48 protein-coding genes (1 of these 48 only partly in view) are annotated in these 51,062 nt (G+C 39.5%); 21 read left to right on the top strand and 27 right to left on the bottom strand.

Annotated elements, in window-relative coordinates; translation table 11 throughout:
- Positions 1–210 precede the first annotated feature (210 nt).
- Complete coding sequence (locus JWR23_RS03415; protein ID WP_299512991.1) at positions 211–1,509, top strand: MFS transporter; 1,299 nt, start codon at positions 211–213, stop codon at positions 1,507–1,509.
- A gap of 324 nt (positions 1,510–1,833) precedes the next feature.
- On the opposite strand, the gene JWR23_RS03410 is transcribed toward JWR23_RS03415, so the two are convergent.
- The 9 genes from JWR23_RS03410 to JWR23_RS03370 form a co-directional block, all read right to left on the bottom strand.
- Entirely contained in the window at positions 1,834–2,535 is a 702-nt protein-coding gene (locus tag JWR23_RS03410) for a DUF1345 domain-containing protein (RefSeq protein ID WP_299512988.1), read from the bottom strand.
- 32 nt (positions 2,536–2,567) lie between these two features.
- A complete protein-coding gene (locus JWR23_RS03405) occupies positions 2,568–2,768 on the bottom strand; it encodes a YwbE family protein (protein ID WP_299512986.1) in 201 nt (66 codons plus the stop codon).
- A 111-nt stretch (positions 2,769–2,879) separates the two neighbouring features.
- Entirely contained in the window at positions 2,880–4,214 is a 1,335-nt protein-coding gene (gene argH / locus JWR23_RS03400; RefSeq protein ID WP_299512983.1) for an argininosuccinate lyase, read from the bottom strand.
- A gap of 61 nt (positions 4,215–4,275) precedes the next feature.
- Positions 4,276–4,626 (bottom strand): four helix bundle protein, encoded by a 351-nt coding sequence (locus tag JWR23_RS03395; protein WP_299512979.1) that lies wholly within the window; start codon positions 4,624–4,626, stop codon positions 4,276–4,278.
- A 57-nt stretch (positions 4,627–4,683) separates the two neighbouring features.
- Positions 4,684–5,748, bottom strand: coding sequence for a M20 family metallo-hydrolase (locus JWR23_RS03390; protein ID WP_299512977.1), 1,065 nt, complete (start codon positions 5,746–5,748; stop codon positions 4,684–4,686).
- 65 nt (positions 5,749–5,813) lie between these two features.
- Positions 5,814–6,731 (bottom strand): DUF72 domain-containing protein, encoded by a 918-nt coding sequence (locus JWR23_RS03385; protein ID WP_299512975.1) that lies wholly within the window; start codon positions 6,729–6,731, stop codon positions 5,814–5,816.
- Between the two features lie 239 nt (positions 6,732–6,970).
- Entirely contained in the window at positions 6,971–7,735 is a 765-nt protein-coding gene (locus JWR23_RS03380; RefSeq protein ID WP_299512973.1) for an SDR family oxidoreductase, read from the bottom strand.
- Positions 7,736–7,803: 68 nt separating this feature from the next.
- A complete protein-coding gene (locus JWR23_RS03375) occupies positions 7,804–8,223 on the bottom strand; it encodes an AraC family transcriptional regulator (protein WP_299512971.1) in 420 nt (139 codons plus the stop codon).
- Positions 8,224–8,238: 15 nt separating this feature from the next.
- Positions 8,239–9,861: an amidase gene (locus JWR23_RS03370; protein ID WP_299512968.1), complete on the bottom strand. Its 1,623-nt coding sequence runs from the start codon at positions 9,859–9,861 to the stop codon at positions 8,239–8,241.
- A 550-nt stretch (positions 9,862–10,411) separates the two neighbouring features.
- Here JWR23_RS03370 and JWR23_RS03365 point away from each other — a divergent pair.
- Positions 10,412–10,783: a hypothetical protein gene (locus tag JWR23_RS03365; RefSeq protein WP_299512966.1), complete on the top strand. Its 372-nt coding sequence runs from the start codon at positions 10,412–10,414 to the stop codon at positions 10,781–10,783.
- Here JWR23_RS03365 and JWR23_RS03360 read toward each other — a convergent pair.
- The 5 genes from JWR23_RS03360 to JWR23_RS03340 form a co-directional block, all read right to left on the bottom strand.
- Positions 10,780–11,541, bottom strand: coding sequence for an MBL fold metallo-hydrolase (locus tag JWR23_RS03360; protein ID WP_299512964.1), 762 nt, complete (start codon positions 11,539–11,541; stop codon positions 10,780–10,782). The two genes, JWR23_RS03365 and JWR23_RS03360, sit on opposite strands and share 4 nt — an antisense overlap.
- Positions 11,538–11,810 carry a hypothetical protein gene (locus tag JWR23_RS03355; protein ID WP_299512961.1) on the bottom strand — a complete coding sequence of 91 codons (273 nt, stop codon included), beginning with the start codon at positions 11,808–11,810 and terminating at the stop codon, positions 11,538–11,540. The genes JWR23_RS03360 and JWR23_RS03355 overlap by 4 nt, the downstream gene beginning before the upstream one ends.
- Positions 11,811–11,886: 76 nt before the next feature.
- Complete coding sequence (locus JWR23_RS03350; RefSeq protein WP_299512959.1) at positions 11,887–12,708, bottom strand: hypothetical protein; 822 nt, start codon at positions 12,706–12,708, stop codon at positions 11,887–11,889.
- 335 nt (positions 12,709–13,043) lie between these two features.
- Complete coding sequence (locus tag JWR23_RS03345; RefSeq protein WP_299512957.1) at positions 13,044–13,721, bottom strand: outer membrane lipoprotein carrier protein LolA; 678 nt, start codon at positions 13,719–13,721, stop codon at positions 13,044–13,046.
- Between the two features lie 396 nt (positions 13,722–14,117).
- Positions 14,118–16,649, bottom strand: a complete 2,532-nt coding sequence (locus JWR23_RS03340) for a DNA translocase FtsK (RefSeq protein ID WP_299512955.1) — start codon at positions 16,647–16,649, stop codon at positions 14,118–14,120.
- 92 nt (positions 16,650–16,741) lie between these two features.
- Between JWR23_RS03340 and JWR23_RS03335 the strand changes: the two genes are divergently transcribed.
- The 3 genes from JWR23_RS03335 to JWR23_RS03325 all read left to right on the top strand — a co-directional run bounded on the left by JWR23_RS03335 (position 16,742) and on the right by JWR23_RS03325 (position 19,377).
- Complete coding sequence (locus tag JWR23_RS03335; RefSeq protein WP_299512953.1) at positions 16,742–17,389, top strand: ankyrin repeat domain-containing protein; 648 nt, start codon at positions 16,742–16,744, stop codon at positions 17,387–17,389.
- Between the two features lie 225 nt (positions 17,390–17,614).
- The gene (locus JWR23_RS03330) at positions 17,615–18,340 is read left to right on the top strand and encodes a hypothetical protein (protein ID WP_299512952.1); all 726 of its coding nucleotides are present in this window, start codon (positions 17,615–17,617) and stop codon (positions 18,338–18,340) included.
- Between the two features lie 83 nt (positions 18,341–18,423).
- The gene (locus JWR23_RS03325; protein ID WP_299512950.1) at positions 18,424–19,377 is read left to right on the top strand and encodes a hypothetical protein; all 954 of its coding nucleotides are present in this window, start codon (positions 18,424–18,426) and stop codon (positions 19,375–19,377) included.
- 78 nt (positions 19,378–19,455) lie between these two features.
- Here JWR23_RS03325 and JWR23_RS03320 read toward each other — a convergent pair whose 3' ends face one another.
- Positions 19,456–19,998, bottom strand: coding sequence for a hypothetical protein (locus JWR23_RS03320; RefSeq protein ID WP_299512948.1), 543 nt, complete (start codon positions 19,996–19,998; stop codon positions 19,456–19,458).
- 184 nt (positions 19,999–20,182) lie between these two features.
- Between JWR23_RS03320 and JWR23_RS03315 the strand changes: the two genes are divergently transcribed.
- Positions 20,183–22,054, top strand: a complete 1,872-nt coding sequence (locus JWR23_RS03315) for a CocE/NonD family hydrolase (RefSeq protein ID WP_299512946.1) — start codon at positions 20,183–20,185, stop codon at positions 22,052–22,054.
- Positions 22,055–22,404: 350 nt separating this feature from the next.
- Here JWR23_RS03315 and JWR23_RS03310 read toward each other — a convergent pair whose 3' ends face one another.
- Positions 22,405–23,031, bottom strand: coding sequence for a 4'-phosphopantetheinyl transferase superfamily protein (locus tag JWR23_RS03310; protein ID WP_299512944.1), 627 nt, complete (start codon positions 23,029–23,031; stop codon positions 22,405–22,407).
- Positions 23,032–23,173: 142 nt separating this feature from the next.
- On the opposite strand from JWR23_RS03310, the gene JWR23_RS03305 reads away from it, so the two are divergent.
- Entirely contained in the window at positions 23,174–27,115 is a 3,942-nt protein-coding gene (locus tag JWR23_RS03305; RefSeq protein ID WP_299512941.1) for a Pls/PosA family non-ribosomal peptide synthetase, read from the top strand.
- Between the two features lie 567 nt (positions 27,116–27,682).
- On the opposite strand, the gene JWR23_RS03300 is transcribed toward JWR23_RS03305, so the two are convergent.
- Positions 27,683–28,528 carry a transglutaminase family protein gene (locus JWR23_RS03300; RefSeq protein ID WP_299512939.1) on the bottom strand — a complete coding sequence of 282 codons (846 nt, stop codon included), beginning with the start codon at positions 28,526–28,528 and terminating at the stop codon, positions 27,683–27,685.
- Positions 28,529–28,537: 9 nt separating this feature from the next.
- Entirely contained in the window at positions 28,538–29,257 is a 720-nt protein-coding gene (locus JWR23_RS03295) for a peptidase (protein WP_299512937.1), read from the bottom strand.
- A 408-nt stretch (positions 29,258–29,665) separates the two neighbouring features.
- Here JWR23_RS03295 and JWR23_RS03290 point away from each other — a divergent pair, with 408 nt between their 5' ends.
- Positions 29,666–30,907, top strand: coding sequence for a sensor histidine kinase KdpD (locus tag JWR23_RS03290; protein WP_299512934.1), 1,242 nt, complete (start codon positions 29,666–29,668; stop codon positions 30,905–30,907).
- 45 nt (positions 30,908–30,952) lie between these two features.
- Positions 30,953–31,225, top strand: coding sequence for a UBP-type zinc finger domain-containing protein (locus JWR23_RS03285; RefSeq protein ID WP_299512932.1), 273 nt, complete (start codon positions 30,953–30,955; stop codon positions 31,223–31,225).
- Between the two features lie 203 nt (positions 31,226–31,428).
- Here JWR23_RS03285 and JWR23_RS03280 read toward each other — a convergent pair whose 3' ends face one another.
- Positions 31,429–32,481: a DUF6515 family protein gene (locus JWR23_RS03280; RefSeq protein WP_299512930.1), complete on the bottom strand. Its 1,053-nt coding sequence runs from the start codon at positions 32,479–32,481 to the stop codon at positions 31,429–31,431.
- Positions 32,482–32,870: 389 nt separating this feature from the next.
- Here JWR23_RS03280 and JWR23_RS03275 point away from each other — a divergent pair, with 389 nt between their 5' ends.
- Both JWR23_RS03275 and JWR23_RS03270 read left to right on the top strand, forming a co-directional pair.
- Entirely contained in the window at positions 32,871–33,419 is a 549-nt protein-coding gene (locus JWR23_RS03275) for a DUF2911 domain-containing protein (RefSeq protein WP_299512927.1), read from the top strand.
- A gap of 88 nt (positions 33,420–33,507) precedes the next feature.
- Complete coding sequence (locus JWR23_RS03270) at positions 33,508–34,581, top strand: DUF3810 domain-containing protein (protein ID WP_299512925.1); 1,074 nt, start codon at positions 33,508–33,510, stop codon at positions 34,579–34,581.
- A gap of 3 nt (positions 34,582–34,584) precedes the next feature.
- Here the strand turns inward: JWR23_RS03270 and JWR23_RS03265 are convergent, their stop codons facing one another.
- From JWR23_RS03265 to JWR23_RS03235, 7 genes are all read right to left on the bottom strand, one after another.
- A complete protein-coding gene (locus tag JWR23_RS03265) occupies positions 34,585–34,839 on the bottom strand; it encodes a hypothetical protein (protein ID WP_299512923.1) in 255 nt (84 codons plus the stop codon).
- Between the two features lie 165 nt (positions 34,840–35,004).
- Complete coding sequence (gene trxA, locus JWR23_RS03260) at positions 35,005–35,301, bottom strand: thioredoxin (protein ID WP_299500319.1); 297 nt, start codon at positions 35,299–35,301, stop codon at positions 35,005–35,007.
- An 11-nt stretch (positions 35,302–35,312) separates the two neighbouring features.
- Positions 35,313–35,825, bottom strand: a complete 513-nt coding sequence (locus tag JWR23_RS03255) for a hypothetical protein (RefSeq protein ID WP_299512922.1) — start codon at positions 35,823–35,825, stop codon at positions 35,313–35,315.
- Between the two features lie 532 nt (positions 35,826–36,357).
- Positions 36,358–37,527 carry a Gfo/Idh/MocA family oxidoreductase gene (locus tag JWR23_RS03250; RefSeq protein ID WP_299512919.1) on the bottom strand — a complete coding sequence of 390 codons (1,170 nt, stop codon included), beginning with the start codon at positions 37,525–37,527 and terminating at the stop codon, positions 36,358–36,360.
- Between the two features lie 2 nt (positions 37,528–37,529).
- Positions 37,530–38,426: an MBL fold metallo-hydrolase gene (locus tag JWR23_RS03245; RefSeq protein ID WP_299512916.1), complete on the bottom strand. Its 897-nt coding sequence runs from the start codon at positions 38,424–38,426 to the stop codon at positions 37,530–37,532.
- A gap of 159 nt (positions 38,427–38,585) precedes the next feature.
- Positions 38,586–41,612, bottom strand: coding sequence for a DUF2723 domain-containing protein (locus JWR23_RS03240; protein ID WP_299512914.1), 3,027 nt, complete (start codon positions 41,610–41,612; stop codon positions 38,586–38,588).
- Between the two features lie 208 nt (positions 41,613–41,820).
- Positions 41,821–43,158 (bottom strand): dihydroorotase, encoded by a 1,338-nt coding sequence (locus JWR23_RS03235; protein ID WP_299512911.1) that lies wholly within the window; start codon positions 43,156–43,158, stop codon positions 41,821–41,823.
- A gap of 186 nt (positions 43,159–43,344) precedes the next feature.
- On the opposite strand from JWR23_RS03235, the gene JWR23_RS03230 reads away from it, so the two are divergent.
- The 4 genes from JWR23_RS03230 to JWR23_RS03215 all read left to right on the top strand — a co-directional run bounded on the left by JWR23_RS03230 (position 43,345) and on the right by JWR23_RS03215 (position 45,776).
- Positions 43,345–44,688 carry a DEAD/DEAH box helicase gene (locus JWR23_RS03230; protein ID WP_299512908.1) on the top strand — a complete coding sequence of 448 codons (1,344 nt, stop codon included), beginning with the start codon at positions 43,345–43,347 and terminating at the stop codon, positions 44,686–44,688.
- A 70-nt stretch (positions 44,689–44,758) separates the two neighbouring features.
- Complete coding sequence (locus JWR23_RS03225; protein ID WP_299512906.1) at positions 44,759–45,025, top strand: hypothetical protein; 267 nt, start codon at positions 44,759–44,761, stop codon at positions 45,023–45,025.
- A 6-nt stretch (positions 45,026–45,031) separates the two neighbouring features.
- Positions 45,032–45,361, top strand: a complete 330-nt coding sequence (gene gldC, locus JWR23_RS03220) for a gliding motility protein GldC (RefSeq protein ID WP_299512904.1) — start codon at positions 45,032–45,034, stop codon at positions 45,359–45,361.
- 7 nt (positions 45,362–45,368) lie between these two features.
- On the top strand, positions 45,369–45,776 hold the full coding sequence (locus JWR23_RS03215; protein WP_299512902.1) for a hypothetical protein: 408 nt from the start codon (positions 45,369–45,371) through the stop codon (positions 45,774–45,776).
- A 57-nt stretch (positions 45,777–45,833) separates the two neighbouring features.
- On the opposite strand, the gene JWR23_RS03210 is transcribed toward JWR23_RS03215, so the two are convergent.
- The gene (locus JWR23_RS03210; protein ID WP_299512899.1) at positions 45,834–46,319 is read right to left on the bottom strand and encodes a methylated-DNA--[protein]-cysteine S-methyltransferase; all 486 of its coding nucleotides are present in this window, start codon (positions 46,317–46,319) and stop codon (positions 45,834–45,836) included.
- Positions 46,320–46,597: 278 nt separating this feature from the next.
- Between JWR23_RS03210 and JWR23_RS03205 the strand changes: the two genes are divergently transcribed.
- The 6 genes from JWR23_RS03205 to JWR23_RS03180 all read left to right on the top strand — a co-directional run.
- Positions 46,598–47,281 carry a heme exporter protein CcmB gene (locus JWR23_RS03205; protein WP_299512897.1) on the top strand — a complete coding sequence of 228 codons (684 nt, stop codon included), beginning with the start codon at positions 46,598–46,600 and terminating at the stop codon, positions 47,279–47,281.
- Positions 47,269–48,471, top strand: coding sequence for a carboxypeptidase-like regulatory domain-containing protein (locus tag JWR23_RS03200; RefSeq protein ID WP_299512895.1), 1,203 nt, complete (start codon positions 47,269–47,271; stop codon positions 48,469–48,471). The genes JWR23_RS03205 and JWR23_RS03200 overlap by 13 nt, the downstream gene beginning before the upstream one ends.
- A gap of 329 nt (positions 48,472–48,800) precedes the next feature.
- Positions 48,801–50,003 carry a carboxypeptidase-like regulatory domain-containing protein gene (locus JWR23_RS03195; protein ID WP_299512893.1) on the top strand — a complete coding sequence of 401 codons (1,203 nt, stop codon included), beginning with the start codon at positions 48,801–48,803 and terminating at the stop codon, positions 50,001–50,003.
- 67 nt (positions 50,004–50,070) lie between these two features.
- A complete protein-coding gene (locus tag JWR23_RS03190; RefSeq protein ID WP_299513022.1) occupies positions 50,071–50,736 on the top strand; it encodes a cytochrome c biogenesis protein in 666 nt (221 codons plus the stop codon).
- Positions 50,736–50,945: a CcmD family protein gene (locus JWR23_RS03185; RefSeq protein ID WP_299512890.1), complete on the top strand. Its 210-nt coding sequence runs from the start codon at positions 50,736–50,738 to the stop codon at positions 50,943–50,945. The genes JWR23_RS03190 and JWR23_RS03185 overlap by 1 nt, the downstream gene beginning before the upstream one ends.
- An 18-nt stretch (positions 50,946–50,963) precedes the next feature.
- Positions 50,964–51,062, top strand: partial view of a Glu/Leu/Phe/Val dehydrogenase gene (locus JWR23_RS03180; RefSeq protein ID WP_299512888.1) — the beginning only. 1,338 nt of this gene lie beyond the right edge of the window; only the first 99 of its 1,437 coding nucleotides appear in the window; it begins with the start codon at positions 50,964–50,966; its stop codon lies beyond the right edge, outside the window.

The raw sequence follows: 51,062 nt of genomic DNA, 5'->3' as shown, positions 1-51,062 counted from the left end.
ATAGTTTTTTCATTGCCGTTGGCTTCAGCCAACGGGCTAAGATTATAATTATAGACGGGCTTTAGCCAAAACCGGTACTTATATTTGGGAGCTATGTCTGCCTGCAATTTTAAAAGCGATTGCCCTGAGATTTCTCCTCTCACCTCGTTCGAAATGACAAATTGTGTTGTATTGTTGTAATCTTCTATATTTAACTTATAAATCACCATCATGCAATCCGAAGCCATCCTCACCCCAACCACAGCCCATCGCATTAAGTCTATCATAGGCGGCTCATTAGGTAATTTAGTGGAGTGGTACGACTGGTACGTATACACCGCATTCTCATTGTATTTTTCGGCAGCGTTTTTTCCTAAGAGCAGTGAGTTGGTGCAGTTATTAAATACCTCGGGCATATTTGCTATTGGTTTTTTAATGCGACCCATAGGGGGCTGGGTAATGGGCACTTATGCGGATAGGAACGGTCGTAAAACCGCGTTAACCTTATCGGTAATGTTAATGAGTGTTGGCTCGTTGCTTATTGCTGTAACGCCGGGCTATAAACAAATTGGCATTGCCGCGCCCATTATATTACTATTGGCAAGAATAATACAGGGCCTGAGCGTTGGCGGCGAATACGGCACCAGCGCCACTTATTTAAGCGAAATGGCTACCAAAAAGCACCGTGGTTTTTATTCAAGCTTTCAATATGTAACACTAATTGCGGGGCAATTAATAGCATTAGGCGTGCTTGTATTGCTGCAGCGTGCGTTTTTAACCGAAGAACAATTACATGCCTGGGGTTGGCGCATTCCGTTTGCTATAGGGGCTGTATTGGCGGTAACGGTTATGTATTTGCGCCGCAGCTTGCAGGAATCGGTAACTATTGAAAAAGATGAAAAGGCCCGCTCATCCCGCGGAACATTAAAGGCATTGGCCGAACATCCCAAAGCTGTGCTTACGGTATTTGGTTTGACCCTGGGCGGTACGGTAGCCTTCTATACATTTACCACCTACATGCAAAAGTTTTTGGTGATAACCTCAGGTTTTTCAAAAGCCGGCGCAACATTAATCTCAACGCTTACGCTGATAGTATTTATGCTATTGCAGCCGGTATTTGGTTTATTGTCTGATAAAATTGGGCGCAAACCTTTATTGATCGGATTTGGTATATGCGGATCGTTAGCAACTGTGCCTATTTTAACGATGTTGGGGCATACCAAAGATGTATGGGTAGCTTTCGCCCTTATTATGTGTGCACTGATCATCGTAAGTGGCTATACATCCATAAACGCGGTTGTAAAGGCAGAGCTTTTTCCCGCTAATGTACGCGCCTTGGGCGTTGGGTTTCCGTATGGGGTAGCCGTATCCATATTCGGTGGCACTGCCGAACCGTTGGCATTGTCATTTAAAAGCGCCGGTCATCAGGAATGGTTCTATTGGTATGTAACGGGTTGTATTTTGGTGTCGCTCATTATATATGCTACAATGAAGGATACAAGAAAATATTCGAAGATAGAAGGAGAGTAGGGCGGCGATGGCCATCGAAAAAATGCGCCGTAGGTGCAAAACGTCGGTAGGAAAACGTGATATAAATCATTTGGCGTGCCGTCAGATACGCAGCAATCGGCGAAGTTCGGTACCTGACGGCACGGTATTTCCTTGTATTTATTTTGCTACCGACCTTGAACCCCGATGGGGTTCCCTTAACTTAATGACATTGCGCCTTTGTCGGAAAGAGGGTGGTTTTTATTTTTGAACTATCCCAACCCTCTTTACGCGCAGCGAAGAGGGTTGCCCAGTGAAGCATAGGTGGGTGAGTCAACGGCGCGCGTTCTAACAGAGCGCGGTAACCTATATCATACTCGACACAATATTAATACTCAACGCCACTATAGTAGTGTTAAAAGCGAAGGATATTAAGCCGTGCATCCAGGCCAGCCTGCGCATGTGTCGGTCTGATATCTCTACATCTGATACCTGGAAGGTCATTCCAATAACGAAAGAGAAATAGATAAAGTCCAAATAATCAGGTTCTGTTTCATCAGGAAACTGCAGGCCGCCAAGTGGCTTTGTTTGACCATCATCCATATCAGTGTCATAATACATATGCGCGTAACGCATGGTAAACAGGGTGTGTACCAGCCACCATGATACGATAACCGACGCCATTGCCAATAAAATATGACCGGTGACATCGGCCTCGGCCTGCCCTTTTGTTGATTTTAACAAAAATAATATCGCGCCCAAACTAATTATTGAAGCGGCTACAACAAACAAGAATATTAAGGTCCGGCTGGAATCCTGCAGTTTAGCTATCTTTCTTATTTCGCGCGGATGAGCGTTTAAAATAATTATCCAATCCATTATAATTACGGCTAAAGCAAATGCAACCCATGTAATTAAAGCTACTGCAGGTACACTATATTTTGTACGGCTATAAAAAAACACTATAGCAGCAAAAACAAAAGAGAAATATACCCGGTAGTGTGCATCAAGCTTGAAAAATGCATAGTTGGGAAGCGTTAGTTTTTTTGGAAAGATTTTTTTAGCCATTGGTTAAGTACTGATTATTGAAAGGCAATATACTACAACTCGTCAACAATTTCTGCTACGCGACCAACCTGCCCGTCTTCTAAACGTACTTTTATCCCACGTGAGTGAAATGTAGAACTGGTAAGCAGGTCTTTAACTATACCACGCGTTAGTTTGCCGGAGCGTTGGTCTTTTTTCAGGATGATATCAACTTCCAATCCCGGATATATGTCTTTTCGATTTTGTCCGCTCATAGTTTTATAGTGTTAACGAGCTGTAATGCTGAGCCCGTCGAAGCATAGTGGGCAAGTCTTTACGCACATCCTTCGACTGAGCTCAGGATGACACCCCTTTTTGATCTGTAATTATTTCACCAATTTCGCAATGGCCCAGGCTACTGTATCAAAATTAAAGCTATCTACAATTTTATTCATGGCATCGGTAATTTGCTCATTGTATAAATTGCCTATGCTGCCTTCGTGGGTATGGTTAAGTTGCTGGTCGGGGTTAAATTCACCTTTTTCAATAGCTAATCCAACTTGTTTATAAGCATCGCGAAAAGGTGTGCCGCTTAATACCAAACGGTTAACTTCTTCCACACTAAACAGGTACGCGTATTTGGGGTCGTTTAATATTTCGGTATTTATAGTGATGTTTTGCAGCATAAAGGTTGCCATGTGCAAGCAACTTTTCAAATCTGTAAACGCCGGAAATAATAGTTCCTTTAACAACTGCAATTCACGGTGATAGCCGGACGGCAGGTTGGTGGTCATCATGGCTACATCATTTGGCAGGGCTTGCAAACGATTACATTTACCGCGCATAATTTCCCAAACGTCGGGGTTCTTTTTATGCGGCATAATGCTGCTGCCGGTGGTTAAAGTATCAGGATAGCTCACAAATGCAAAATTCTGACTTAAATACAAAGCCTGGTCCATAGCCATTTTAGCCAGCGTTGCGGCTACAGATGATAAAGCCTGCGCAATTATCCTTTCTGTTTTACCACGACCCATTTGCGCGTAAACTACATTGTAATTCAGACTGTCAAAACCTAACAGCTCGGTAGTCATAGTACGGTTTAGGGGGAACGATGAACCATACCCCGCTGCCGAACCTAATGGGTTTTTATTGGTGATCTTATAAGCAGCTAATACCAGTTCCATATCATCTGCCAAACTCTCGGCATAAGCGCCAAACCATAGCCCAAAAGAGGACGGCATGGCTACCTGTAAATGCGTATAGCCGGGTAATAATGTATTTTTATGTTTTTCGCTCAACTCTATTAGCTGATCAAATAAAGTTTTGGTTTCTTCTACAATCTGTTGTAATTCATGTCTGAAAAATAGTTTCAGGTCAACCAAAACCTGGTCGTTACGTGAGCGGCCGCTATGTATTTTTTTGCCGGCATCGCCAATGCGCTGGGTAAGCAGCATTTCAACCTGCGAGTGTACATCTTCCACACCCGGCTCTATGGTAAAATTGCCTTTTTCAATATCGACATAAATATTTTTTAGCTCGCGTTGCACAAGTCCCAGATCATCGGCGCTCATTAAACCAATGCTTTGCAGCATTTGTGTATGCGCCAACGAACCCAGCACATCAAACGCGGCCATTTGGGCATCAAACTCCGTATCGCGGCCAACGGTAAAGTTTTCTACCAGCTCATTAACATTAGTGGTTTTTTGCCAAAGCTTACTCATTTTAATTTACGATTTACGATTTACGATTTACGATTATTGTTTGAATAAGCGCATGTATAAATCAATTGCCACGCAATGTATTTATTGCAGCGACAATTATAGAAAGAAGTTCATTACCTTCCTTATAAATGGGTGTGATTTTTTCTTTTAGTTCAGGATTTAATTCAACCAATAGTTCGCTAAAATAAAGTGTTTCATCAAGCTCTTCTTCTACAATTTTTAATTTGTTTATAAAATCGGCTTTTGATTTTGCTCTGCAAGCAGCGCGATAATTGGCACCGGTTGAACTCGCACTACGATTAAGTTGGTCAATGTAATTTCGATTAACGATATTAACAGGAATACTTAAAACTAACCTTGCATTAGCAATAGCATAATTTTTCGTTCTTAAAAGTAACTCCTCTTTTTTCATGTAATATAAATATTGTCTGAAGATACAAATCGTAATTCGTAAATCTAAAATCGTAAATTAGACTATTCTCTCCAGCATCGCCACATACAACTCAATACCTTCCTTGATCTCATCAACATAAACAAATTCATCGGCCATGTGCGACCGTGCAGAATCGCCCGGACCTACTTTGATGGATTGTATATCCAATAATGACTGATCTGATGTAGTAGGGGAGCCATAGGTAGTTCTGCCTAAGGCAATGCCTGCCTGTACTATAGGGTGTTTGAGATCTATTGATGATGGCTTTAAACGGATAGATCTGGGTGTTACCTCACAACCTACATTTTGGCGAATGATCTCCAGCACTTCTTCATTACGGTATGCGTCGGTCACTCTTACATCAACCACAAAATTGCAGCTTGCAGGTACCACATTATGCTGCGAACCGGCGTTAATAACCGTAACCGACATTTTTATTGGTCCAAATAAATCGCTCTCTTTTGGAAAAATAAAGGTGCGGAACCACTCAATATCCTTCATCGCTTTATAGATGGCATTGTCGCCTTCCTCGCGGGCGGCATGGCCGGCTTTGCCATGGGCAACACAATCCAGCACCATTAAACCCCGCTCGGCAACGGCTAATTGCATTTGGGTTGGTTCGCCCACTATGCCAAAATCTAATTTGCCTAATTCGGGAATAATTAGTTCTAAACCGTTAACGCCGGATATTTCTTCTTCGGCAGTGGTGGCTAAACAGAAATTATATTTAAGATCAGTTCTGTCATAAAAATACAGAAACACAGCTATTAGCGATACCAGGCAACCGCCTGCATCATTACTGCCTAAGCCGTAAAGCTTGCCATCTTCTGTAACCGCGTCGTATGGGTCGCGGGTATAGCCCGAGTTTGGCTTTACCGTATCATGGTGCGAGTTGAGCAGAATGGTGGGCTTATCAGCATCAAAATGCTTGTTCCATGCCCATAGGTTATTTATTTTACGATGGGGCGTAATGCCATTTGTTTTTAAAAAGTTTTCAATCAGATCTGCTGTTCTATCTTCTTCTTTGCTAAAAGATGGTATAGAAATTAATTGCTGTAACAGTTGTACTGCCTGTTGGTATAATGTATTTGTATCGGTCATTTTGTAAGGCAAAAATAATGTTTTTTGCGCACGTTGGACTGTATCACCTTTATAACGTTTAATGCCTAATCAAACAATCCCTTATCCCTGTCAATAAATTGGGGGCGATGCAGGTTAAGTCCCAATTTTAGGTTCAGTTGCTCTGATACATAGTCGGCTAATTCAGGCGAGTAGCGCTCATCGTGCTGGTGCATAAAGAACCATACGGTTTGCAGGCCCATATCGCGCCATAGTTTAATGCGGTCCACCCATTCATCAACACGGGTATAATCCGTTTTATCCAAACTGTTGCCAACAAAGCGAATAAACGCGTGTGGCGTGGGTAAGGTCATGTGCACACAATCGCGCCTGCCGGATGCATCGGTAATAACGGCACCGATATTTAATTCGTGAAACAGGTTAAATACGATTTGGCGTACTTCATCATTTGCAAACCATTCTTTATGGCGTAGTTCCACAAATACAGGTATATCTTTTGGTAATTGCTCCAGGTAAGCTTTTAGTTCCGGCAAACTCTTCGGTGTAAAATTATCGCTCAACTGTAAAAATAGCGGACCTAATTTATCGCCGAAGGCTAAAATACCTTCATAAAATGTAGTGGTTATTTCTTCAGCGTTTTTTAGGCGACGGATATGGCTTATGCTCTGCGAAAACTTTGGGCAAAATTTAAAATCGGGACTGTTAGCTGCTTTGTCCTTCCACTTGCTGATGGTAGAGGCAGGGTAGAGGTTGTAAAACGTGGCATTCAACTCAATACAGTCAAAATGCTTTACGTATTCGTCTAAAAAATTCGCGTCTTTAGTTTTAGGCGGATATATTTTACCCACCCATTCTTTACGGCCCCATTTAGCGCAGCCAATATGTACCTGTAACGGCTGATCGTTTTTTGCTGCTGTAAGTGTGGTTATAGTTAAGTCAGGATCAGGCGGAAGCTTAAAATCAACTTCTGCTAATTCCTGGGGTGCTACCCGGCCAAATTCCATAGCGTTTTATTTGCGGCAAGTTAAATATTTTGTATGAACCGTTGATTAATTTGATTAAGAGATTTCGCTGATAAATGCAGGGTGTTCCATTTTAGTGAGAGGAACAGGTGAAACGCCCCGGAACACTGGCGGAATTTTGTCGCCTTCGCAGACAGATTTGACAACTTTTAAAAAGTTGTCAAATCTAAATCGGCAATCTTTCTGCACGGAGACGCAAAATATTGCATCTCTACAAGTTATTACAAAAACATACCGCCTGATGCTTCTATCCGTTGCGCGTTTATCCAGCGTGCCTCATCAGTACATAAAAATGCTATAATGCCGCCAATATCATCAGGCACGCCTACACGGCCCAGCGAGGTTATGCTGTTCATGTAATCGTGTAATTGCGGATGAGTTTCAAACGCACGCTTGGTAAAATCTGTTTCGATGATGCCGGGAGCAACCATATTAGCGGCGATACCCCTTGCACCTAGCTCCTTAGCCAGATATTTGGTGAATACTTCTATAGCGCCTTTCATGGATGCATAAGCCGCATAACCCGGTGTTGCAAAACGTGTAAGGCCGGTTGATATATTGATAATGCGCCCACCATCAGCAATTAACGGCAAGCTTTTTTGGGTTAAAAAGTAAACACCTTTAAAGTGTATGTTAAACAGATTGTCGAAATCTTCCTCAGTAGTTTCTGCAAATGGTGAGGCCGCATCAATACCCGCGTTATTTACCAGGAAATTAAATTGATCTTTTCCGAATTTTTCTTTCAGTGTAGCTGATAATTGCTTTACAAATCCATCAAATGATTTGCTTATGCTGGTATCCAGTTGCAGGGCGGCTGCTTTTTGCCCGCTTTGCTCAATTTCTGCCACTACTGCATCCGCTTCCTCTTTTTTACTGCGATAGGTGATAATTACATCTATACCTTTTGCTGCCAGCTTAAAAGCAGCATTTTTGCCTAGCCCGCGGCTGCCGCCGGTTATTAATGCTATTTTATTTTTTGTTTCCATTTTTTCTTTGTGATTGATAATACAAAGTTGCGATCAATAACCCAATAAAAAATGGTTAACAGTTCAGTTTAAATGGTGATAGTTTCAGTATTTTTAAGAGAGTAGGTTTCCATCAATAAATGTTCGCGGTATTGCTTGGGCGTAATGCCCTCAAACCGTTTAAAGAATTTTGTAAAGTTGGATGGATCAAACGTCAGTTTAAAAGCTATTTGGGCTATAGACAAGCGGTTATCCTTCAACATATATTTAGCAATGGCCATTATCTTTTCTTCAAAGAAAAAGCAAGGGGACCTACCTGTAGTTAATTTAATGGTATTGCTTAAATGGGTAGGGTGGATGTGTAATAGTTCGGCAAAGTCTCTTATTTCAAACATATCGGGCAAATCGTTTTTTAGCAGATCGTCAAGGTGCTTGTCAATATGCGTTAAAAAATCAGCCGTAATTTCATGCTGACGTGCCAGTATCTTTTTGGGAATTGCTTGTGCCATTTTGTTATAACAAATCTAAGATAAAAGATCCACCTTAAACTTAGGCGCAACCCTTTTTTTCGATGCCTGCTCATAAGCGTAGGCCAGTTTGATCAACGCAGGTTCGCTGTAAGCAGTGCCAAAAAATGATAAACCCATTGGCAAGTCCTTCCAGGCACCCATAGGCACTGTAATATGCGGATAACCCGCCATAGCGGCAGGAGAGGAGAAGGAGAAGCCATTATCATAATCGCCGTTAACCAAATCAATACAAACCGCGAAGCCGTTGGTTGGGCCGATTATAGCATCCAGCTTATTTTTTTGCAGCAGGTTATCTATTATGGTGCGGGTGCCAGCATTTGATAGTTGCAGCGCGTCGGTATATTCTTTGGTATGCAGATCGCCCATTCCCTGCGATTTTTCCAGTATTTCCTGCTTAAAAAAAGGCATCGCTTTAGCTACGTTCTTTTTGTTAAAATTTATTACATCCTGCAAGGTTTTTGTTTTAGAGTTGGCGCTATTACTTAAATACTTGTTCACACCATCCTTAAACTCATAATGCAACACGGTAGATTCTGCTTTACCGGCATCTTTCAATTCTTTTAAAAGCTCAATCTCCACAATCTCTGCACCTTTGCTTTTCAAGGTTTCGGTAGCGGTTTTTAGCAAAGCTTCCATTTCTTCATTGCCTTTAAACGCATCTTTTTCAATACCCAGGCGTTTGCCCTGCAGCCCACTCGCATCCAAAAATTTGGTGTAGTCTTTTTCGGCTTTGCCTTTGCTGTTTAAGGTGTACAGGTCTTGGGTATCAATTCCCGCTAAAGCGGATAATAAAATGGTGGCATCCTTAACCGTGCGCGCCATTGGTCCGGCGGTATCTTGCGTTATGGATATAGGGATTATTCCCGCTCTGCTTAATAAACCCACTGTAGGCTTTATACCCACAATACCATTTACTGATGATGGCGATACTACAGACCCATCTGTTTCGGTACCAATAGCAACCACGCATAAATTAGCCGCGACCGCCGTACCCGAGCCCGCGCTTGATCCGCTTGGATTACGGTCAAGTATATATGGATGTTTGGTTTGCCCTCCGCGACTGCTCCAGCCACTTGTTGAGCGGGTTGACCGAAAGTTTGCCCATTCGCTTAAATTTGTTTTACCTAATATCACCGCTCCGGCTGCCCGTAACTGGTGAACTATAAAAGCGTCCTGGGGTGCAAAGTTATCAGCTAAAGCCAATGCGCCTGCTGTGGTATGCATATTGTCGCCTGTATTAATGTTATCTTTTATTAAAACAGGTATGCCATGTAATGGCCCACGAACTTTATGTTGCTTACGTTCTTTATCCATGGCAAAAGCCATATTCATGGCGTCTTTATTTACTTCAATTACTGCGTTTAATTTTGGACCGTCTTTATCAATGGCGGCTATCCGATCGAGGTAGAGTTGCGTTATGGAGCTTGATGTGTACTCGCCACTGTGCATTTTTTGCTGAAGCACGTCAATAGTTATCTCGTTTAAAACAAAATGGTCATCGGCAGTGCCTTCATTTTTATTTTTTGATGATTGTAAAAGGTTGCAGGAACCAGTTGCCACAGCAGATAAGGTTATACCAGCTAATGAGCTGGTTTTAAGGAAGTTTCTTCTAAGCATATCATGACGATTTAAAGTAATTACAAATAACAAAAATTAAAGCTATTTCAAGCATAATTTATCCATTTTAGTGGCGTTTGTTACAAATAATATTATAGCTAAAAATCATGTTAAAAAACTATATAGCCTCCATTCTTTTACTATTTGTAATATTTACCGCAAAGGCACAAGATCAATTAAGGCAACAAATTGCTCAAATAGCTAAACCGGCATAGCTGTATTTGTTTGTAATACAACAGCTGGTCTGTCAACCCGTGAAGAAGTTATAGCGAAAGTTGCAAAGACCGTTTATGATAATGCGGTTAAGAAATAGGCCACTTATAATAAAGATGATTGTAAAAACATTGCTATAACGGCTAAGCGTCAAATAATATATAGAACTTTTTTCTGTTTTTTACGTCTAATAAATATCCTTACTAATTCAGTAAATGAAAATGGGGATATAAGGCAAGCATCACCTGCTATGACATCTGCATATATTAAATTCTTATTTCTATTATTATTGCTGCCAATAATATTGCAATCATGCACCAGTCATAAAAAAATATATATGAGTGATTGTGATAATGACATCGCTTTTAAACATGTTACTTATGCCCACCTTATAGATAGCCTGAAGTTTTACGACCAAAAATATATTGAAATAACCGGCAAATATCAAGAAGGGAAAGAGCAATCTGCCTTGTTTAACGATAGCTTATATTTGCCTAAGCCTAATACGGGTTTGTGGGTTAATTTTAGTCAGGATTGCCCGCTTTATTTATCGGGAACAAGAATTGGTTTTTTCGAATATAATAACGGCGGCTTTACCCGTATAAACAATAAAGTTGTTAAAATTAGAGGTAAACTTGATATACATAATAAGGGGCGCCTAAAACAATATAAGGGTTGTATTGATAGGGTAAGCTTTATTGAACTTTAAATAGCCAATTGTAAACCATCATAGGCCAGCTCAATACCGTCTGGTAATTCGGCAGCTATATCCTGGTGTTTTCCTAAACGGTGACTAATATGTGTAAAGTAAGTTTTTTCGGTACCCATTTCCCTGGCGAAAGCTATGGCTTCATCCAACGTAAAATGCGATATGTGAGTTTGTTTTTGCAAGGCGTTGATCACTAATATTTTTGAGCCTTTTATTTTCTGCTTTTCGGCCTCTGATATTGTCTTGGCATCGGTTATATAAGTAAAATCATTAATGCGGAACCCCAGTACAGGCAGCTTATAATGCATTACCTCTATAGGTATAAAATGTATACTTCCAATATCAAAAGCCTCGGCGCCAATAGTATGTATTTTTACCTGTGGTGTGCCCGGATATTTATACTCATCAAAAACATAAGGAAACTCGCGTATTAACGCTGCCTGTACACGTGTATCGGCATAAATGTTCATTGGTTCCTGCTGTTTAAAATTAAAGGCGCGTATATCATCCATGCCTGCAATATGATCTTTATGTTCATGGGTATAAACAATAGCATCCAGGTGCTGCACATTTGCTCTTAACATCTGATACCTGAAATCGGGCCCTGAATCAATTACAACAGTTTTATCTTCACTCTCAATTAATATTGATGAACGCAGCCTTTTATCAGATATATCCACAGAGGTACATACCTCGCAACCGCAAGCAATTACAGGTACACCCTGTGATGTTCCGGAACCTAAAAAAGTAATGGTCACAGCTGTAGTTTGGTTTGTTTAAGTTGTTGTAAAAAGGTAATTTGTTTATCGTCCAGCAAATTGTTATCAATTTCCAGATCGCGTATTAATTCGGCCAACGACAAAATTTTGCTTTCTAAATTCGAGAACCGGTTTACTACTATCATTTTGCTGTTTAGCAAAAGGCATGCCCCGGTTTTAAAGTTACCTTTTTCATAACGCACCTTGTAGCCCGCTGTTTTTAACAGCACTTCTAATTTTTCGAGTGTGTGGGTGGTTAGCGTTAGCATTAATCAAAGTTAAGCATATATAAGCTAAAAGCTTAAAGCAGAAAGATAAAAGCTTTTGGCTTTCTGCTTTACGCTTTTAGCTTTTCCCCTTAAATCTCTTGCCTTTAATCTGTGCACTTTTGGCCTTTAGTTTTGCATTTTCATCCTTAGTGTATTTGCCGGATAGTAATTGCCATAATATATAAATACTGCCAACCGGTATGCCAAATACCCATGTAGTACCCAGGTAGCCCATTTTTATAAAATGAATGCCCAGCATGTACTGTATACTGGCGAACCTGAAAATTAAGCCTTGTGCCGGCGAATAACCAATGGCAAAAATATTAAGCAATATAATAGCCAGGTATTTTACCCATTTATAGGTCATATCACTACGGTATACACGTACAAGCATGTATATATTAAATGCAGCAATACAAATTGAAAAAATGCCAAAGAGCCACAATTTGGTCGTATCAGGAATTGGCTCATTAATATCTAATGGTTTTATGCTCACTATTTTGCCCGATTTATTATCAATAAGCGCCTCAACAACCCCAATATGGGTTGCATTTGATAGTTGCACCAAAACAGTTGTTGTATTAGGTATAGGCTGAAAGGATAATGAGCTTTGCTTTTGGGTACGCAAAAATGAATAGTCAAGTTTTGCTCCATATTTCCTTTCAATTTTATCGTGAAAATAATCCAGGCCCTGCTTTATGGTATCCATATAAGTTTTGGTTTGCGGCTTGGTGCTTAATTGCATGGTGTTTATACATTTAGCATAGTCTTTTTGCATAAGGCCGCTCATAAACTCTTTAACGGTATTGCCGTATTCATAACCTTTAGTAAAATAATTGCAGCTGCTTAATAGCCCTATGATTACAACAGAAAATAGAATTAGTAATTTTTTTTTCATTCGGGGTTATAAATTGAAATTGGTCGACGAATTTATAGGTATGCATCCGCATATCCAAATTAAAGGCAGTCTTACCTCCAGGGCAATCGCTTTTAAAAATTGACTGTACCAAACCGGTCATTTACACATAATGGCGATTTTTTGGCTAAAGCCGATACTAATTCTTTTACGGGTCCGTCACATAAATGTGACGGCAATGATAGCAAAATAATTTTTTCATTGCCGCTGGCTTCAGCCAACGGGCTAAGATTATAATTATAGATGGGCTTTAGCCAAAACCGGTACTTATATTTTGGAGCTATGCCGCCTGCCTGCAATGCCCTGAATCTTTTCTGTTATCGCAAATCAACTACTTCAACGCCCGGATGTGCTTTAGTATCAAAAGTAAAGGTATTATCGGGTACTTGCGGGCTTGCAATAAAACCGCGTAAGGTGTAGGTGTATTTATTGCCGTTTTTATCAAATATAAGGGCGCTGTAAATTTGTTTACTAACCTTATCTATCTGTAATCTTATTTTGAAGAATTGTTTTTTATCATCTTCTTCGGGAGTTAAGTCAATTGTTTGGTAAATTTTACCGCTTATTCTTTGCTCACCCGTATAAATGTATTTGTACCCATGCTCATACATGGTAAATAACTGTGCAGGGCTAAAGCTTTCGCTGCTATGGTCGGCATCGCTTACCTGTACCTCTTTATCTTTTTTAAGATAGGTCCATTGTGTTTTGCCGTCACTGATGATCTCTTGTTCAATATCTGCTTTTGAACCTGTAGTACTAAAAAGTGTTACTTTAAACTTATTGGTTTTTGATTGTGTTATCAGTGTGCCGTTTTTGGTTTGTTTTACGCTGGCTTGTGGGGCATCTATAGTAAAAGTAAAATCGCTCTTTATAACAGCATATTGCTTATATTTCTGGCTTACCTGGTTCAATATAATTTTAGCCTGCGTGTCTTTTTGAGCGAACGCTTTGGTGGCAGATATAAAAATAAGAGTGTATATAATTAGTTTTTTCATAGCAGGTCAGACTTGTTTTCGTAACCAACGTTTAGGTGGTGTTTTAGTTTATATATTATTAAAGTGGCTGTCATGCGGAATAGGTTGCAAATAACCGGATTGAAAATGACACTAAATTATATTGTCAGTGATTTTGTTTTATCTTGTTTCAAATACTTTGTTTCACCACTCCTAAATTAGCAATTTGTAATTATTTGATTATCAACAAAAAAACTTAAAATTATACTTATAAATACTGACGAATAAGTTGTTACATTTTGTTTCACCACTTTTTAGCAATTACCTCATAAACAATTAATTAACCAAAAATCTTGTTTCACTTGTTTCACACTCGCATGAAACAAAACATTTTTGTCATTGGCAGCCTGTCGAAACATCGCGGGTAGGCCCTTGATATTAAGCCTTATTTAATGTTTCCAAATATTGCATCAACGAATATTCGTCGGGGTACAACACCTCGCGGGCTTTGCTGCCTTCAAACGGGCCAACAATACCCGCCGACTCTAACTGATCAATAATACGGCCGGCACGGTTATAACCCAGTTTTAGCTTACGCTGTATTAATGAGGTTGAGCCTTGCTGGTGCATTACTATTAAACGCGCGGCTTCTTCAAACATAGGGTCGCGGTCGTCCGGGTCAAATTCTTTAGAGCTGCTGCTTTCGCCTTCGCCTACATATTCAGGCAGGAGCATGGCAGTAGGATAACCGCGCTGGTTACCAATAAAGTCTGATATTCTTTCAACCTCGGGCGTGTCTACAAAAGCGCATTGCAGGCGTATCAGGTCGCTGCCGGTCGAGAATAGCATGTCACCACGGCCAATTAACTGGTCTGCGCCACCGGCATCTAATATAGTGCGCGAATCTATTTTTGACAATACCCTAAATGCCAGTCTTGACGGGAAGTTAGCTTTAATAGTACCAGTAATAATATTAACCGATGGCCTTTGTGTTGCAATAACCAGGTGGATGCCTACCGCGCGGGCAAGCTGTGCTATACGTGCTATGGGTTGCTCCACCTCTTTGCCTGCGGTCATCATCAAATCGGCAAACTCATCAATCACCAATACAATAAATGGCAGGTAACGGTGTTTTTCCGGGTCGCTTATTTTGCGGTTAATGAATTTTGCATTATATTCTTTTAGGTTCCGTACACCTGCATCTTTTAACAGGTCATAACGCTGATCCATTTCAATACATAAAGAGTTAAGCGTGTTAACCACTTTTTTGGTATCGGTAATAATAGCGTCAGCCTCATCAGGCAGTTTGGCCAGGAAGTGGCGCTCTATTTTGCGGAACAACGTTAGCTCTACCTTTTTAGGATCGACCAAAACAAACTTCAACTCGGCAGGGTGTTTTTTATACAGCAGCGAAACCAATATGGCATTAATACCTACTGATTTACCCTGGCCTGTAGCACCTGCAACCAGTAAGTGAGGCATTTTGGCCAGATCGGCAATAAAAACTTCGTTTGATATGGTTTTACCTAAGGCGATAGGCAGGTCCATAGTTGTATTTTGGAACTTTTCTGTAGCCAATATAGAGCGCATAGAAACCATCTCAGGATTTTGGTTAGGCACCTCAATCCCGATAGTACCCTTACCCGGCATAGGAGCAATAATACGGATACCTAACGCAGCCAAACTAAGCGCTATATCATCCTCTAAATTTTTGATCTTGGATATGCGTACACCCGGGGCAGGGATAATTTCATACAATGTTACAGTGGGCCCAATGGTAGCTTTTATCTTATCTATCTCGATATTATAATGGTTAAGCGTTTCAACAATTTTGTTTTTGTTGGCCTCCAGCTCTTCGGAGTTGACCGCTATTTTAGCCGACCCATAATTCTCCAGCAGATCAAGCGTTGGATATTTGTAGGATGCGAGGTCGAGCTTATGATCGTAGGTGCCAAACTGGTCAACCAGTGATTTTGCTTTATCGTCGTCTGATTTTTCGACATTTAAAATCGGGTTTGGGCGTTCGGTTTCCAGTGTTAGCGGAATATCCCTATCCATATCCGGATCTGCACTTTCATCATCGGGAGTTAATACTACAGTTTCATGAAATATGGGTTCTTGTGTTAAAGGTTGATGTGTAAAAGCCTCGGGTTTCATGGTATTGTTCCCTTTTGGCCATTCAACCGGATGCGATATCTCTTCATCAACAAGGTCTATTGGTTCGGGCATAAATTCATCTGCCCGGCCTTCCATGGCTACTTTAGCCTTACGCTGCGGTAGTTTAAAATCAATATTATAAGCGATGATTAATATGGTAAGTGCAGCGAATATAAGCAAGCCACCCGTACCCGACTGGCCTATCTGCGCATCTAATAAACGGTTGCTCCAAAAGCCAAATTCACCTTCTAAAAAATGCGGATAATCAATTATAAAAGCATGTACAAAGCCTACGGCTACCGAAATAAATACCAGACCAAAAAATGCATACCCCAGGGTTTTAGCTACCGAATATAGCTTTACTTTAAACAGCAGGCGGTAGCCTATTACGAAGAAAACAAATACAAAAATAAAAGAAGCCACGCCAAACCACTCGAAGATGAACTGGTTGGCAAGCAAGGCGCCAAATTTGCCCAGCCAGTTTTCTACCACCGGGTTTTTAACACCATTTGCCAATAGTTCCTGCTGTGTTTTAAACAGGTTGCCCCAGCCGCCATTAGCTGCCGATACATAGCTTTGATCTTGCTGCCAGGTAAACAGGTAGGAGGTAAAGGCTATCATAAAAAATACGGACAGCACCAGGAAAAACAGGCCGAGTATTTTTATAAAGCGACCATCCTGCAGGTTGAAAACCGGCATTCTATCAATTTTTGGCTTAACAGAGCGTTCCCTTGAACCTTTTTCTGAAGATTGACGAGGCAGATTTTCCTCTTTAAAACTATTTGATTTAAACTGATTTCCTTTTACCGGCATCCCTAATTAACAGAAGTATGTGCAAATATAAAGTTAATAGATTAAACAACTTATTTGTCGGAATTTTTAATTTTTTAGTAATATTGAAGATAATGAGTATAGAACAACTGGAGCAATATATTATAGATGCTGATTTGCCCGGCCTTAATGCTTTGCTTACACAAAACCCGGCGTTGGCTACCACTGTAACGAGCCATAACGTTTCGCCATTAATGCTATCCTGCTATTATAAAAAGCCAGAGGTTAGCACGATGCTTTTAAAATATGTGGATGAGATAAGTCTTTTTGAAGCAGCTGCAGTGGGTAAATTTGATGTTGTTGCTCATGTAATTTTTACCCATCCCGATGCCGTGAATTTATATGCAGATGACGGCTTTACCGCCCTCGGCCTGGCGTGTTATTTTGGCCAGTTTGAAGTTGCACGCTACCTGGTACTAAAAGGGGCAGATGTAAATATGCCATCAAATAATGGTTTTAATGTATATCCTATACACTCTGCCGCCGCAAGCAGTTATAACAATATTGCACGTATGCTTATTGATAATGGAGCATTAGTAAATGTAAAACAGCAAGCAGGCTCTACACCGTTGCATACTGCGGCACAAACCGGAAATCTTGAATTACTTATCCTGTTACTTGAAAACGGAGCTGAAGTAAACACACGTATGGAAGGTGGTAAACTACCTGCTGACCTTGCCCGCGAAAAAGGCTTTGATGAGATAGCCGAGATATTGATTTGATAGTAAGATCTATCTAAGACTATCCTTTCCGTGCAATACCTTTCTGTATAATTATTAAAACAATTAAACGGCAATTGTATTAAATATTATTCACAATAAACATGATTTTTAGCTATAAAACGCGCTTGGCTGCTGTTGGTATAGTTTTTGAAATGTTTGCTGCCGGTTGTAAATAATAACCAAATCAAAGGATATTCCTTTATCAATGTTAAACAAATAAAGATTATGAAAAATGTAATTAAATCGATGTTGTTAGCCTCTGCATTATTTGTAGCCAAGGCCGGTGTTGCACAAGTAAATATTGCTGCTAATACAGCAACTAAAGTAGCCGCACAAACTACCGCGCAAAGAGCAGTTAATCAAACTGCAAATGTTACCAGCCACGTTATGGCACAAACCCAAAATGCTGCACAAAATAACGCCCGTAACACTGCTATAAATACCAGTGTTAATGCAAGCGGGGCGGCAATGGCAAACAGGGCCGCAACTAACGGAGCTGCTGATGCGCAAACCTCAGCAACATTGGCCGGTAAAAATTTAACAGGGAACGGCTCAACTGCTGCTTCATCAGATATGAGCGGTGCAATTAGCGCAAATAAAACTAATGGTTCCGTATCCGAAAGCGGGGCAACTGCTTCTTCAACAGGCATAAATAGTGCTGTTAATACGAACCAGGTAAAAGGTTCTGTATCCGGAAACGGATCAACTGCTTCTTCATCAACTGTAAGCGGTGCTGCAAAAGCAAGTAAGATCAATGCATCTTCAACCGGAAGCGAATCTGTTGGCGGTTCATCAAACATAAACGGAACTGCTAAAGCCAATAAGATACAAGCTTCTTCAAATGCAAGCGGATCTGTTAGCGGATCATCGAAATTAAGCGCGAAAAAAGGTTCAGTTAACAGCAGCACAACCACATCAGGCAGCGCGGGTGTGAGTGCTAAAAAACAGTAAATAGTAATTATTTATACAGATCTCTATACTCAAAAAGGCCTGCATGGGCCTTTTTGAGTGTAGAGATTTTACCAGGCATCCTCATGAAAAAACTTCAATTGCTTATATGGTTACTATGTATAAGCATTTATACCTATGCACAAACTGATACTGCCCGAAAAAATAGCAAAGCTATTTTTGTTAACGCGGGCGCGCAATATATATCTAACTTAACCTATGCGGGCCGAAAAGATGTATCAAGCGTCCCTGTTTTATTACCTTCGGTTACCCTGATCTCTAAAGTGGGTTTTTTTTTAAACAGTTCGGGATATTTCGATATATCCGGCAATAATTCGCAAACCGAAGGCCTGAGTGTTACACCTGGCTATGTTTTTACGTTTGATAAAAGTAAACACGCCGGAGGGGCGGTTTCGGCTACCAAATATTTTATAACCAATAGCAGTCCGATAATCCTGTCATCATTTAATGCCAGTTTTGACGGGCAGTTATACGTTAACCCAAATGATGTGGTTAAATTAACGCTTGCAGCGAGCTATCGTTTAGATAAAAATAATGCGCATGATATTATTAACGATGCCGAACTAACTAAAGAGATACAGCTGATTAAAATTACTGATAACCATAAAAACGGATTTAAAGCAGCGCCAACCTTAACTATATATAGCGGTACACAAACTTTTAACCAAATTTATTATACAAACTCGCAAGTTCCACAAGAAGTTGACCGGGCTACAACTACGCCCGGATCATCTCAGGGCAGTGTATTGGGTTTTTTGTTTCCACCGGGTACACCCTCGCAAACCATTAGCAAAACCATTGTTAACCAAACAGTAACTGAGGAAAAACAGCGTGAGGTTAGAAAATACCAGTTGTTAGCCGTATCTGCAGCTATGCCTTTAACATATACCATTAAGAAAATTCAGTTTGTTGGAACCCCGTATTTTGTAAAGCCAATTAACCAGGTTAACTATCTGGATAATAGCTCCATGAATGGCATTTATTTTTGGTTCACAGTTGGCGCCAATGTTACATTTTAATTGTTTAAAATGCCGGGGGACTTAGGAACACTTACCCGGTTTTACCCGGGCAAGTGTAGGGGCTAATGGAATTAGGGGTTAATAAGATGAGACGAATGCCGAATAGTTGGTAGTTGACAGGTTGGCTATTTTAGCCGCGGCATTGGTTAAAAGTTCTATATTACGTTCGCCATATTTTTTGTTAAGCTTTTTAACATATAGCCATTGCTGGTATTTTACAGGGATCTTTGTGACTTTTTGTTGCGCAAAAAAGCCTGGATCGGTTGCTATCATTGCCTTTAGGTCCGTATAAAAATTTTCATCAGTTGGCGCAGGCGACCGCATGGTTGGATAAGCCTCACCCCATTTAGTGTAAAAATCAACAAATAATTTTTCTTTTTCGGGGTTGGTATGATATACCCACGGGCTCGAAGTATTGTACAAATAATCTATATAAACCCTGAAACTTTGATACTCGGGGTTTTGCAGTAATGATTGCTTTATACAATCAGTATTGTTATCAATAAGGCTTGCTATAACTTGCGGCTCTTTGGTTGTTATAATTTCATTGATTGGACATTGGGCTTTACTTGCTGTATTTATACCGCACGCCAGTAAGCATACAATTAATACTTTTCTCATAATTCAAACTCCTTATAATTGGTTAACATAAAGCTATAAAATAATTATAACAAAAATGTTACAATTGGGTAATTTTTTTTACCCAATTAACTGAAGCATTTATAATGTCTTTTAACTGGTATTTGCTGCCTTTGGGTAACGTTTCTTAATTAAATTTCTGTATTTTCATGCATTAAATTATACCATGAAAAAACTGATCCTTTTTATTCTTCTGTTTACTTCTGTAAGTGCTTTTGCACAAATAGCCACTGTTGGTGATGCAGCTTATATAAAAGCAAATTATACCAAATACGAATACCAGATACCTATGCGCGATGGTAAAAAGCTTTTTACATCCGTATATGTACCTAAAGATCAGTCGAATAAATATCCATTTATGATGGATCGTACCCCATACAGCGTAGCGCCATACGGACCGGATACGTATAAATCTTCGATGGGGCCATCTTCTCAATTTGTACATAACGGTTATATTTTTGTTTACCAGGATGTGCGCGGCCGTTGGATGAGCGAAGGTGTTTATGAAGAAATGACCCCCGAGCTGGAAGTGCATAAAACCAATACAGCCGTGGATGAGGGCACCGATACTTACGATACTATAGATTGGCTATTAAAAAACGTACCTAACAATAATGGCAAAGTAGGCGTATGGGGAATATCATATCCCGGATTTTATACTACCACCGCATTGTTGAGCCGCCATCCTGCGTTAGTGGCAGCATCACCACAAGCGCCTATTGCCGATTTATGGCGCGATGACGGATGGCACAACGGCGCTTTCTTTTTGGTAGCTAATTTTGGTTTCTATCCCGGTTTTACCAACAGGCAGGATGATAAGCCAACCCAACGCAGGGGCGGGCGCTTTAACCCCGGTACAGATGATGGTTATGATTTTTTTATGAAGATGGGATCTATGAAAAACACTAACGATAAGTATTATAAAGATACCATACGCTTGTGGAACGAAATGATGGATCACCCAAATTATGACCAACATTGGAAGGACCGTAACGTGTTGCCTCATCTGCATGATATAAAAACCGCCGTTTTAGTTACCGGCGGCTGGTATGATGCCGAGGACCTGTATGGTGCTATAAATACCTATAAAACACTGGTTAAGAATAATCCAAAAACGCCTGTTTACTTTACAATGGGCCCGTGGGTACATGGTGGCTGGGCACGCGGCCCCGGCGATCATTTAGGCGATGTAGATTTTGGCGGCCCTCAGGGCCCGCATTACCGTGACGATATTGAGTATAAATTTTTTAGCCATTATTTAAAGGGTACCGCTATGGCTATACCCAATATATCAGCCTTTGAAACAGGCGTTAATAAATGGAAAGGTTATGATGTTTGGCCACCGGGAAATACAGAGGACAAGCAACTGTACTTATTGCCGGGTGGTAAATTGTCATTCAAAGCCCCGGCCACCGGAAAAGATAGTTATGATGAGTATGTATCTGATCCTGCTAACCCGGTTCCGTTTGTGGCCGACAGGAAGCAAACCATGGATATGCAACGTGAGTATATGACCGCCGACCAACGCTTTTTGGCAGACCGTAAAGATGTGCTAAGCTATCAAAGTGATGTACTGGATACAGATATAACCATAGCCGGTAACATCTGGGCCGATCTGAATGTATCAACCACCGGCACTGATGCCGACTTTGTTGTGAAGGTATTGGATGTTTATCCGGACACGGCATCAAACAATAAATTTACCGGTGCAGGTATAAAAATGGGCGGTTATGAGCAAATGGTACGCAGTGAGCCTATCCGCGGTAAATACCGTAACAGCTTTGAAAAGCCTGAACCATTTATACCCGGTAAGGTAACCCCGGTTAATTTTGAGCTGCAGGATATACTGCATACTTTTAAAAAGGGGCATAAAATTATGGTGCAGGTACAAAGTACCTGGTTCCCGCTTATTGACCGTAACCCGCAAACTTTTGTAGATATTATGAAAGCCAAAGAAACCGATTTTCAAAAGGCAACACATAAGATATATACATCAAAAGAGCATCCGAGCTTCTTAAAGGTCAGGGTGATTGAGTAATATTTTATGGCGACGAATATGTAATATATATGCTCCATAGGAGCTACCTATTTGTAGAAAAATTAATAACCAATAAATTGCTCCGTAGGTGCAACCCTGAATTGATAGGCCGAACCTGCTAAAGATGGGTAGCCTCTAACGAGGCAAAAGAACTTGGATATACTTTCTACTACTACAAATAGGTAGCTCCTACGGAGCATTTTTACTAATCAGACAATTCCTGGCACTACTCGCAAAAATAGGAGTGCAGTTTGTTTTACCGGTATCTGCTTTATGAAATGGAATATGATTTACCAATACTTGCAGGTTTGCCTTCAGGAATAAATATTTGCGGGTCGGTTATCATAAGGCTATAAAGTTAAATATTGTATCGCTATTTCCTGCTTAACCGTATGCGCCATACAGCTTTGATAGGCCGGATCAATATCAATAGGTGATAAATAATAGGTTTCGCCTTTATAAGTAAAAATATCCCCCGAAACATCCATAGCTAATAACGGGGTATAAACGCCGGTTCCTATGGCTTTTAGCAAGGCTTCCTTGCGTGTCCAATACTTAAAAAATTCAGTGTTAGGGTCTTTATTACTGCGGATGTTTTGCTGTTCAATGGTTGTAAAATAATCATCATAATCAAAATTAACCGGTGCGGTCAGTTCTATATCAATACCAACTTTCCCCTGGGTGGTTGCACAGCAAATTACCCTGTTGCCGGCATGCGATATGTTAAAATCAAATCCGGCATTAAAATAAGGGCGATGGTATGGATTATAAAGCAAATCATTCAGCGTTAAATCAAGATTAAAATGCTTTAATAATTCTAAAACTAACAGGTTGCCGCCTACCGAGAGCTGCACGTCTGAATGATTGCGTTTTTTTAATATTTTTTGTTTTAATGCGGATGGTATAGGCGCTATTTTTTGTTCCAGTTCACTACTGCTCCAGGGTTTATCAATTGTAGTATGGTAACAAATAATCATTTGTAATAATATTATCTCAATTACTTTATGCGTTAAACTATATGTTTTTATTTAATCTAAACATACAAAACATGCTTACTATTGAGTTAGTTAGCCTGAACTATAAACCAATTAATATACCTCTAAAGTAACTATATTTATTATGAATTCACTGAGTGTTATACTCGGAGCCGATCGCCCGGACCTGATACGGGAGGAAACATTGGCTACTTTATTTTATACTTCGGCCGGGCTGCATGCGAATAAAACTGCTCTTGTTTTTAATGACCGATCTTTAACCTATGCCGAGCTTGACCGATGGAGTGACGCGGTAGCCGATTATTTAAACAAAAAAGGGATTGCACGTAATAGCAAAGTAGGGGTATGGTGGCAGCGCGGCCTGGAGCTGCACGTGGCTATTTTAGGTATTGTAAAATCGGGCGCAACCTATGTGCCTATTGATAGGGAAATTCCCGCAGAACGTGTAGAGGTAATATTAGAAGAGGTTGGCGCAGATGGTGTTTTTAGCTTGCAAAAATTAAATTCGCCTTGTGCGCGGTTAAGCGTAAAACCAATGCCTGCGCCGCACGATAAAGTTAAAAGACCTAAAGGGCCCAAGCCTGATGATTGTGCTTATGTATTATATACTTCGGGCAGTACAGGCAAACCTAAAGGAATTCCTATAAGCCAGAAGCAAATATGCCATTTGGTGCGTTCAGAACAAACTGTTTTTGATATCAGGGAAACCGATAGGGTGTACCAGGGTTTCTCTGTATCATTTGATATGTGGTGCGAAGAAACCTGGATAAGTTATTTTGCCGGAGCTACCCTTTGGGTGGCCGATAACACCACCTCAAAGGCAATAGATGAGTTGGGCGATATCCTGAAAAAAGAAAATATAACCATTCTGCACGCGGTACCCAGTTTACTGGCAGTTATGGAAGACAGCATACCATCTTTACGATTAGTAAATGCGGGTGGCGAAGCTTGTACACCACAGGTATTGACCAAATGGGCAAAACCGGGTATGCAGTTTTACAATAGTTACGGGCCTACCGAAACTACAGTAACCGCTACCATTGCGCCCTTAAATATTGGTGATAAGATAGTTATAGGGCAACCATTACCTAATTATAATTTGGCAGTGGTTGATGAAACCTTAAATATTTTACCTTATGGCGAAGAAGGTGAACTGGTTATTACCGGCCCGGGTGTTGCATCCGGCTATGTTAAATTGCCGCAGCTTACCCAGCAAAAATTTGTATCCAAGCCAAAATCACTTAACCTGTTGCCGGGTAATATGGTATATAGAACCGGCGATGCTGCTATTATAAACCCCGATGGCAGTGTAGACCTGCTTGGCCGCTTTGACGATCAGATAAAATTACGTGGATACCGGATAGAGTTAGGTGAAATAGAAGTTAAGCTAAATGCTATAGCCGGTGTCGCATCTGCTGTTGTCGCGGTAAAAAAGGATGGTAACGCGCAGGAGCAATTGGTAGCATATGTTGTTATGGAAGGCCTGAATTGTATTGAAGAGAATCTGTTCCGTATAGAATTAGCTAAAACACTGCCATCCTATATGGTGCCGGGCACCATTGTAACTATTAATGAAATGCCCCGCATGCCAAGCGGTAAAATAAACCGCAAGGCATTACCTATACCCGAATCATTTGCCACCATAAGCAATAATTCGCAAAATACTATCGACCTAAATGCCCCGGCTGCAGATAGAATATTGGCTGTTTTACGTGGGATATTCCCTAACAAGGAAATTAATCCATCTATGGATTTCTTTGATGACCTGGGCGGGCATTCATTATTGGCAGCCGGTTTTGTATCGCAGCTGCGCCGTGATGCTAATTTGCCCGGCGCATCCTTAAAGGATATATATATTAACCGGCCGCTAAGTAATTTAACAGGCGTTTGGGAAAGCCAGCCTAAGGTTAAGGCTAAATCAAAACGCCATTATAAAAGGGTATCATTGCCCACTTATTTACTTTGCTGGCTGGCACAAACAATATCGTTATTGTTAATTTATGGCTTATTTGCCTTCCAGATATTTATACCCTACCTGGGCTATTATTATTATGTTGATCAGGAAACCGGTAATGTAGCTTATTCTATCATTACATCGCTGGTGCTGTTTTCATTTATCCCGCCCATATTTACTATTATATCTATTGGTGCTAAATGGCTGGTAATAGGGAAGATTAGAGAGGGAGATTATCCTTTATGGGGGAGCTATTATTTTAGATGGTGGTTTGTTAAAACTATACAGCGTTTATTGCCTGCGCAATTTTTAAACGGCACGCCGCTGTACCCGCTTTATTTAAGTTTATTAGGTATGAAGATAGCGCCCAATGCCCAGATAAGTAATTTTAATTTTGGTGCCGAGGATTTGATAACTATTGGTAACGATGTTAGTATAAGCTCACAAACCAACCTGAATAACGCGTTTGTGGAAGACGGTATGCTTAAGTTGCGCCGCATAAAACTTGGTGACCATGCTTATATTGGCAGCAGTGCCATAATATCAGGCGATAGCCATGTGGCTGCATGGGGCGAGCTGCAGGATCTGGGCTTTTTGCCTCCCGGCAAAACTATAGGATATTGCGAGGTATGGCAGGGTAGCCCCGCGCAATTAAAAGAAACCAGGAATATTGAGGACCTGCCGCAACCATTAGTGGTATCAGCTTTTACCCGCAGAAAGTATAAGCTGGTGTTTATTATGTGCATGATGATATTTCCATTTATAATTTTATTGCCATTGCTGCCAACAATAATTACCATAAACCGTATGGATAACGCGGCGCCCGATTATAATTTTAATTATATGGTGCATGTGCCAATGCTGGCTATAATGTATATTATACTGTTTGCAGCAGAAACTATACTATTTACCCGCATTTTGCAACGAGGGATTAAACCGGGCAAATATTCGGTGTACAGTATGTTTTATGTACGTAAATGGTTTGCCGATCAGTTAATGTCGTTAAGCCTTATTGTAATGCATCCTATATACGCTACCGTATATGTGGCATCGTTTTTCAGGGCGCTTGGTGCTAAAATAGGGAAGGGTACAGAAATATCAACCGCCAGTAGTGTAACGCATCCACTGCTGGAAATAGGCGATGGTGCTTTTGTTGCCGATGCGGTTACTTTAGGTGAAGCAGACGTACGCGGACAACAACTAATATTGGATAAAACAACTATTGGTAACAGGAGCTTTGTTGGCAATAGTGCACTTATCCCGCAAGGGTATCATTTAAACAGCAATATGCTGATAGGAGTATTATCTACGCCGCCTGATGAACAACAAATGGCTAATACCGCTGCTAAAGATTGGTTTGGTTCGCCCGCTATACCGTTGCCACGAAGGCAGGAAAGTACACTTTTTGGTGAGGAATTGACCATGCACCCTAATAATTACCGCAAGTTCGCCCGCGGCTTTGTGGAGTTTATCCGCATTATTTTGCCCGAAAGCGCTATTATTTGCTTTTCGATATTTTTTATCGCGTACGCTCATGATCTGTTGGTAGATGACCCGCTGTGGAAGATCATTGTTTATTTCCCGTTTTATTACTTGTTTTTTATGGGCATACCTTCGTTTTTGGTTCCGTTGGTATTAAAATGGTTGTTTATTGGTAAATATAAAACACAGCAAAAGCCTATGTGGAGCTGGGCCGTTTGGAAAAGCGAGGCCATTACATCTACTTATGAAGCATTAGCTATACCGTTTTTATTAGACTATTTGCAGGGAACGCCCTGGCTGCCGCCATTGATGCGCCTTTTAGGCGTAAAAATTGGCAAACGCGTGTGGATGAACACTACCGACATTACCGAGTTTGATATGGTAACTATTGGTGATGATGCTGCCCTGAACCAGGATTGCGGCCCGCAAACACATTTGTTCGAGGATAGGGTAATGAAAGTTGGTACCGTAAAAATAGGTGCCAGAAGCAGCATAGGCGCGGGCACCATTATTTTGTATGATAGCGAATTAGGCGACGATACCCGTATTGAAGCGTTATCATTAGTGATGAAAGGCGAGCGCCTGTCGCCGGGAACGGATTGGATAGGCAGCCCGGTGAAACCGGCGTAGGCCAATGTCATTAAGTTAAGGGAAAATATTATTTAAAAATGCGCCGTAGGTGCAAAATGTCGGTAGAAAATATCATATAAATTATTTAGCGTGCCGTCAGGTACGCAACATCGGCGAGGTTCCGTACCTGACGGCACGGCATTTCTTTGGTATTTATTTTGCTACCGACCTTGAACCCCGATGGGGTTTCTCTTAACTTAATGACATTGGGCGTAAGCCCTCTAAGCGTAATAGATTATGAAAAGACAGCATTCAAAATTACATCAATAGTATTGCCCCGGTGGGAGCGCTCACAGACTGTTTCAGCCCCTGATAAAAGTGTTTCACATCAGGTGTTTCACTCTAAATTTGCAAAAATCGATAAAATGACATAAAATACTTATTATAAAGTATTTATGCTGTTTTACCTAAAGCTTTTGTACTGTTTCAAAGTGTTTCACTCATTTTTTCAAATTGCTATATATCAATAAGTTAACCTAAAAGAGTGTTTCATGTGTTTCATTATTTTGTGAAACACTACATAAGCCTTTTTAAAGTAGTTACTGTCCCGGGGAGGGTTGGTCAGGCTTACAAATACGATATCCCCATATAATCTATATGTCCGTAAAATATGGGTTCAAAGCCTTCATCGGCAAGTTCGCAGCTCACTATCATGGATCTAAAAGTTGCATCGCCAAAAATGTTGGCTATAGCAGTATCGGCAGCATCACGGCCTGTGGCTATTTTAACCATGCCATTTAACGGTACAAGCTTTGTAGCATCAAATAATATCCATTCGCCGCCTAAATATGCCTCAAAGCAGGCATGGAAATCGGCAGGTTTTAAGTGATAGGCATAGCCGGTAAAATATCTTGCAGGTATAGTTAATGCACGGCAAAGGGCAATGCCTAAATGCGCAAAATCACGGCATACGCCGGCCTGCTCTGTTACAGTATCAAATGCTGATGTTTGCGCGTTTGTTGAACCGCTTAAGTATTGTACATTACGATGAATCCAGTCGGTAAGTGCTATAACCTTCGTGAATGGATTTACAATATGCCCAAACATATTATTAGCTAACCGGTATAGCTTGTCTGACTGGCAATAACGGCTTGGGTACAAATAAGGCATTATAGCCGGATCAAACTGAGCCACCGGTACTTCGTCGTGATGCTCATAGTCTATAATCTTGGTAAAATTATCAACAGTTGCCTTGTAGGTGACTTTAAAAGTGCCGGGGTCATTGATCTCAAATCTTACCAGGCGGTTCTCGCCGTTGGCCGATACTAACTCTTCGGTTTTTAGATATGGATCAATAGTAAAAGTTTCGCTTATTACGGTTTGATGTTGTGTTCTTAAAGCGTTGATATTTAAAATCAAAGTACTCGCCGACCTCACATTATATTCCATTTCGGTGAATACATCGAATTTCATAGTAGTAATTTATGGTAGTTTATTAAAGGCAACATTAATCCAGTCCTCGGATACATGTTGCAAGGCTGCCTTTAGTTCTTCGGCCCATTGGGTCGAAATATTCTCCAGGTCTTTTTTCTCGTAACGTTGTTCAATAATGTGAAAGCTGTCTTTTTTGTAGATCGCCACATCTATTGGGAAATCCACATTATTTGAGCTTACACGGGTAGAGTCAAATGATAAAAAACCTACCTTCAGTGCCAGTTTTAAGCTGGAATTTTCATCTAATGTACGGTTAAGTATAGGTTTTCCATGTCCCGAATTACCAATAATTACAAAAGGCGCACCTTGTCCTAATTCTACCCAGTTTCCTTCGGGATATAATAAAAAAAGTTTATGCTCATCATCATCTTTTAACTGCCCGCCAATTATACTGTGCAGGTCAAAGTTAAAACCGGCCCTTTCTAATGATTCCTTATCTTCCTTAACTACTCTTTTAACCTGTTCGCCGAAAGCATTTACTGCTTTATATAATTTATTGTACTCGGTGGTTTCCAGTAATTCGGTAAAATATACAATAGCTTTATCCCTTGTAGAGCGTAAACCGCTTGTCATAATGAAAAGAGAAAATCCGTCTTTTTGTTCTATCGAAATTTTCTTTTTTACAGTAGTGTCAGTTCCGGATGTAATGCGGGTATCAGCAATTGCAAGCAGGCCCTCTTTAACCTTTATTCCGAGGCAGTAAGTCATAATTATTTAATTCAGAATGTGTATTGAATTTTGTGGTGGACAAAGTAAATAAATAAAGAATATTAACACCTAATAAATATCGAAAAATGTAAACATTAACCTTTTCGTGGCATTAAAGCAAGATATAATTAACATCACTAAACCTGCAACCCAGCGGACAAATGAAATATTTATATTGTTTGACGAAGCATTTTAAGCAATGGTTTATTTTGTTTAAATTCATACAAAATTAAATATGGTATTTAAGAACAACGTTAATGTATTCAGTATATTTGCCTATCTCAAATATATATCATGAGGGTTTATTTTTTTACAAGGATTAGCTTACCTAATCGCTCCGCTTTCCGTAGTTACTCCACCCTCCAGAATTTAAAAACGGTAAAGAATATCAGTTTAGTTTATTTCCTGATGAGTTTGTCAATACGGTTGATCTGCAGGTTTACCAACCTGCCTTTTAATAATGTAAACCATATTGATGAATTGGGTATTGCTAATATGATCTCGACCATAATTACTCCATTATTTTATGTTGGTAGTACATTGCTTATAAAGTATTTTGAGCATGACCGCCTGGTTGAATTTATTGGCAGGGCATTGATACTGATATTTGCCTTATTTGTCATAACTAACGGGATGAGGGTTACTTTTTTTGTTATGCATAATCCTCGTAATACATTAGTAATGTATCTGGCAGCATTAACGCTTGTTGGTGTATTCTTTACTTTGGAATATTATGAGACTCTTTTTGTTGTGGTGGTAATAAGTGTCATTTTTATGCTTACAGTGCCCTATTATCAGCATAGTTTTGAGGAGCAACTGTTAAATGACGTGGTTTCGGCTGTACTGGTAACTTTATTTTTTTGCATATCAAGATTCGTATTCTCTTATCGTGCTGATAATTATTTAAAGCTTAAAGCAATTGAAGAAAAAAATATAGAAATAGAAACAGCCAGTAAGTTAAAAAATGAGATACTGGGCATTGTAGCGCATGACCTGCGCAACCCGCTTACCGCTATTAAAGCATTGGCTATGATAATGGAAGAAGATGAAACAATAGATGCGGATAACCAGGAGAATATCCAAATGATAAAAACATCATGCGATAAAGCAACTTCAATAATTAATGATTTAATAGAAACAGCTAATAATGAAAATGACATTGCTTTTGATATTGAAGAAGTAGAGCTTAACCAATATCTTTTAAAAGTTGTTGATGAATGGGTTAAAAATAAGATGGGGCAGGTTAAATTATTATACTACGGTACAGACCAGCCAATTTATACCCATATTAATATGGAAAAGATGCAGCGGGTTATGGATAACCTGATAAGTAATGCCATTAAATTTTCGCGCGAGGGTGACCATGTTGAAGTTTCATTAAGAGATACAGACGGGCAGATATTTATTGATGTAAAAGATTTTGGTATGGGTATACCAGAAAAGTTATTGCCGTATATTTTTGATCGTTTTTCAAGAGCGAGCCGCAGGGGTATTCGTGGAGAAGAGTCTGTAGGGCTTGGATTAAGCATTGTTAAACAGATAGTAAAAAAACATGGCGGAGACATTGAAGTGTGTAGTACAGAAAAGCAGGGCACTACCTTTACAATACACATGACACCGATAAAAATCGATAATAAGGCCCATTCATAAACACATGCAAATACCTATATCAGAACATTTTATATGCTATAGATTATGGAAAATGAACAGCTATGTGAGCATCTGAGACAAATAAAAACCATTATACAACCCAAAGAGCTTGTATGCGAAGAATGTATTAAAACCGGTGATGACTGGGTGCATTTACGTACCTGCCAAACCTGTGGCGTTACCCTATGCTGTGATGATTCTCCAAATACACATATAACAAAGCATTATCATGCAACAGATCATCCGGTTATAATATCTGCACAGCCAGGCGAACAATGGCTTTGGTGCTACAAGGATGAAATTTTTGCAGAGTATTAAGACTTGAGACTATATCAAAATTGATATTACAAAAATCAGAACAGAATTATGCAGACTTAGCTCTCTGCGTTACTTTGTGACTTCTTTGTACTCAAATAACAATATAGGGGTTTGTTTGTCAGTATAAATTCATACCTATAAATAGCTTAATAAAAAGGGTGAACACCGTAAAGCGTTCACCCTTTTTATTAAGAAATTAAATTTTAATTGCCAGGCGTCTGATCGGGGGTGCCTACAATTTTATATACTTTTTTACCATTCTGATCACGGGATTCCTGGTAGTAAAAATCGTCAGGCGATACGTAGTATTGTTCGCCATTAAGTTTTATTTTACGGGTATCCGGGGGCAAACTATAAAATATGTCGCCAATTTCCGGTGATGCAACGGCCTGATTGCTGCCATTATTGGGAGCACTGTTATTATTATAGTTGCTATTATCGTTTGTGTCTAATTGGCCATCTTTACCGGCAACCTGGTATACAACAGTGCCGTCATCTTTAGTAATTGGCGTATAGTAAACACCGTTTAGCTCATAATATTGCTGGCCGTTTATGGTAATTGATTGCGCGTTAGATGGTAACGTATTAATTGCAGCACCTATAGGCGGCTCTACTACAGTGTATTGGTCGTTATTATATTGATAATAATAGCCATCACTAAAGTAAAACTGGGCATCGCCCCAATAAAAAGGGTAGTAGCCAAAAGGCAATATGCCTAAACTAAAACCTAAACGTGGATAATATGCGCTGCGATAAAAGCCGCGGTTATAATAAAAACCGCCATGATTGTACCAAGGGCTGTAACGATAGCCGTAACCACGTCCATATCCACCGCCAAAAGTATGGCCCCCTCTTGTTACGAAGCCCCCACGCGCTACTGCAGCTCCTCCGCGGTAGCCATTGGTTACTCCAACCCTGTTATTGTAAGAGTTAAATCCACGAGTATTTCCGGTTATGCCAACCCTGTTAGTATTTGCACCAATGTTACCACGCATACCACCGCTTTGAAAACTTTGACGCGAGGTACCAAAACTATTAGTAGTACGACCTCCACCCGAAAAACCTCCGTTTGAACGACCGCCTGAGAAACCACCACCGCCACTATTGTGGGAGCCGCCGCCTCCACCGCCGCTATTACCGCCACCTCCGCCACCGCTATGGCTACCACCTCGTTGCGCATTAGCGGGAACAGACAAAAACAAACATAATAATCCGCTTAAGCCTGTTAATATCAAATATTGAGATATCCTTTTCATAATGATTTTATAATTTAAACAGCGTTTTCAAGCGCTGTTATTTATATAGACTAAAAAATAGCCATCGGTTTAATCCTCACATAAATATATAGATAAAAGCCATTCAACTTTACCAGACGCTGACAAAAATACTTATTGGTAGGTATTTTAATCTATATAGAACAACAATAAAAAAAACCCTTGCCTTTTGGGCAAGGGCCAACTCACAACAATTGTTTAACCTCAGGTCTATGAAACCTTCAGTCAATTCCTAACTGCAAGGTGAATCAGTGTTATAACAGTATATACTTAAGTTGGTTTTAAATTTTTGAATAGAAATTCATTTTATAACGCTTGCAACAATCAAATTTCAACCTATCTTTATATTGTAAACCAAATAGTATAAAATCATGAAAAAAGTATTTCAATTAAAGGCAATAGTTTTCCTGGCATTTGCACTTTTAGTTTCAACCGCAAGCTTTGCACAAAACAAGGCTAAGGTTGTAGCAAGCCCACGCGATAGTGTATCAGGAAAGGTGCATGGTGCAACCATCACTATTAATTATGGCAGCCCATCAGTAAAAGGGCGTAAAATATTTGGCGGATTAGAGCCTTATGGTAAAGTATGGAGAGCTGGTGCCAATGAAGCTACCACATTTACAACTGATAAAGATATTATAGTTGAGGGCAAAAAATTACCCGCTGGTAAATATGATTTGTTTGCTACACCCGGAGAAAAGGAGTGGAAGGTTATTTTTAACTCTAAACATGCCAGTTGGGGTATAAAAGGTGCACCGGGCGGTGGGCATGTAGCAAATGACGACCCGTCAACAGAAGTTTTGGTTGCAACCGTTACGCCTAAAACAGTTGAACTTACTGAGCGTTTAAAATATGTAATAACCAGTAAGGGTTTTGAATTGGTATGGGAAAACGTATCAGTACCTGTTTCTATAAAATAATTGAAAATTATATTTAAAAGCCTCCGGCCACCGGGGGCTTTTTTGTTTATAGCTGGTTATATAGCATAACCTTATATTTGTATTGTAAATGCCGTATCAACTCAATAAAGTACAAAAAAAACTGTTAGCTATTGCAGTATTGGCAATTGTAATCTTTTTGCTATCTGTATTTGAAGATCATCCGGCGGCTGTTGAGCATTATTATTCTGAGGGATTATATGTGTTTATTTGCCGGTTATTACATCCTGTTCTTAACCTGTTTCCTTTCAGTGTTGGCGATGTGGTTTATATTATTGTTATAGCTTATTTAATATATTTTTTAGTTAAACTTATTGTGCTGGCTTTTAAAAGACAGTTTAAACGCATAGGCAACTATTTATTAGGTTTGATTATAGGAGTACAGGCAGGGCTGCTGATTTTTTACCTGTTTTGGGGAGTAAATTATTTCAGGCCATCGGCAGCGCAACGGCTTGGGCTACGGGATACTAACTATACTTTAACTAATTTACAGGCTGTTACCTGTATTATTATTGATAGTGCAAACGCTTGCCGCGCACGCATTAACAAAGCAGATACCTTACAGGATAATGCAGCCATATATCAAACAGCAATAAATGCGATAAGTAAGCTTTCTGCCGATTCGGCTAACTTTCGTACCTGGCACCCGGGCATAAAGTCATCATTGCTTACACCATTTATGAATTACATGGGCACTTCCGGTTATTATAACCCATTTACCGGCGAAGCGCAGATGAATTACCAAATGCCTGTTTTTGAGCGCCCGTTTGTTGCTTGCCATGAAATGTCACACCAAACAGGTTATGGGCCAGAAGATGAGGCTAACTTTGCCGGGTTTTTAGCGGGTATAAGATCACATGACAGATTGTTGCGTTATTCTGCCTACCAGGCAGCTTTGGATGAATGCATGCATGCCCTGCGACGCAGAGATACGGTAGTTAATAATGAACTAAAAACCCATATATCAGCAGCAGTACGTAACGATTTTAAGGCCCAACGGGCCTATTGGCTTTCTTTTAGAGGACGTGTAGGCATACTAAGCAGTATTTTTTATGACGATTACCTAAAGGCCAATAATCAGCCTCATGGCCTAGATACTTATAATCAAATGGTGTTACTGTTAATGGCCTGGTACAGCAAATAATTATCAAAAAGCGTACGAATAATAATTGCTTAAATGCTTTTCGAGCTGGTCCATCAGCGCTTTTTTTAACCTGCCCTTATAGCATACCAATTTACTTTTAGGCGTATAGCTAACTTCACCTAATACTTTGCCTTGCTTTATAACCTTAAAATTACCGGCCAGGCTGGGTAAAACGGTTAAGTTATGTTCTTCATTAGCCAGGTTTATCAATATATGAAACTGGCGCTGCGGTATAAATCCTGATGGCTGTAACAACATAGTAATCCCGGTTTTAAGATGTTTACTAATATTCGAAAAGAGTGTATAAATATAACAAACTATTGGATGTAATAGTATAAATTAATTTAATTTCTCCCCTAAAAAATTATTATCCGAATATGATTATTGAATATGAACCCTGCTATAAGTAAATATTAAATTTGCTTACAGATATTGCGATATAATTTGCTGCAACTGGTTAGCTTGTACTACGCCGCTTTGCCGCCATTTTATTTCCCCTTTTTGAAATATTATTAACGTTGGTACGCTTTGAACTTTATAAGCGCTTGCTGCTGCCGGATTTTTGTCAATATCAATCTTTATTACAGTCACTTTATCGCCCAGGTTACTTTTAAGTTGTTGTAAAATAGGCGGCATCATTTTACATGGGCCGCACCACTCGGCCGAAAAATCCACCAGTACAGGTTTTTCTGCTGCGATAATTTCCTGGAAATTTGCCATAATGTTTTTAATTATAATACAACTCCGGCTTCTGTAAATAACAATTGATCCTTACCGGCCAGTGCAGAGGTTGCATACCCATTATTATTTATAAACAACTTTTCATTTTCGGCAGTTATATGAAGCCCTTCGGTTTCAAAATCGCCGCTGATACGTATAACCACTACAGGGGCATGTACTTCCAATTCGGCTACAATATAATGCTCTAATCTCATGGCAGACTGGTCATCCAATTGATGTATATTTAAAATTACCAAACCATCCGGATTTAAAACTTTAACATAATCCCGTTGGGTTTCCACTGTGAAAACAGAATTTATTTCAACAATATTGTCAATAATTATAATTGAGTTTCCATTTACGTCTTTAATATCAACATCAATAGATAAAGCAGACCCGGGCTCATTATTGTGATAAATAGACCTTATTTTTATTATTTCTTTTGAGTGTTCAGCATCAGCATAACTAATAACGCCATTGGGAACTATAAAAACACTTGTACCTATAATAAATGCGTATTTCATGGTTTGTTGGGTTTACTTAATGCTATAACCATTAAGTTTAAAAAATGTGTTAGGTATTTTAACAGAAATCCCCGTTTTTACATGAATCATACCAATTAGTCTGTTTTTACTTATCTAACCTTAAAATTACAAAGCAGCATTAACGTTGCATGGGTAAAAGAACCAATTCCTACACGCTCGACTCCGGCTTTGGCTAAGGATTGGCTGGTCTCGCTTTTCCCAGTACAGCGAGCGAGGTACGAGTGTGGCAATCTCTACATGCTAAGTATTACCAAATTGTTGTGTAGAGATTGCCACGCTACGTTTACAATGACGTGATTGTAAGTTATTGATTATCAATACAATTAAAATTGTCATCTCGAACATAGTGAGAGATCTTATACACCCTGCTAAGCAACCATGCCTGGCGTTTAAGATTTCTCCTCGTTCCTCGTCGAAATGACAACGTGTTTATGTAATTTTTTTTGCATACGTCATAACGATTTTTTTCAGGGTTGGCCCTGGTGGGTACCCACAATGACGTAATTGTTAATTATAACATCAAATCAATACGCTGTGCATTTTTCTGCGCCAATAGCGCCAGTTCAGTTGCTAAAAAGCAATGTTCTTGCGGCATAGCTGTTTCTGTACGGTTAAGTATATCGTTAATTAGTTGCTCACCAAATGGCAGGTAGTCTTTACTGCAATCAATATAGCGTATCTCTTTTTGGTTAGCGATGAAAAGATGGTCGCCACCCGGACGCCCGGCTATATCTAAAGTTTTTCTAACTTCTATATAACCCTCTGTTCCTAATATAGTTAGGCGGCCATCACCAAATGTAGGTATAGCGTCAGGAGTGAACCAATCAAGCCTTATGTAGCCCATGCCTCCATTTCCGCGCAGCATTACATCGCCAAAATCCTGTATTTTTGGATATTGCGGATGATTTACATTGCCAATTTGTGATGCAACAATCTGTGCTTTGGTTGTGCCTGTAAAATATAAATACTGGTCAAACTGATGCGAGCCAATGTCGGTTAATATCCCCCCGCAATATTGCGGATCAAAGAACCATTCGGGGCGTGATTTTGGGGTCATTTTATGCGGGGCAATATTAATAGTTTGTATAACTTTGCCTATTGCACCGGCTTTAGCCAATTCGCCTGCCTTAACAGTTGCCTTGCTTTCAAACCGTTCGCTATACATAATGGAGTAAATGCGTTTAGTTTCTTTCTGTACTTTTCGTACCTCGGCTAATTGTGCTAATGTGATGGCTCCTGGTTTGTCAGACAGGTAATCTTTACCATGCTTCATAACACGGATACCCAAAGGTGCCCGATCAACCGGTATGCCTGAGCTTAGGATCAATTGAATAGAAGGATCTTCTAATATTTCATTCTCGCTACCGGCCAGTTTTGCCTGCGGGAATTTTTTGGCAAACGCTGCTGTCAGATCAGGTTCTTTAGCATAAAACGAAATTAATTGCCCGCCACCACGGGTAACAGCATCTACCATACCATTAATATGGCTGTGATTGATACCGATAACAGAAAACCGGAGCCTGGTTGCTATTTGTTTAGCAGGAATATCTGCCGCAGGCTCATAAATAACTTTTTCGGTTGACGCTTCAACGGGTAGGGTAGGCAGCAGCATTAAACCTGCTGCCGCGGTTGTTGTATTTCTGATAAAATTGCGCCGGTTAAATTGCTGTTTTTTTGACATAGTTAAACGTTGAACTCATCATAAGCTGCCGAAAGGCTACGTTGTATACCATCTCCCTGCCATTCAGTTACACCGGGTATAGAAGTTGCTTTTAGTATATCATCTTTTGATTTGCCTGCTTTAATTTCGCTGCTAACAAATGCCGCCAGCTTCTCCATATAATTTTGCATTGCTTTCAAATCATCCAAACTGCCGGTAACCTTTACCGGATCATAGGCGTGGCCAAATACAAACAGCGTGTTTTTATCAAATTGTTTTTGAGCTTTCTCTAATACTACGGCCCAGTTTTTTACAGAGGCCCCGGCGGTACGGTCAATATACGGGTACATACGGTTAAATACCAGGTCGCCTGTATGTACAATATTGGCGTTTTCAAAATGTATCATAGCATCACCATTGGTATGCCCCGGCCCCCAGTAATGAGTGCGTATGGTTTCATCGCCCACTTTTGTTTTCCATTGGTCGGCAAAGGTAATATTAGGGTATAATTGCTTATCCTCTGTATTTGCTTTAACAGCAACAGCCTTTTGATTTATAAGCGAGTTTTGATGGGCCGCGACATTTTTAGCCAATCCCTTAAATGCTATATTACCACCGGTATGGTCGCCATGGTGATGGGTATTTATTAACCACTGAAATGGCAGGGTAGATTGCTTTTGTAATTCGGCAATAACATGTGGGGCTGTGTCGGCAAACTCGGCATCTACCACAACTATACCATCTTTATTACTTAACCAGGCAATAGTACCGCCACGTTCGGTAAATATACCCATGTTACTGCGCAGGGGTTTAAATTGATAAGTTGGATCTGCTATTAATGATGCTAAACTTCTTTTACTTAAAAGGGTTAAAGCGCCCGCGGCTACGGCGGTGGTTGCTAAAAAATTACGGCGTTGCATAGGTTATGATTTTTATTTGAAGTTACTAAATAAAAATAGGTATAAACAAATCTGAACGAAGCCTTCGCCTAAATTGACATTTATTTTATCAAGGCAGATAAAAAAGAAAAGGCGATCCTGTTTAGAGTCGCCTTTTCTTTGTTTATACTAATAAACTTGTTATTGTTTAAAAATAGCGGCAAACTTAGTTTCGTAATCTTTGGCCTGCGCTTGCAATTTATTGTATAAGGCAGTTTGATGATTAGTTTTTGCCTCGTCGGCCATTGCATTTATCAATTGGATACCTACCTGCGCGTCGCGCGGACTAAATGTATTTGAATTAGTTGTTAACTGCGTGTAGTAATAATCTAACTGATCTGTTATATAATTGTCTATGTTGGTAATATATTTTGAGCCTAAAGCAAGGTCATGTAATTGATAGGCAGTTTGTGCAATAAAAAATTTAGTGCCGGATGTACGCATATCAATATTCAGGTCAGGCATTACCGAATCATATTTGTGTAACGCTTTTAAAGCAAGATCCGAATGATTGTCGCGTATAAGGCCTTGCATCAGATCAAGGAAAGTGCTTACCATAACGGGATAGAACATGGTGGTTGATTCATGATCCAAATAACGGGCGGTTTTATAATTACCGAATTTAAATTTGTTCATCATGTTATTATACATCACCATGGTATTGGTTTTGCTTGCCTGGTCCCTAACAGCAGTATCAACCTTAAGCGGCATTAAGTGATAAACAAACCCTTCTTTATACAGGTAAGGCTGTAATCCTATCAGGTTTTCATTGCCAACAGTAATGGCAAAGCATATGGGCCTCTTCCAGTTATTATGTGCCAATATATCCAACATGGCCAGGTTATCCTTCATCACATAGTTAGAAGTGTATTTCCACTTCATGGTATCGGCTATCATGTTTCTTTGCGAAGCGGGTACTATGCCGTTTTTAATGATCTCATCAGGATTAATAGTTATTTTAAAGTTTTTAGTAGGCAGGTAGTTAGCTATTTCGCCGTTTTGATATTGGGTCATGGTACGTTGATCATCAGATGATATAAAATCAAATACATCTTTAACTTCAACATAACCGGGTATTTTGGCATCCCTGAAATAGATCACATCACGTACGCCATCTTTATACTTATCAAAAGGCATAGTTATAGGCAATGCATCAGCATCGTTCATTTTACGTTGCATTTGGTGTATATACCAATCGCCGGTAAATAAGCTAAGGTTTACCAAACGCACATCGGGCCTTATGTTTTCAACCTCCTGGTCATACCATAAAGAGTAGGTATCGTTATCACCATAAGTAAATAAAATGGCATTTGGCGGGCATGATATCAAATAATCATAAGCCGTATCGTGCGCTGTACGTTTTGTAGAGCGGTCATGGGCCTTCCATTCTTCGCCTGCCAGTACTGCCGGCACGGCTAATAAACAAATAGCTGTAGCAGCCAATGCAGCTGTTTGTGCCTTTAACGCTTTTTTTAATAGTTCGGCAAGTGCTAATACACCTAAACCTATCCATATAGCAAAGGCATAAAACGAGCCTACATACGAGTAATCTCTTTCGCGTGGCTGTACAGATGGCTGGTTAACATATAGTATAATGGCCATACCGGTAAAAAACCATAACAGGGCCACAATTAGCGCGTCGCGCTTTTTGCGTTTAAAATGATACCAGGCACCCAATAGGCCCAATATTAACGGCAGGGCAAATAATGGCGTATAAGTATTGCTATGCATTATTGATTTTGGCAAATGCTTAGCTCCATCAAAAATGCCGGTGGTCCAATCGCCATCAACATAACCCTTAAAGCCACCCATTTGCTGCTGGCCATCCATATCATTTACGCGGCCTGCAAAGTTCCACAGAAAGTACCTCACGTACATTTGATAAGTTTGCCAGCTAAAAAAGAATTTTAGGTTTTCAACCATTCCCGGCACATCAGTATCACCCATTTGCAGCCATTGCCTGTAAAATTGCGGGTCCTGTCCCTCGGTACTATAAGTACGCGGGAAAATGGTTGTATGGTCATAAATATAACTTTGTTTATGGCCAGATACCTCGTATTTAGTTTTGCCCTTTCGGTATTGAGTGGCACCTTCGGTTTGGTCAACTATTTTAGCATCAAAATAAGGGCCCGATATTAATGGCGTTTCGCCATACTGCTCACGATTTAGGTAGCTGTTTAGCGTAAAAGCATTATCAGGATGTGTATTATCTAAATTAGTATTAGCAGTTGCACGTATCGGTATATAAACAAATGAGCTATAACCAAAATAAATAAATGCCACACATAAAAATGCCAGGTTTAAGAACGCTTTTTGTTTACGTATACTATATATAATACCGGCTACCAATATAGCTATCAGCAATAAAAAGAAGAAGATTGATCCGCTGCCAAAACCTAAACCTAAAGTGTTTACAAAGAATAAGTCGAAAAATGCCGAAAGTTTTATGGTCCATTGCCTGATGCCAAATTGTACCAAACCCAGTATAACTATACTTACTAAAAATGCAATCAACCCGCTTTTAACGGTTACTTTTTTGGTTCTGCGGAAATAATATACTAGTGTTAAAGCAGGTATGGTTAATAAATTAAGTAAGTGTATACCAATTGAAAGGCCTATAACGTAAGCTATAAATATCAGCCATTTATCGGCACCCGGTTCATCAGCATGGGCATCCCATTTTAATATGGCCCAAAATACTATAGCGGTACATAATGATGAAAGCGCGAACACAATAGTTTCTACAGCCGAGAACCAAAAAGTATCAGTATAAGTAAAGGCCAATGCACCAACCAAACCTGCACCCATAATAAGTATTGTACGCGACTTATCATTTTCGCCATCAGTAACCGGTAAAAGCTTTTTAGCTAATGCGGTAATAGTCCAAAACAGGAACATGATAGCAGCCCCGCTGGCAATTGCCGAACCCATATTGGTAAAATAAGGCACCTTGGTATTATCGCCTAAAGACAATAAAGAAAATACTTTGCCTAACATGGCAAATACAGGGTATCCGGGTTGGTGGGCAACCTGTAAACGGAAAGCGCACGAAATAAATTCGCCGCAATCCCAATAGCTCACGGATGGCTCTAAGGTTAAAATATAGGTAACAGAAGCTATTACAAAGCAAAGCCAGCCTAACAGGTTATTGATTTTTTTGTATTGCATGGATAATGGATATAAGTATAGTTTTATCGATTAGTAAATATCAGGTTTTTTATACCTTATTATAAATAAACAGCTTTAAGTAGATTAATTTTAACATAAATTAACTTTTCGCCTGCCCGCATAAGCGGCAAATATCATAAATATCCGGGAATAATGATTGATTATTTTGAGGTGAGATTACCTTGTTACGCCAGCATTGATATGATTTTTATTGTCTCACAAAACTCAATCTTTTACCTGCAACATCTGTTGCAAACACACCATCACTCCAGGCCAAATTGCCCGATACAATGGTGTGTATTATTTTAGATTTGAACGTAGTTCCCTCAAACGGGCTCCATTTACATTTGTATAAAATATTGCTTTTATTTACCTGCCAGGGCTTATTTAAATCAACTAAAACCAAGTCGGCATAATAGCCTTCGCGTATAAAGCCACGTTTCTCTATTTCGAAACAAATAGCCACATTGTGGGCCATTTTCTCGGCTATTTGTTCCAGGCTTATTTTGCCCTGGTGATAAAATTCAAGCATAGCGGGTAAGGCATGCTGCACCAATGGGCCGCCCGAGGGAGCCTTTAGATAAGGGTGCGCCTTTTCTTCAGCAGTATGCGGCGCATGGTCTGTAGCTATTACATCTATACGGCCATCCAAAACACCTTTTAAAATACCATCGCGGTCATGTTCGGTTTTTATGGCCGGGTTCCATTTTATCAGGTTGCCCTTAGTTTCATAGTCCTTGTCACTAAACCATAGGTGATGCACACAGGCTTCGGCGGTTATCCTTTTATCTTTTAGTGGAATGGTATTGTCAAATAAATACGTTTCTTTTTCTGTAGATATATGCAAAATGTGCAAACGTGTATTATGCTTTTTAGCGAGATCAACCGCCATTGATGAGGATAGGTAACATGCTTCTTCGCTTCGTATTTTAGGATGCAATCTTACATTGATATTATCACCCAATAATTGTTTAAAGTGGTTTAAGTTACTTTGTATTGTGGCTTCATCCTCACAATGCGTAGCAATAAGCATTGGCGATTGTGCGAAAAGATTCTCCAGTGTAGCAGGATTATCAACCAGCATATTACCGGTAGATGAACCCATGAAAACTTTAATGCCGCAAACGTTTTTAATATCGGTGCGCAATACCTCATCCAAATTATCATTGGATGCACCCATAAAAAATGAGTAGTTAGCTAATGACTTGTCAGCTGCAATCGCATACTTATCTTCCAGTAATTGCCGGGTTAATGTATTGGGTACGGTATTAGGCATTTCCATAAAAGACGTAATACCACCCGCAACTGCCGCGCGCGATTCTGAATAGATATCACCTTTATAAGTTAAGCCCGGTTCACGAAAATGTACCTGGTCGTCAATAGCACCCGGGAAAAGATGTAATCCTTCTGCATTGATCACTTTATCGGCAGCAACATCAATTTGTTTGTCTATGCGCTCAATCAGGCCATCTTTAACCAAAATATCAGCAACGTATTGCTTGTTTTCATTAACTATAGTGGCTGATTTGATTAGAATAGTGCTCATAAAGCAAATATAGTTTTATAGTCCGAAAGGCAAAAAACAACTGCGCACGAAAGTTTTTAGTTTGAACCCTAATTATTAATTACCAACAACATTATTGAGTTTGAGCTATAGACTGTCCGCGGACAAATATTATATCTCCTTTTTACCTTTCCCCTTCACCTCAACAAAAACCCCTATCTTTGCCCCATGGCAATAACGTTCGAGGATCTTAAATTTAACCGGCAAATTTTAAATGCCATTGCCGATGCCGGTTATACCGAGCCTACGCCGGTACAGCAAAAAGCTATCCCGCCAATATTGAACGGGCAGGATGTAATGGGCATAGCGCAAACCGGTACCGGTAAAACAGCAGCATATGTTTTGCCCATAGTAATGCGCCTTAAATATGCACAGGGCGACCACGCGCGAGCCTTAATTATTGCTCCTACGCGTGAGCTGGCCATGCAAATTGAAGAAAATGTAAAAATTTACTCCAAATACACCGATCTGCGTACCGTTTCTGTATACGGCGGCCTTGGCCCTAAAACGCAAATAGAATTAATAAATAAGGGGGTAGATATTATAGTTGCTACCCCTGGCCGTTTCATGGATATTTATTTAGCCGGACACATTGTTACCAAAACTCTGCAGGTTTTAGTATTGGACGAGGCCGATAAAATGATGGATATGGGCTTTATGCCACAAATAAACCGGATATTGGAAGTTGTGCCGCTTAAACGGCAAAACCTGCTTTTTTCTGCTACCATGTCTGATAAAATACATGAGCTGTCGGCAAACTTTCTGGAGTTTCCAACGGTTATTGAGGTTACACCACAAGCTACACCGGCACAAACAGTAATCCAGAAACTTTACCATGTGCCAAATGTAAAGACCAAAATAAACCTGTTGCGTGAGTTGCTAAAAGACGAGGGCGATATTACCAAGCTAATGGTGTTTTGCAAAACCCGTATGGCTGCCGAGGATGTTTACAAGTTTTTACTCCGCAAGTTTGGCGAAAAAGAGGTTAAGGTATTGCATGCCAACAAAGGGCAAAATACCCGTATTAATTCCATGAACGCGTTTAAGAATGATGAGGTTAAAATATTGGTAGCTACTGATGTTGCCTCGCGTGGTATAGATGTGAGCGATGTAAGCCATGTAATAAATTTTGATGTGCCTGTAGTGATTGAAGATTATGTGCATCGAATTGGGCGTACAGGCCGCGCGCTGCAATCGGGCGAGGCTATTACTTTTTGCAATCCTGCCGAAGAATATTATTTAAATAAAATACAAAAGCTAATCAGGCAAACTATACCTGTGTTTGCTATTCCTGCGGGAGTATTTGTAGAAGCAACCCCTTACGAAGAAAAACAGGATCAGGACAGGGAGATAGATATGCAAAAACGTAAGGACGACCCTGATTTTAAAGGTGCGTTCCATGAGAAGAAAACATTGAACCAACGAAAGAAATTTGATGCCGAAAAAGCCAAACGAAAGGGTACGCCGCACCCAATTAAGGGCAAGCCTAAATCTTTCAGAAAAAAGCATTAACTATATTTTAATAAAAAAACCATGTCATTTCTAACGAGGTACGAGGAGAGATGACAGATATCATGAGATAATGAAATTAAGAATTACCCCTTTAAACTTTGCAACCGCGTTTTTTTTATTTTTAGCCGTATACATCTGGATAAACGGTGCTGCTATCACAGGTATGAAATTTACGCACCTGGGCGGTGCCATCAGCCTGATATTTTTGCTGTTTGCCTTTGTAGTGTCATTTATGGATATAATGTTCCGTAATTTTTTCCCTGACCTCAAAAAAATATGGCTAATTGAATTAAGCTTTATAGCTTTGGCAACTATTATATTTTTACTTGTTAAATAACTATTAATGAAGACCGCCGAAATAAAAATCACCGTAGCGCTTGACGATAATAATGTTCCTGAAAAAATTTTATGGGAATCAACCGATGCTGCTAATAAAGAAGCATTGCCTGTATCATCTTTCATGTTATCCCTATGGGATCCAAGCTACAAAAATACCTTGCGTATTGACCTTTGGACAAAAGATATGCCTGTTGACGAAATGAAACGTTTTTTTTACGAAACCCTGCAAACCATGGGCGATAGCTTTTTACGTGCCACCGGCGAAAAAAATATAGTTGAAGATTTACGTGATTACTGTGCCCACTTTGCCGATAAAATGGAAATAACCAAATAGTAACTTTATGAGATTCCCGTCCCTGATATCATTTATTGGTTTTGTGTTATTAATGGCCGGCACTTGGTGCCCGTTATTGCGCCCGTTCCATTTGTTTAATTGGGATGTATATGATCTTAACCGCCCTTACGGTATGGTAATACTGTTAATATCTGTTGTGGGTATATTGGGTGTGGTATTAAACAGGATAAAATTAGTGCGGTTTACTGCATGGCTCTCGTTAGTATTAGTATTGCTTTTATTTATAGCCGCGTTTATGAAGGTACATACCAGCTTTAGCTTTATACCATTTAAATCATTCGCGGGGTTTTTAGCAAACCAGGTAAAATTTAAATGGGGGTGGTATTTATTATTCGCGGGCCCGGTTATAGCTTTGGCCGGTACTGTGGCAAAACCATCAAAATACTCCAGGTAGTTTATTAACAGGCGGAGGAACTAATAGAATTAAAAGAAGAAATTTTAAACGAACGGCTTAAAACTCAAGCTTGGTTTGCCCTATACCCAAAACTTTTGCTTCATGTTGTAATAGCCATTGCTTACGCCATAAACCGCCTGCATAACCCGTTAAACTACCGTTTGAGCCGATAACACGGTGGCATGGTACCACTATCCATAAATTATTTTTGCCATTTGCGGCAGCTATGGCGCGTATAGCTAAAATGTTGTTCATTTGATTGGCTTGCTGAGCGTAGCTTATAGTACAGCCATAACTTATTTGCAGCAATTGTTGCCAAACCTGTTGTTGAAAATCTGTGCCTTGTTGTTTTATCGGAAAATCAAAAACTTTTCTGGTACCGGCAAAATATTCATCCAACTGTTGTATGGCTGCATTAAGCAAAGGCGATTGCGCCGGCATTATCTCCTGTTCGTCGTCCAATACATGTATGGAACTGATAAAGCCATCCTCTTCTGTTATTTGGGCAATACCTACAGGCGTTTTATAATGAGTAACGGGCATAGCGTAAAATTACACCTCTTTTTCATTAATCTGTAATTAACTAACGTGTTTAGCTATTTAGCTATCCCGTTAATAGCCGTAATGCTACAATAGCCGGGCAATCACGAAGAAGTGAGTGTACTGTACCACGTACACGTTGATACACATGGGTACACCCTGGTACACTTGATGTTAATAAATGTTAAAAACACATTGTTTTTTCTATAAACAGGTCTTTGCCGCTTAATTTTTAATCACTACACCTGTTTAACTAATCTCTAATCATTACTTTTACCCCAATGAAACTCATAGATCAAACCTGGGAGCTTTTTAAAAAAGAAGTGGTGTTAGAGTGGCGCTCAAAATACGCGTTTAACGGCGTGCTGCTGTACGTGGTTTCAACCGTGTTTGTTTGTTATATCTCTTTTAGCCTTACCCCGGGTTTTGATAAAAGCACAGGTTATAAAGTTGTATGGAACGTCCTTTTTTGGATCATCATTCTGTTTGCATCGGTAAACGCTATAGCCAAAAGTTTTGTACAGGAAAGTAAAAGCCGGTTGCTATATTATTATTCAATTGCCAGCCCGCATGCTATCATACTATCTAAAACTATATACAATATTTTGCTGATGTCGTTACTTAGTATATTAGCTTTGATAGTATATCTCGTCTTTTTTAACAATACCATTGGCGATCCTCTATTTTATTTTATAACCGTATTGCTGGGCAGTATTAGTTTTTCTACAGTGTTTACCATGATATCTGCCATTGCTTCAAAAGCCGGTAATAACGGCACCCTGATGGCTATACTAAGCTTCCCGGTAATTATCCCTGTTATTTTAATATTGATACGTCTTAGTAAAAGCGCTATGGACGGAATTGAACGTAGTTTAAGCTATGGTAATATTGGAGTTTTATGTCTTATAAATGTTATTGTTATGGCAACAGCCTTATTGCTTTTTCCTTATATATGGCGCGATTAATAAAGTTAGTAATACTCCTGTTGTGCCCGGTAATTACTTTAGCGCAAAGTGTTGCTATTACAGGCAAGGTACTACGTGCCGATACAAAGGCACCCTTATCACATGCAAGTGTTTTTTTAGGTAATTCTTCTTTTGGTACATCCACTGCGGATGACGGCACATTTACAATAAACGGGATCAGGCCGGGGCGATATAATTTTATTGTAACAACTGTTGGTTTTGAAGATAATTCGCAAGTTATATTAATCAATACTGATCCTGTTAATTTTACTATCGAACTATCGCCCAGAAATATTCAGCTTAAAGAAGTAAATATTTCTACACTTTCAAAAGCCGATAGGAAACTCGCGCTCGAGCGGTTTAAAGCAGAATTTATTGGTGAAGATGACAATGCCAAAGATTGTAAGCTGATTAACCCCGAAGTATTGAATTTTTCTTTTCATCAAAATAAAAACGTATTAGAAGCGTTTTCTGATGAGTTTTTTATAGTTGAGAACCGTGCATTGGGTTACCGTATTAAATTCCTGATGAAGAAATTTAATAGTGATTTTTTAACCGGAAGCGTTATTTACCAGGGCCAGCGGATGTTTGAGCAATTACCCGGAAAGGAATCACAAATAAAAAAATGGCGCAAAAAGCGCGATGAGGCTTATTATGGTTCGGCAATGCATTTTTACAGGTCGTTATATAAAGACAGCCTGGCAAGTGCGGGTTTTAAAATTTACCGGCTTACCCGTACAATCAATCCCAACCGACCATCGGAAGGGATAATTCAACAAAATTTAACTAAAGCTAAGGGAACTGACGATAACGCATTTCTTAAATGGACCAACATAAAACTTTCACCCAAATACTCCGTACAAACATTAGGTAAAGAGCAATTAGCTATAAAAGATGTACTTAGAAAGACAGATCAGCAGGGATTATTTGCTGTTACATTTGCAGATTATTTGTATGTAATTTATACCAAAAAATGGGAGACTAATTATTTCAGAGATCTGTATCGGGAACCTTACATGCTTAACTACGAAACAACTATTGTAAGCCTGTTGAACAAAGACCGCATTATGTTTTTTGACAGAAACGGTACCACAGTTGGCGATAGCCCGTTATACGAAGGTACCTGGTCAAGGGCACGCCTTTCAACCATGTTACCTGTTGATTATACACCGGCAAATAATCAACCATAAATTTAAAAAACTGTATAAATATAATAAAGATGCGTCATTGCGAGGAACGAAGCAATCTCTACATAGGATAGTCAATATGAAAAATGATTTTTGTGATTGTTTTAAAAGTGTATCTGGTTGATTTGCATGTGCAGAGATTGCTTCGTTCCTCGCAATGACGCGTGGTTTGTTCCTCGGATTTATATGCGAACCATTTTTAGACAGTTTCTAAATATACCGGGATAATAAAAGTATTACATTATAACAATTTTGATACTCGTTTTTCATCAATAATTCATTTGTAAATGTTTTAATTAGCATTTTAAAAAAAGCTTAATATAAAATTATAAATGCGGCTATCCTGGTTAGTTTTACTGCTTTTTTTATGGCCTGTTCTTACAAGGGCACAAAACGAAAATATAACCGGCAAGGTAATAGGTAAGGAAACTAAATCTCCGGTATCAAGAGCAAGTGTTTTTTTAAGTAATTCATCATTTGGTACAATAACATCAGCCGATGGTTCTTTTAGTTTGAGTAAAATAAGACCCGGGCAATACACACTTGTAGTAACAGCAATAGGTTTTACTGATTATACCAAAACTGTATTGGTAGCCGACGAGCCAATAAAGCTAAATATAGAGATGGAACCAAAGGTAATCCAACTGCGTGAAGTGGTTATTTCTGGTAATAAAAGCGATTGGAAACGCAACTATGAACAATTTAAAAGAGAGTTTATAGGTACAGATGAGAATGCAAAAAATTGCGAAGTTATAAACCCTTCCATTCTTAATATTACTTATCATAAAACGCAGCAGGTATTAGAAGTAGATGCTGATCAATTTTTAGTTGTAGAAAATCGCGGACTTGGTTACCGGGTTAAATTTTTGCTGAAAAATTTTAAAAGCGATAAAATCGCCGGCAATATATCATACGAAGGGCAACGGCTTTTTGAAGAATTACCCGGAAATGAGGCACAGAAAAAAAGATGGCGCATTAACCGGGATCTGGCTTATTATGGATCGCCAATGCACTTTTATCGCGCGCTTTATACAGATAAATTAAAAGAAGAAGGCTTTGATGTGCGAAAATTGACCCGTTACCCTAACACAGATCGCCCATCGGATGAAGTTATTCATCGTAAAATAGAAATGTTTACTTCTTTAAGAAGGGGTGATTCGGTTAATCACTACATCGAACTTTCTAATCTTTCAAAATATGCCCATGAGCGGATCGCCACAGTTCCATGGGCTTCGTTCGAGTTATTAAGATCAACACAGGAAACAGGCATATACGCTATTACTTACCCCAACTATCTGTATGTGATTTATACTAAAAAGAGGGATGAGACCAACTTCAAGGACATATATCGCCCGTTAGACATGCCTAATTATGAAATAAGCGTATGTACACTATTTAATAGTCCTCCTTATTCTTTATTTGATAAAAATGGTGTAGTTGTTGGCGAAAGCCCCTTATATGAAGGTACCTGGTCTAAACTACGATTATCTGAACTGTTGCCTGTTGATTATGAACCATCTGATAAGCCAAAATAGGCATAGTACATTTAGTAAAGCGCAATACAAATAATTAGTACATTTGCCTGTAATCAATATGAAATTTATATATCAAACATGGTGGAAAGTGATAGCTGTTGTACTGGTACTTTCTACGTTAATAACAGGCTTATTATTTCCGGTTCCTTCCTTACCTGTTCTTCATGAAACTATACGTAATCTATACTTCCATGTTCCAATGTGGATGGGAATGCTTTCGGTATTTGTAATATCCGTTTTTTTTAGCATTATGTACCTAAGAACCGGTAAAGAAGAATATGATCTTGCATCAATAGAATGCGTAAATACCGGCCTTGTTTTTTTTACTTTGGGTTTGATAACCGGGATGATCTGGGCCAAATTCACCTGGGGCGAATTTTGGAGTGGTGACCCAAAACAAAATAGTGCTGCTATTGCCTATTTATTATACTGTGCCTATGTAGTGCTCAGAAACTCCATTGATGAAGAACAAAAGCGCGCGAAAATATCTGCCATTTATAATATTTTCGCTTTCCCTATTATGCTTGTCCTGATATTTATTTTACCAAGAATGACAGATTCTTTACACCCGGGCAGCGGCGGGAATCCTGCTTTTGGAAAATACGACCTCGATAATGGCATGAAAATAGCTTTTTACCCCGCAATGTTAGGCTGGAGCTTTATAGCCATTTGGATTGCCACTTTGCGTTACCGTATACGTTTGATAGAAAATAAAAGAAACAACCTAAATTAATGAAGAAGTTTATAATTTTAGCAGTACTGCTGGTAAGTTTTGTAACCGCTTTTGCACAGCAAAGCCAATCTGTAGAAATGGCCGATACTTTTCGCGGCTCTGGAAAAATTTATGTAGTTATTGCAGTAATTGTTATAATTTTTATTGGCTTAGCTATTTACTTGTTTTCTATAGACAGGAGATTGAAAAAAATTGAAAAAGAAAAATAACCTTATTAACACAAGATTATGGCTACAAATAATTCCGCTACCAATCAGGATACCCACTTTTTTGCCGACGTATGCTCAAACTTTGATTTTGCAGCACAATTTACCAAGCATGATGCC

Source organism: Mucilaginibacter sp., from assembly GCF_028288205.1.
GTDB lineage: Bacteria > Bacteroidota > Bacteroidia > Sphingobacteriales > Sphingobacteriaceae > Mucilaginibacter.
Note: the sequence above shows the minus strand (reverse complement) of the source record. Positions and strands in the feature narration are given on the sequence as shown.

What these genes read in the sequence shown, in the direction of transcription:
- JWR23_RS03415 (WP_299512991.1), top strand. Translation starts at nt 211, where the DNA reads ATGCAATCCGAAGCCATCCTCACCCCAACCACAGCCCATCGCATTAAG.
- JWR23_RS03410 (WP_299512988.1), bottom strand. Translation starts at nt 2,535, where the DNA reads ATGGCTAAAAAAATCTTTCCAAAAAAACTAACGCTTCCCAACTATGCA.
- JWR23_RS03405 (WP_299512986.1), bottom strand. Translation starts at nt 2,768, where the DNA reads ATGAGCGGACAAAATCGAAAAGACATATATCCGGGATTGGAAGTTGAT.
- argH (WP_299512983.1), bottom strand. Translation starts at nt 4,214, where the DNA reads ATGAGTAAGCTTTGGCAAAAAACCACTAATGTTAATGAGCTGGTAGAA.
- JWR23_RS03395 (WP_299512979.1), bottom strand. Translation starts at nt 4,626, where the DNA reads ATGAAAAAAGAGGAGTTACTTTTAAGAACGAAAAATTATGCTATTGCT.
- JWR23_RS03390 (WP_299512977.1), bottom strand. Translation starts at nt 5,748, where the DNA reads ATGACCGATACAAATACATTATACCAACAGGCAGTACAACTGTTACAG.
- JWR23_RS03385 (WP_299512975.1), bottom strand. Translation starts at nt 6,731, where the DNA reads ATGGAATTTGGCCGGGTAGCACCCCAGGAATTAGCAGAAGTTGATTTT.
- JWR23_RS03380 (WP_299512973.1), bottom strand. Translation starts at nt 7,735, where the DNA reads ATGGAAACAAAAAATAAAATAGCATTAATAACCGGCGGCAGCCGCGGG.
- JWR23_RS03375 (WP_299512971.1), bottom strand. Translation starts at nt 8,223, where the DNA reads ATGGCACAAGCAATTCCCAAAAAGATACTGGCACGTCAGCATGAAATT.
- JWR23_RS03370 (WP_299512968.1), bottom strand. Translation starts at nt 9,861, where the DNA reads ATGCTTAGAAGAAACTTCCTTAAAACCAGCTCATTAGCTGGTATAACC.
- JWR23_RS03365 (WP_299512966.1), top strand. Translation starts at nt 10,412, where the DNA reads ATGAGTGATTGTGATAATGACATCGCTTTTAAACATGTTACTTATGCC.
- JWR23_RS03355 (WP_299512961.1), bottom strand. Translation starts at nt 11,810, where the DNA reads ATGCTAACGCTAACCACCCACACACTCGAAAAATTAGAAGTGCTGTTA.
- JWR23_RS03350 (WP_299512959.1), bottom strand. Translation starts at nt 12,708, where the DNA reads ATGAAAAAAAAATTACTAATTCTATTTTCTGTTGTAATCATAGGGCTA.
- JWR23_RS03345 (WP_299512957.1), bottom strand. Translation starts at nt 13,721, where the DNA reads ATGAAAAAACTAATTATATACACTCTTATTTTTATATCTGCCACCAAA.
- JWR23_RS03340 (WP_299512955.1), bottom strand. Translation starts at nt 16,649, where the DNA reads ATGCCGGTAAAAGGAAATCAGTTTAAATCAAATAGTTTTAAAGAGGAA.
- JWR23_RS03335 (WP_299512953.1), top strand. Translation starts at nt 16,742, where the DNA reads ATGAGTATAGAACAACTGGAGCAATATATTATAGATGCTGATTTGCCC.
- JWR23_RS03330 (WP_299512952.1), top strand. Translation starts at nt 17,615, where the DNA reads ATGAAAAATGTAATTAAATCGATGTTGTTAGCCTCTGCATTATTTGTA.
- JWR23_RS03325 (WP_299512950.1), top strand. Translation starts at nt 18,424, where the DNA reads ATGAAAAAACTTCAATTGCTTATATGGTTACTATGTATAAGCATTTAT.
- JWR23_RS03320 (WP_299512948.1), bottom strand. Translation starts at nt 19,998, where the DNA reads ATGAGAAAAGTATTAATTGTATGCTTACTGGCGTGCGGTATAAATACA.
- JWR23_RS03315 (WP_299512946.1), top strand. Translation starts at nt 20,183, where the DNA reads ATGAAAAAACTGATCCTTTTTATTCTTCTGTTTACTTCTGTAAGTGCT.
- JWR23_RS03310 (WP_299512944.1), bottom strand. Translation starts at nt 23,031, where the DNA reads ATGATTATTTGTTACCATACTACAATTGATAAACCCTGGAGCAGTAGT.
- JWR23_RS03305 (WP_299512941.1), top strand. Translation starts at nt 23,174, where the DNA reads ATGAATTCACTGAGTGTTATACTCGGAGCCGATCGCCCGGACCTGATA.
- JWR23_RS03300 (WP_299512939.1), bottom strand. Translation starts at nt 28,528, where the DNA reads ATGAAATTCGATGTATTCACCGAAATGGAATATAATGTGAGGTCGGCG.
- JWR23_RS03295 (WP_299512937.1), bottom strand. Translation starts at nt 29,257, where the DNA reads ATGACTTACTGCCTCGGAATAAAGGTTAAAGAGGGCCTGCTTGCAATT.
- JWR23_RS03290 (WP_299512934.1), top strand. Translation starts at nt 29,666, where the DNA reads ATGAGTTTGTCAATACGGTTGATCTGCAGGTTTACCAACCTGCCTTTT.
- JWR23_RS03285 (WP_299512932.1), top strand. Translation starts at nt 30,953, where the DNA reads ATGGAAAATGAACAGCTATGTGAGCATCTGAGACAAATAAAAACCATT.
- JWR23_RS03280 (WP_299512930.1), bottom strand. Translation starts at nt 32,481, where the DNA reads ATGAAAAGGATATCTCAATATTTGATATTAACAGGCTTAAGCGGATTA.
- JWR23_RS03275 (WP_299512927.1), top strand. Translation starts at nt 32,871, where the DNA reads ATGAAAAAAGTATTTCAATTAAAGGCAATAGTTTTCCTGGCATTTGCA.
- JWR23_RS03270 (WP_299512925.1), top strand. Translation starts at nt 33,508, where the DNA reads ATGCCGTATCAACTCAATAAAGTACAAAAAAAACTGTTAGCTATTGCA.
- JWR23_RS03265 (WP_299512923.1), bottom strand. Translation starts at nt 34,839, where the DNA reads ATGTTGTTACAGCCATCAGGATTTATACCGCAGCGCCAGTTTCATATA.
- trxA (WP_299500319.1), bottom strand. Translation starts at nt 35,301, where the DNA reads ATGGCAAATTTCCAGGAAATTATCGCAGCAGAAAAACCTGTACTGGTG.
- JWR23_RS03255 (WP_299512922.1), bottom strand. Translation starts at nt 35,825, where the DNA reads ATGAAATACGCATTTATTATAGGTACAAGTGTTTTTATAGTTCCCAAT.
- JWR23_RS03250 (WP_299512919.1), bottom strand. Translation starts at nt 37,527, where the DNA reads ATGTCAAAAAAACAGCAATTTAACCGGCGCAATTTTATCAGAAATACA.
- JWR23_RS03245 (WP_299512916.1), bottom strand. Translation starts at nt 38,426, where the DNA reads ATGCAACGCCGTAATTTTTTAGCAACCACCGCCGTAGCCGCGGGCGCT.
- JWR23_RS03240 (WP_299512914.1), bottom strand. Translation starts at nt 41,612, where the DNA reads ATGCAATACAAAAAAATCAATAACCTGTTAGGCTGGCTTTGCTTTGTA.
- JWR23_RS03235 (WP_299512911.1), bottom strand. Translation starts at nt 43,158, where the DNA reads ATGAGCACTATTCTAATCAAATCAGCCACTATAGTTAATGAAAACAAG.
- JWR23_RS03230 (WP_299512908.1), top strand. Translation starts at nt 43,345, where the DNA reads ATGGCAATAACGTTCGAGGATCTTAAATTTAACCGGCAAATTTTAAAT.
- JWR23_RS03225 (WP_299512906.1), top strand. Translation starts at nt 44,759, where the DNA reads ATGAAATTAAGAATTACCCCTTTAAACTTTGCAACCGCGTTTTTTTTA.
- gldC (WP_299512904.1), top strand. Translation starts at nt 45,032, where the DNA reads ATGAAGACCGCCGAAATAAAAATCACCGTAGCGCTTGACGATAATAAT.
- JWR23_RS03215 (WP_299512902.1), top strand. Translation starts at nt 45,369, where the DNA reads ATGAGATTCCCGTCCCTGATATCATTTATTGGTTTTGTGTTATTAATG.
- JWR23_RS03210 (WP_299512899.1), bottom strand. Translation starts at nt 46,319, where the DNA reads ATGCCCGTTACTCATTATAAAACGCCTGTAGGTATTGCCCAAATAACA.
- JWR23_RS03205 (WP_299512897.1), top strand. Translation starts at nt 46,598, where the DNA reads ATGAAACTCATAGATCAAACCTGGGAGCTTTTTAAAAAAGAAGTGGTG.
- JWR23_RS03200 (WP_299512895.1), top strand. Translation starts at nt 47,269, where the DNA reads ATGGCGCGATTAATAAAGTTAGTAATACTCCTGTTGTGCCCGGTAATT.
- JWR23_RS03195 (WP_299512893.1), top strand. Translation starts at nt 48,801, where the DNA reads ATGCGGCTATCCTGGTTAGTTTTACTGCTTTTTTTATGGCCTGTTCTT.
- JWR23_RS03185 (WP_299512890.1), top strand. Translation starts at nt 50,736, where the DNA reads ATGAAGAAGTTTATAATTTTAGCAGTACTGCTGGTAAGTTTTGTAACC.